Origin of the sequence: Ichthyenterobacterium magnum (assembly GCF_003610635.1) — a bacterium.
Lineage (GTDB): Bacteria > Bacteroidota > Bacteroidia > Flavobacteriales > Flavobacteriaceae > Ichthyenterobacterium > Ichthyenterobacterium magnum.
This window is the reverse complement of record NZ_RAQJ01000003.1, coordinates 1-57,671: the sequence shown is the minus strand read 5'-3', so window position 1 is coordinate 57,671 and position 57,671 is coordinate 1. Positions and strand designations below refer to the sequence as shown.

57 protein-coding genes and 1 other RNA gene (1 of these 58 running past the window's edge) are annotated in these 57,671 nt (G+C 31.1%); 18 read left to right on the top strand and 40 right to left on the bottom strand.

From position 1 onward, the window contains the following. Window positions 1–104, bottom strand: partial view of an SRPBCC family protein gene (locus tag BXY80_RS08480; RefSeq protein WP_120200968.1) — the start only. 340 nt of this gene lie to the left of the window's left edge; only the first 104 of its 444 coding nucleotides appear in the window; the start codon lies at window positions 102–104; its stop codon lies off the left edge, out of view. A gap of 72 nt (window positions 105–176) precedes the next feature. On the opposite strand from BXY80_RS08480, the gene pdxH reads away from it, so the two are divergent. From pdxH to BXY80_RS08465, 3 genes are all read left to right on the top strand, one after another. Continuing rightward, window positions 177–824 (top strand): pyridoxamine 5'-phosphate oxidase, encoded by a 648-nt coding sequence (gene pdxH / locus BXY80_RS08475; RefSeq protein ID WP_120200966.1) that lies wholly within the window; start codon window positions 177–179, stop codon window positions 822–824. A 200-nt stretch (window positions 825–1,024) separates the two neighbouring features. Continuing rightward, window positions 1,025–1,519: a CAP domain-containing protein gene (locus tag BXY80_RS08470; RefSeq protein WP_120200964.1), complete on the top strand. Its 495-nt coding sequence runs from the start codon at window positions 1,025–1,027 to the stop codon at window positions 1,517–1,519. A gap of 91 nt (window positions 1,520–1,610) precedes the next feature. After that, the gene (locus BXY80_RS08465; protein WP_120200962.1) at window positions 1,611–2,351 is read left to right on the top strand and encodes a hypothetical protein; all 741 of its coding nucleotides are present in this window, start codon (window positions 1,611–1,613) and stop codon (window positions 2,349–2,351) included. A 176-nt stretch (window positions 2,352–2,527) separates the two neighbouring features. Here the strand turns inward: BXY80_RS08465 and BXY80_RS08460 are convergent, their stop codons facing one another. Genes BXY80_RS08460 through BXY80_RS08445 form a run of 4 tightly spaced genes read right to left on the bottom strand, consistent with a single transcriptional unit; the run spans window position 2,528 to window position 11,650 of the window. Beyond that, entirely contained in the window at window positions 2,528–4,453 is a 1,926-nt protein-coding gene (locus BXY80_RS08460) for an OmpA family protein (RefSeq protein ID WP_120200960.1), read from the bottom strand. 12 nt (window positions 4,454–4,465) lie between these two features. Continuing rightward, on the bottom strand, window positions 4,466–5,383 hold the full coding sequence (locus BXY80_RS08455) for a PorP/SprF family type IX secretion system membrane protein (protein WP_120200958.1): 918 nt from the start codon (window positions 5,381–5,383) through the stop codon (window positions 4,466–4,468). Between the two features lie 19 nt (window positions 5,384–5,402). After that, window positions 5,403–11,108 (bottom strand): HYR-like domain-containing protein, encoded by a 5,706-nt coding sequence (locus tag BXY80_RS08450; RefSeq protein ID WP_120200956.1) that lies wholly within the window; start codon window positions 11,106–11,108, stop codon window positions 5,403–5,405. Between the two features lie 41 nt (window positions 11,109–11,149). Then, a complete protein-coding gene (locus BXY80_RS08445; RefSeq protein WP_120200954.1) occupies window positions 11,150–11,650 on the bottom strand; it encodes a hypothetical protein in 501 nt (166 codons plus the stop codon). Between the two features lie 384 nt (window positions 11,651–12,034). On the opposite strand from BXY80_RS08445, the gene BXY80_RS08440 reads away from it, so the two are divergent. The 4 genes from BXY80_RS08440 to BXY80_RS08425 all read left to right on the top strand — a co-directional run bounded on the left by BXY80_RS08440 (window position 12,035) and on the right by BXY80_RS08425 (window position 16,113). Further along, window positions 12,035–12,520 carry a SixA phosphatase family protein gene (locus BXY80_RS08440; RefSeq protein WP_120200952.1) on the top strand — a complete coding sequence of 162 codons (486 nt, stop codon included), beginning with the start codon at window positions 12,035–12,037 and terminating at the stop codon, window positions 12,518–12,520. Further along, window positions 12,520–14,574, top strand: a complete 2,055-nt coding sequence (ppk1, locus tag BXY80_RS08435; protein WP_120200950.1) for a polyphosphate kinase 1 — start codon at window positions 12,520–12,522, stop codon at window positions 14,572–14,574. Before BXY80_RS08440 ends, ppk1 begins: the two co-directional genes overlap by 1 nt. A gap of 1 nt (window position 14,575) precedes the next feature. Continuing rightward, window positions 14,576–15,484, top strand: a complete 909-nt coding sequence (locus BXY80_RS08430) for a Ppx/GppA phosphatase family protein (protein WP_120200948.1) — start codon at window positions 14,576–14,578, stop codon at window positions 15,482–15,484. 95 nt (window positions 15,485–15,579) lie between these two features. Beyond that, on the top strand, window positions 15,580–16,113 hold the full coding sequence (locus BXY80_RS08425; protein ID WP_120200946.1) for a porin family protein: 534 nt from the start codon (window positions 15,580–15,582) through the stop codon (window positions 16,111–16,113). Between the two features lie 56 nt (window positions 16,114–16,169). Here BXY80_RS08425 and miaE read toward each other — a convergent pair whose 3' ends face one another. The 3 genes from miaE to dnaX are packed head-to-tail and all read right to left on the bottom strand — an operon-like array spanning window position 16,170 to window position 19,061. Further along, the gene (gene miaE, locus BXY80_RS08420; RefSeq protein WP_120200944.1) at window positions 16,170–16,751 is read right to left on the bottom strand and encodes a tRNA-(ms[2]io[6]A)-hydroxylase; all 582 of its coding nucleotides are present in this window, start codon (window positions 16,749–16,751) and stop codon (window positions 16,170–16,172) included. Window position 16,752: 1 nt separating this feature from the next. Next, window positions 16,753–17,328, bottom strand: a complete 576-nt coding sequence (locus BXY80_RS08415) for a hypothetical protein (protein WP_120200941.1) — start codon at window positions 17,326–17,328, stop codon at window positions 16,753–16,755. 11 nt (window positions 17,329–17,339) lie between these two features. After that, on the bottom strand, window positions 17,340–19,061 hold the full coding sequence (dnaX, locus tag BXY80_RS08410) for a DNA polymerase III subunit gamma/tau (protein ID WP_120200939.1): 1,722 nt from the start codon (window positions 19,059–19,061) through the stop codon (window positions 17,340–17,342). A 102-nt stretch (window positions 19,062–19,163) separates the two neighbouring features. Here dnaX and rnpB point away from each other — a divergent pair. Then, window positions 19,164–19,481, top strand: an RNA gene (gene rnpB / locus BXY80_RS08405) — RNase P RNA component class A. Window positions 19,482–19,543: 62 nt separating this feature from the next. Here the strand turns inward: rnpB and BXY80_RS08400 are convergent. The 4 genes from BXY80_RS08400 to BXY80_RS08385 form a co-directional block, all read right to left on the bottom strand. Then, the gene (locus tag BXY80_RS08400; protein WP_120200938.1) at window positions 19,544–20,311 is read right to left on the bottom strand and encodes a hypothetical protein; all 768 of its coding nucleotides are present in this window, start codon (window positions 20,309–20,311) and stop codon (window positions 19,544–19,546) included. 180 nt (window positions 20,312–20,491) lie between these two features. Then, window positions 20,492–21,031, bottom strand: a complete 540-nt coding sequence (locus BXY80_RS08395) for an RsmD family RNA methyltransferase (protein ID WP_120200936.1) — start codon at window positions 21,029–21,031, stop codon at window positions 20,492–20,494. After that, the gene (locus tag BXY80_RS08390; RefSeq protein ID WP_245977221.1) at window positions 21,031–21,840 is read right to left on the bottom strand and encodes a DUF3822 family protein; all 810 of its coding nucleotides are present in this window, start codon (window positions 21,838–21,840) and stop codon (window positions 21,031–21,033) included. The genes BXY80_RS08395 and BXY80_RS08390 overlap by 1 nt, the downstream gene beginning before the upstream one ends. 1 nt (window position 21,841) lies before the next feature. Next, the gene (locus BXY80_RS08385) at window positions 21,842–22,567 is read right to left on the bottom strand and encodes a hypothetical protein (protein WP_120200932.1); all 726 of its coding nucleotides are present in this window, start codon (window positions 22,565–22,567) and stop codon (window positions 21,842–21,844) included. A 200-nt stretch (window positions 22,568–22,767) separates the two neighbouring features. Here BXY80_RS08385 and BXY80_RS08380 point away from each other — a divergent pair, with 200 nt between their 5' ends. Genes BXY80_RS08380 through BXY80_RS08350 form a run of 7 tightly spaced genes read left to right on the top strand, consistent with a single transcriptional unit; the run spans window position 22,768 to window position 28,536 of the window. Next, window positions 22,768–24,192 (top strand): ATP-dependent DNA helicase, encoded by a 1,425-nt coding sequence (locus tag BXY80_RS08380; RefSeq protein WP_120200930.1) that lies wholly within the window; start codon window positions 22,768–22,770, stop codon window positions 24,190–24,192. A 12-nt stretch (window positions 24,193–24,204) separates the two neighbouring features. Next, entirely contained in the window at window positions 24,205–24,771 is a 567-nt protein-coding gene (locus BXY80_RS08375) for a DUF4126 domain-containing protein (RefSeq protein ID WP_120200928.1), read from the top strand. Between the two features lie 45 nt (window positions 24,772–24,816). Continuing rightward, window positions 24,817–25,545 carry a 3-deoxy-manno-octulosonate cytidylyltransferase gene (kdsB, locus tag BXY80_RS08370; RefSeq protein ID WP_120200926.1) on the top strand — a complete coding sequence of 243 codons (729 nt, stop codon included), beginning with the start codon at window positions 24,817–24,819 and terminating at the stop codon, window positions 25,543–25,545. After that, window positions 25,536–26,237 carry an HAD family hydrolase gene (locus BXY80_RS08365; RefSeq protein WP_120200924.1) on the top strand — a complete coding sequence of 234 codons (702 nt, stop codon included), beginning with the start codon at window positions 25,536–25,538 and terminating at the stop codon, window positions 26,235–26,237. The genes kdsB and BXY80_RS08365 overlap by 10 nt, the downstream gene beginning before the upstream one ends. Further along, window positions 26,237–26,857, top strand: a complete 621-nt coding sequence (locus BXY80_RS08360) for a CatA-like O-acetyltransferase (protein ID WP_120200922.1) — start codon at window positions 26,237–26,239, stop codon at window positions 26,855–26,857. The genes BXY80_RS08365 and BXY80_RS08360 overlap by 1 nt, the downstream gene beginning before the upstream one ends. Window positions 26,858–26,903: 46 nt before the next feature. Continuing rightward, the gene (locus BXY80_RS08355; protein ID WP_245977219.1) at window positions 26,904–27,986 is read left to right on the top strand and encodes an iron-containing alcohol dehydrogenase family protein; all 1,083 of its coding nucleotides are present in this window, start codon (window positions 26,904–26,906) and stop codon (window positions 27,984–27,986) included. 1 nt (window position 27,987) lies between these two features. Continuing rightward, window positions 27,988–28,536: a 1-acyl-sn-glycerol-3-phosphate acyltransferase gene (locus BXY80_RS08350; protein ID WP_120200920.1), complete on the top strand. Its 549-nt coding sequence runs from the start codon at window positions 27,988–27,990 to the stop codon at window positions 28,534–28,536. Window positions 28,537–28,784: 248 nt separating this feature from the next. On the opposite strand, the gene BXY80_RS08345 is transcribed toward BXY80_RS08350, so the two are convergent. The 13 genes from BXY80_RS08345 to BXY80_RS08290 form a co-directional block, all read right to left on the bottom strand. After that, window positions 28,785–31,394, bottom strand: coding sequence for a zinc-dependent metalloprotease (locus BXY80_RS08345; RefSeq protein ID WP_120200918.1), 2,610 nt, complete (start codon window positions 31,392–31,394; stop codon window positions 28,785–28,787). Between the two features lie 344 nt (window positions 31,395–31,738). After that, window positions 31,739–31,867, bottom strand: coding sequence for a hypothetical protein (locus BXY80_RS14070; RefSeq protein WP_262603140.1), 129 nt, complete (start codon window positions 31,865–31,867; stop codon window positions 31,739–31,741). A 681-nt stretch (window positions 31,868–32,548) separates the two neighbouring features. Next, window positions 32,549–33,754, bottom strand: coding sequence for a dioxygenase family protein (locus BXY80_RS08340; RefSeq protein ID WP_120200916.1), 1,206 nt, complete (start codon window positions 33,752–33,754; stop codon window positions 32,549–32,551). A gap of 89 nt (window positions 33,755–33,843) precedes the next feature. After that, the gene (locus BXY80_RS08335) at window positions 33,844–34,650 is read right to left on the bottom strand and encodes a LytR/AlgR family response regulator transcription factor (RefSeq protein WP_120200914.1); all 807 of its coding nucleotides are present in this window, start codon (window positions 34,648–34,650) and stop codon (window positions 33,844–33,846) included. Between the two features lie 290 nt (window positions 34,651–34,940). Then, window positions 34,941–35,981, bottom strand: a complete 1,041-nt coding sequence (gene arsB, locus BXY80_RS08330) for an ACR3 family arsenite efflux transporter (RefSeq protein ID WP_120200912.1) — start codon at window positions 35,979–35,981, stop codon at window positions 34,941–34,943. Window positions 35,982–36,001: 20 nt separating this feature from the next. Beyond that, on the bottom strand, window positions 36,002–36,409 hold the full coding sequence (locus tag BXY80_RS08325) for an OsmC family protein (protein ID WP_120200909.1): 408 nt from the start codon (window positions 36,407–36,409) through the stop codon (window positions 36,002–36,004). Window positions 36,410–36,427: 18 nt separating this feature from the next. Further along, entirely contained in the window at window positions 36,428–37,063 is a 636-nt protein-coding gene (locus tag BXY80_RS08320) for an arsenate-mycothiol transferase ArsC (RefSeq protein ID WP_120200907.1), read from the bottom strand. A gap of 41 nt (window positions 37,064–37,104) precedes the next feature. Then, complete coding sequence (locus tag BXY80_RS08315) at window positions 37,105–37,437, bottom strand: ArsR/SmtB family transcription factor (RefSeq protein ID WP_120200904.1); 333 nt, start codon at window positions 37,435–37,437, stop codon at window positions 37,105–37,107. 223 nt (window positions 37,438–37,660) lie between these two features. Continuing rightward, window positions 37,661–38,854, bottom strand: coding sequence for an alpha/beta hydrolase-fold protein (locus BXY80_RS08310; RefSeq protein WP_120200902.1), 1,194 nt, complete (start codon window positions 38,852–38,854; stop codon window positions 37,661–37,663). A 260-nt stretch (window positions 38,855–39,114) separates the two neighbouring features. Beyond that, window positions 39,115–39,429: a type II toxin-antitoxin system RelE/ParE family toxin gene (locus BXY80_RS08305; protein ID WP_120200900.1), complete on the bottom strand. Its 315-nt coding sequence runs from the start codon at window positions 39,427–39,429 to the stop codon at window positions 39,115–39,117. Continuing rightward, the gene (locus BXY80_RS08300; protein ID WP_120200898.1) at window positions 39,411–39,653 is read right to left on the bottom strand and encodes a hypothetical protein; all 243 of its coding nucleotides are present in this window, start codon (window positions 39,651–39,653) and stop codon (window positions 39,411–39,413) included. The genes BXY80_RS08305 and BXY80_RS08300 overlap by 19 nt, the downstream gene beginning before the upstream one ends. Before the next feature lie 198 nt (window positions 39,654–39,851). Then, a complete protein-coding gene (locus BXY80_RS08295) occupies window positions 39,852–41,150 on the bottom strand; it encodes a Fic family protein (protein ID WP_120200896.1) in 1,299 nt (432 codons plus the stop codon). Between the two features lie 539 nt (window positions 41,151–41,689). After that, on the bottom strand, window positions 41,690–42,085 hold the full coding sequence (locus tag BXY80_RS08290; protein ID WP_120200894.1) for a winged helix-turn-helix transcriptional regulator: 396 nt from the start codon (window positions 42,083–42,085) through the stop codon (window positions 41,690–41,692). A gap of 105 nt (window positions 42,086–42,190) precedes the next feature. On the opposite strand from BXY80_RS08290, the gene BXY80_RS08285 reads away from it, so the two are divergent. From BXY80_RS08285 to BXY80_RS08275, 3 genes are read left to right on the top strand one after another with little or no spacing between them, the layout of a single operon-like run. Beyond that, complete coding sequence (locus tag BXY80_RS08285; protein ID WP_120200892.1) at window positions 42,191–42,772, top strand: NAD(P)H-dependent oxidoreductase; 582 nt, start codon at window positions 42,191–42,193, stop codon at window positions 42,770–42,772. A 10-nt stretch (window positions 42,773–42,782) separates the two neighbouring features. Continuing rightward, complete coding sequence (locus tag BXY80_RS08280) at window positions 42,783–43,301, top strand: redoxin domain-containing protein (RefSeq protein WP_120200890.1); 519 nt, start codon at window positions 42,783–42,785, stop codon at window positions 43,299–43,301. Between the two features lie 28 nt (window positions 43,302–43,329). After that, window positions 43,330–44,463: a low temperature requirement protein A gene (locus BXY80_RS08275; protein WP_162843291.1), complete on the top strand. Its 1,134-nt coding sequence runs from the start codon at window positions 43,330–43,332 to the stop codon at window positions 44,461–44,463. Window positions 44,464–44,977: 514 nt separating this feature from the next. Here the strand turns inward: BXY80_RS08275 and BXY80_RS08270 are convergent. The 15 genes from BXY80_RS08270 to BXY80_RS08190 all read right to left on the bottom strand — a co-directional run bounded on the left by BXY80_RS08270 (window position 44,978) and on the right by BXY80_RS08190 (window position 57,404). Continuing rightward, window positions 44,978–45,856 (bottom strand): alpha/beta hydrolase, encoded by an 879-nt coding sequence (locus BXY80_RS08270; RefSeq protein ID WP_120200887.1) that lies wholly within the window; start codon window positions 45,854–45,856, stop codon window positions 44,978–44,980. 590 nt (window positions 45,857–46,446) lie between these two features. Further along, window positions 46,447–47,043 carry a type II toxin-antitoxin system RelE/ParE family toxin gene (locus BXY80_RS14005; RefSeq protein WP_211328346.1) on the bottom strand — a complete coding sequence of 199 codons (597 nt, stop codon included), beginning with the start codon at window positions 47,041–47,043 and terminating at the stop codon, window positions 46,447–46,449. Further along, the gene (locus tag BXY80_RS08260) at window positions 47,034–47,276 is read right to left on the bottom strand and encodes a hypothetical protein (RefSeq protein ID WP_120200885.1); all 243 of its coding nucleotides are present in this window, start codon (window positions 47,274–47,276) and stop codon (window positions 47,034–47,036) included. Before BXY80_RS08260 ends, BXY80_RS14005 begins: the two co-directional genes overlap by 10 nt. A gap of 341 nt (window positions 47,277–47,617) precedes the next feature. After that, window positions 47,618–48,040, bottom strand: a complete 423-nt coding sequence (locus tag BXY80_RS08255; protein WP_120200883.1) for a type II toxin-antitoxin system VapC family toxin — start codon at window positions 48,038–48,040, stop codon at window positions 47,618–47,620. Next, the gene (locus BXY80_RS08250; protein WP_120200881.1) at window positions 48,037–48,285 is read right to left on the bottom strand and encodes a DUF6364 family protein; all 249 of its coding nucleotides are present in this window, start codon (window positions 48,283–48,285) and stop codon (window positions 48,037–48,039) included. Before BXY80_RS08250 ends, BXY80_RS08255 begins: the two co-directional genes overlap by 4 nt. 293 nt (window positions 48,286–48,578) lie before the next feature. Beyond that, window positions 48,579–49,319 carry a DUF6090 family protein gene (locus tag BXY80_RS08245; RefSeq protein WP_147376117.1) on the bottom strand — a complete coding sequence of 247 codons (741 nt, stop codon included), beginning with the start codon at window positions 49,317–49,319 and terminating at the stop codon, window positions 48,579–48,581. A gap of 288 nt (window positions 49,320–49,607) precedes the next feature. Further along, the gene (locus tag BXY80_RS13930) at window positions 49,608–49,769 is read right to left on the bottom strand and encodes a hypothetical protein (RefSeq protein WP_162843290.1); all 162 of its coding nucleotides are present in this window, start codon (window positions 49,767–49,769) and stop codon (window positions 49,608–49,610) included. A gap of 156 nt (window positions 49,770–49,925) precedes the next feature. After that, window positions 49,926–50,366, bottom strand: a complete 441-nt coding sequence (locus BXY80_RS08230) for a hypothetical protein (RefSeq protein WP_147376116.1) — start codon at window positions 50,364–50,366, stop codon at window positions 49,926–49,928. A gap of 668 nt (window positions 50,367–51,034) precedes the next feature. Next, window positions 51,035–51,925 (bottom strand): hypothetical protein, encoded by an 891-nt coding sequence (locus BXY80_RS08225; protein WP_120200871.1) that lies wholly within the window; start codon window positions 51,923–51,925, stop codon window positions 51,035–51,037. Between the two features lie 3 nt (window positions 51,926–51,928). Continuing rightward, entirely contained in the window at window positions 51,929–52,306 is a 378-nt protein-coding gene (locus tag BXY80_RS08220) for a hypothetical protein (RefSeq protein ID WP_120200869.1), read from the bottom strand. A 226-nt stretch (window positions 52,307–52,532) separates the two neighbouring features. Then, window positions 52,533–53,294: a hypothetical protein gene (locus BXY80_RS08215; RefSeq protein ID WP_120200867.1), complete on the bottom strand. Its 762-nt coding sequence runs from the start codon at window positions 53,292–53,294 to the stop codon at window positions 52,533–52,535. Continuing rightward, window positions 53,294–54,274: a DNA cytosine methyltransferase gene (locus tag BXY80_RS08210; protein ID WP_120200866.1), complete on the bottom strand. Its 981-nt coding sequence runs from the start codon at window positions 54,272–54,274 to the stop codon at window positions 53,294–53,296. Before BXY80_RS08210 ends, BXY80_RS08215 begins: the two co-directional genes overlap by 1 nt. 193 nt (window positions 54,275–54,467) lie before the next feature. Beyond that, entirely contained in the window at window positions 54,468–54,935 is a 468-nt protein-coding gene (locus BXY80_RS08205; protein WP_162843289.1) for a hypothetical protein, read from the bottom strand. A 604-nt stretch (window positions 54,936–55,539) separates the two neighbouring features. Next, window positions 55,540–56,106 carry a hypothetical protein gene (locus BXY80_RS08195; RefSeq protein WP_120200860.1) on the bottom strand — a complete coding sequence of 189 codons (567 nt, stop codon included), beginning with the start codon at window positions 56,104–56,106 and terminating at the stop codon, window positions 55,540–55,542. 650 nt (window positions 56,107–56,756) lie between these two features. Beyond that, a complete protein-coding gene (locus tag BXY80_RS08190) occupies window positions 56,757–57,404 on the bottom strand; it encodes a hypothetical protein (RefSeq protein ID WP_147376115.1) in 648 nt (215 codons plus the stop codon). Window positions 57,405–57,671 lie beyond the last annotated feature (267 nt).

Below are 57,671 nucleotides of genomic sequence, written 5' to 3'. Positions count from 1 at the left end.
GATATAAAACCATCCTGATGGTATTTTAAATACTCTGGATTTTTAAATAGTTCTGACACATAATTAATTGGAGCATTAATATCTATAGCACAGGTAAACTTCATGATATATGGTTTTGCTATAAAGTTACTGAAAATTCATAATCCGTATAATTTTAAAAACTTGTAAATTGCATTATGGAAAAAGATTTAAGCAATTATCGTAAGTCTTACGAAAAGCACGAACTATTATTAAAGGATGTTTCAGAAAATCCTTTAGAGTTATTTCAACAATGGTTTCATGAAGTAGACAAATTCTTTCCCGCAGATGAAACTAATGCAATGACCTTATCTACAATAGGGTTAGATGGTTTTCCAAAGAGTAGAGTAGTGCTACTAAAAAAATATACTTACGAGGGTTTTATTTTTTACACCAATTATAATAGCGAAAAAGGAAAAGCAATTTTAAACAATGCAAATGTGTGTTTGTCATTTTTTTGGCATGGAGCCGAACGACAAGTTATTATTAAAGGTAAAGCCGAAAAGATTGCTGAAAATTTAAGCGATGGTTATTTTGAATCTCGTCCAAGAGGAAGTCAGTTGGGTGCTATTGTATCCAATCAGAGTGAAGTTATTAAGAGCAGAGAAGATCTTGATAATAAGTTAAATGCGCTTATTGTTAAATATGAAGGAAAAGAAATTTCTAGACCTGACTTTTGGGGTGGTTTTATTGTCAAGCCTGTTGAGATTGAATTTTGGCAAGGACGACCAAATAGGCTTCATGACAGAATTCGATATCAATTACAAGAAGATTTTAACTGGAAGATTGAACGACTTTCACCTTAAAAAAATCATTTTTAAAAATATCGATTAAATACATTTTTAAACGATGTAGGACAGATTTTTGTTTAAAAATTATGCATTTCATCGATGATTTGCATATATTTTCGATGAAATGCATGCATTTTGTCGATTTTAACAATTTGTTAACAGCTTAAGACATATAAGGGTTCTATTTTGGAGTACCAAATCTAAATAACCCTCTTATGAAAACTATTAAATTGTTGCCAATCATGGTATTAATCGGAATGTTATCTTTTTCATGTTCAACAGAAGATTTTCCAGAAGATGAAGTTTCAAACATTTCATTACAAAACCCACCACCAGCAAAAAATATAGAAATTGAAATTTTAGAGCTTATTAATGCTCATAGAATTAGTTTAGGATTAAACGCCTTAAACAACCATAATACAATTAAAGCTGTAGCATATACGCATACAGATTATATGGTAGAAGTAGATAACGTATCACACGATAATTTTTTTCAACGTAAAAACAGTTTAATGCAAAACGCATCTGCTACTGCGGTATCAGAAAATGTAGCTTATGCTTTTAGTTCGGCACAATCTGTTGTTAACGCTTGGATAAATAGTGACGGACATAGAGCTAATATTGAAGGTGATTATACAGACTTTGATATTTCAGCAGAACAAAACGAAGAAGGAAGATGGTATTACACAAACATATTTATTAAACGTTAGTTATAGTTAGTCTTTTATAAGTTTTATTATTAGGAAAAGCCACAGGAGACTGTGGCTTTTTTTATTTCTTATATTTAGATAAATTTATTTAATGAAATATTTCTATTTTACTTTCTTATGTTTTTCTACACTATTTGTAGTTGGCCAATCAAATATTAAAAAGGATATAGACGATGTTTATCTAGATAAATTATACATTGAAAATGATAGTACATTAACTACAGAATTTCAGAGATACGCAATTAATCTGTTTAAAAATGGAGGAAAGCTAAGTGATTCAATATTTAAAGAAACAAAGTTTCATAGCGTGGGTGTTTGCTTAATACATAAGCGAAAAGAAGACGTAAGACAGGGCCTAGAATTAACGCTATATACCTTAAGTTATAAAGATTTAAGAATAAAAAATTATCATAAAAGGTTTTATTATGGAAAAGGAAGAGAAGGTCTTTCTAATTTTTTTGTCGGTCATGATACTACTGAGCAAAAAGCTATGATTGATGAAGCTGTTAATGCATACTTAAAAGGAGATTCAATACCAAGGCATAGTTATGCTTATCAATTTGCTAGAACACACCATAATGAAGCTGTTTATTATGAGAAGTATTTTGAAACCGATAAACTTTCTACTGTAGTTATTGGTGCTTCTTATGCTTATCTAAGACAAAATGGAAATTTTATTATTCAAATTGAAGGATTTCCAGATAAAGCTTTACATGACGATACAGAAGAATTGTATGTTACCGATTATTTTGTTGACGACTTGTATGCTATAAGCGTATTTATTATTGATGACTCAGACAATACAGCTTATAAAAAGATATTTAAGTACTAAATTTTGTATAAAGCAAAAAGAGACTGTCTAAAAAGTGTCATTCTGAATGAAAATGAAGAATCTCAAAAAAATCAAAAAAAATTAATTTATAGATAATTGAGATTTTTCGACTCCGCTCAAAATGACAACATAATTACTTTTTAGACAGTCTCTTTTTTATTTAAATTGAGGGTAATTTAATCTTTTAGTATATAGAAGTAAGAACGTCTATTTAATTGATGTTCTTCTTTACTACATTTAACGCCATTAGAGCATTTGTTTAGTAATTGAGATTCACCAAAGCCTAATGCACTTTCTATTCGTTCTGCAGCAATACCTCTAGAGATAATATAATCTCTTGTAGATTTTGCACGTCTGTCAGATAATTTCATGTTATAACGATCACTTCCTCTACTATCTGTATGAGATTCAATCTTTATAACCATTGTTGGATGTGTTCTCATTACATCTACAATATTTTCTAACTCATATTGTGCATCTGTTCTAATATTCCATTTATCGAAATCAAAGAATATTGGATTGATAACAATTTGATTGTCTTTTATTAATGGCTCAAGATATAAATCTGCATTGTTCACTTTTTCGTGCTCATTATCTGTAGTAATATCTTTTAAGTCGTCTTTGTAGTCTTCTTTAGTTCCTACTACAGTATACTTTTTATTACAGTCTGCTTCAAATTTATATTCTCCATCTTCTGTTGTAGTGACTTCAGAGATTACTTTACCAACTTCATTTATAAGTTTTATTGTAACTCCAGATAAGATTTCATTTGTATCTTTATCTCTAGCAATACCTTCTATTTGTTGTTTACAAATACTAGCATCAAAACCATAAATATCATCACTTCCTTGACCTCCAGGTCTGTTAGAAGAGAAGTACCCTGTTTTGTCTTCTTCAGTTTCTCCTTCATTAATAAAATATGCAAAATCATCAAAGCCACTATTATATGGAGCTCCCATGTTTTCTGCTTGCGCAGTATTATCTTTTAAGATATTAGATTTAAAAATATCTAATAATCCAAGATTTAAATGCCCATCTGAAGAAAAATAGAATGTACTGTCTTTGCTAATAAAAGGAAACATTTCTCGTCCTTGAGTATTTATTCTTTCTCCTAAATTTTCAGGTTCACTAAATTCATTATTACCTAAAATATCTACTTTATAGATATCTGTTTGACCTAAACCACCTTCTCTGTCTGAAACAAAATATAGTTTAGTCTCATCGGCACTTAGTGTTGGATGACCTGTTGAATAGATATCATCATTAAATGGAAGTTCAACAATGTTTTCCCAATTGTCGCCAACTAATGATGCACTGTAAATTTTTAAGTGTGACGTTCCTTTTTTATCGTAATCTAGTTTGTTTTTACGAGTAACATTATCTCTCGTAAAATACATGGTTTTACCATCTTTAGTAATAGCTACAGATGCCTCATGATAATCTGTATTTACATCTGTTGCTGTAATAAAATCAGCAGAACCATATTCAAATTTATTGTCATCATTTTTTTCTACCGATACTTGGTAGATATCTAAAAATGGCTCGTCATTCCAACTATACATTTTTTTCTCATCTGTATTTCTAGCAGAGGCAAAGTAAAGTTGATTGTCTTTAATAAAAGTTCCGAAATCTGAATACTTTGTATTAAAAGGCATATTTTTTAAGCGAACAACTAACTCTTCATTTGCTGAACTTAATTCATTGTATTTATCAATGTTTTCAGTATTGTAGCCTTTAATCCTTGTGTCTCCGTTTTGGATTTTCATAAACTTATCCATCCAAATATCAGCTTCAGTATAATTACCTAAACTTTTTAAAGATTGAATGTATTTGTATAAGTATTCAGGGTTAATATCATCATACTTGTTTACAGCTTTTCCGAACCAAAGTGCTGCTTTTTCAGAATTGGAGTTGTTGTAATAACAATCCCCCAAACGTGTTAACACATGTTCGCTACTATCACCTTTTTTTACGGCATCTTCGTAAAGCTCACTAGCTTTTACATAACCATAATTGCTAAAAAACTTATCTGCTAGCTTCTTTTGAGCTATCATGAAAGTACTACTTAAAGCAAATGTTATAATTAAAAATTTTGTTTTCATGCGATTTGGTTTTTAGAAATATCTAGGCGATTTAATACGTTTACTTTTAAAGACTTCAAACATTAATAAAACTTCATGTGTTCCACTAGTATATGGTCTTAAATCTGATAATGGATATTCATAAGCATAGCCTATACGTAGTTGTTTAGAAACTTGAAAATCTGCAATACCACCTAAAGCAGCTGCTCTTTCATTGATTCTATAAGAACCTCCAACCCAGAACTTTTCATGAAATAAGAAGTTAGCTGTAATATCAAAAGATAATGGCGCTCCATTAGTACCTTTTAAAAGTACAGCTGGTTTAAACTTAGTAGCTTCACTTAAATCAAATACATAACCACCAGTAAAATAGTAACTAATTCTTTCTAGAGCTTCAAATTCTTCTTCTCCATTATAATCTGTATTTAATATCCTTGGAGCAGAAAGGCCAACATACCATTTGTTACTATGCCAATAAATACCAGTACCTATATTTGGTTTCCATCTGTTTTCAAAACCAAATATCACAGGGTCATTTGCTTGTGAAGCTTGAAAATCTCCATCTAAACTAAAACTCGTAAATCCAGCTTTAAGACCAAACGCAAGTTTTGTGTTTTCACCTGTATTAATAGTGTATGAAAAATCTCCATATAAATATGAGAAGTTTTGGTAACCTAATTCGTCGTTTATAAAAGATACACCTAAACCAATCTTTTCATTCCTTAAAGGTGTATGAATAGATAGTGTTTGCGTTGTAGGACCTCCTTCAAGGCCTACCCATTGGCTTCTATGTAAGCCTACAACACTTAGTGTTTCTCTACTTCCTGCATATGCAGGATTAATTGAGATAGTATTGTACATATACTGTGTAAATTGAGGTAGCTGTTGTGCAACTCCTACCCAACAATTGAACAGTATAAATGCTATTATATTAAACTTTACTAATTTCATAATATTAGGTTAAGATTATTTATTTGGTTCCTACGTAGATTGGTCCTGTAAACGGTTTTAATTCAAGGCCACCACTACTATCTATTAACTTTATGATATAATAATATGTTCCGGTTGGTACAAACCCTGAGTTACCAACTGATGCATTAGATGCAGTTCCATTCCAATCATTTTGGTAATTAGGGTTGTCATATATTTTTGCTCCCCAACGGTTGAATATTTGTAGTTCAATTACATAACCACAATCTTCAACACCAGTAATTGTAAAGAAGTCATTTACACCATCTAAATTACTTGGTGTAACAGCTTTTGATATCACTACATCTTCCTGGCCACAAGGTAATACAACACACTCTTCATCTAAAGTAATTGTAACTTCAGCTTCACTAGGGCATTCTCCACCTACGGTGTATGTGAAAACATAATCTCCTAAATCACTTGGTAAATATTCACCATTAGTATCTAATAAAGATGATGGGTTAAATAAACTTCCGTTTAATGTTGCATCTCCCGATGTAACAGCCCATGTTCCATTAGTATCAAAACTTCCTGATAATAAATCAAATAAGTCTAAATCAAAGTCATCGATAATACATAGAACAGTATCTGAAGGAACAATTGTATTTTCAATACTTACATTAATTACTTGTGTATAAATAGCTTCATTAGCACATTCATCATTTACAGTCCAAGTTCTTATGATTTGATAATTTTCATCATCAATATCTATAATATCTTCTGTTGGCCCAACGACATCTATATTTTGAGAACATGCATCTTCAAAAACAAGAGTAGGAACTTCAGGTATATCTGTACATGTAACACTTATAGGTGAATCTAAAGTGCCAACTAAAGTAGGAGCCGTAGTATCTTGAACAGTAATTGTTTGTACAAGTGTAGTCGTATTACCACAATCGTCAGTTAAGGTCCAAGTTCTAGACACTTCAGAAATTACAGGACATGTACCAGCCACTTCGGTATCAGTAAAAGTAGCTTCTAAACCAGTAGAGCAGTTATCTGTTTCATCAGTAACATCACCAGTTAAGTTAAGGTCGTTGATGTTTTGATCACATTCTATAGTAATGTTAGCAGGAACTGTGAATGTAGGAGCCGTAGTATCTTGAACAGTAATTGTTTGTACAAGTGTAGTCGTATTACCACAATCGTCAGTTAAGGTCCAAGTTCTAGACACTTCAGAAATTACAGGACATGTACCAGCCACTTCGGTATCAGTAAAAGTAGCTTCTAAACCAGTAGAGCAGTTATCTGTTTCATCAGTAACATCACCAGTTAAGTTAAGGTCGTTGATGTTTTGATCACACTCTATAGTAATGTTAGCAGGAACTGTAAAAGTAGGAGCCGTAGTATCTTGAACAGTAATTGTAGCTGAAGTACTTGAAGCATTTCCACAGTCATCAGTAGCAGTAAAAATTACTGTAGCTGAACCAGTAGCACCACATTCATCACTTAGTGTAGTATAATTATTTGTCCAAGTAATACTTCCACAAACATCAGAAGATAAAGCACCACCATTAGAGTTCAACCAATCATTCAGGTCAGTTAAATTTCCATTTCCATCACATTCAACAATTTGATTTGAAGCTTCAGTATCTATTGTTGGAGGTAATAAATCTAAGATTGTAAACAAAGCTGTAGTGTTTACTGAGTTACCACAATCATCTGTAGCAGTGAAAGTAACTAAAGCAAGTCCAGTTTCTCCACAACCATTACTCAAACTTATAAAATTATTAGACCAAGTTACATTTCCACATGTGTCTGTTGCATTTGCTCCAGCATTAGTATCAAGCCATGCTTGTAATTCTGAAGTATTACCAAAGCCATCACATTGAACAGTTTGATCTGCAGCAACAGTACTTATAGTTGGAGGTGTTGTATCAACAACAGTTATTGTTTGAACTTCAGATATAGCATTTCCGCAATCGTCAGTCGCTGTCCAAGTTCTAGATATAGTTTCAGTGTTACCGCAAGTAGATACACTAGTATCTGTAAAAGTAATTACAACATTTCCACATGCATCAATTCCTGTTGCGGTTCCTGTAGCAGTTGGATTTGTACTTTCTGTACATTCAACTGTAACGTTAGTAGGAATTGTTATAGAAGGTAATGAAGTATCTTCTATTGTAAAAGTAGCTGAAGTACTTGTTGCATTACCACATCCATCTGTAGCTGTGAATATAACAGTAGCAGAACCAGTAGCACCACAATCATTAGATAATGATGTAAAGTCATTAGACCAAGTGATTGAAGAACAATCATCTGTAGCAGTAGCTCCGCCAAATGTATCTAACCAGTTTTGTAAATCTGTAGCATTACCGCTACCATCACATTCTACTGTTAAATTACCAGCTTCGTTAGTTATTGAAGGCGGAATAGTATCTTCAATTGCATAGGAAGCAGTTGTAGAAACAGTATTTCCACAAGCATCAGTAGCTGTAAATATCACATCTACTGGAGCAGAACAATCTGAAGATGCTCCATTATAGTTATTAGTCCAAGTTACAGCTCCACAGTTGTCTGATGCAGATGCTCCACCATTATTATCTAACCAGTCTTGGATTGCTGTATTGTTTCCTGAACCATCACACTGTACAACAATAGGAGTAGCAGGTGTTGTTATAACAGGGTCTATATTTTCATTAAGTGAATACGTATATACCCAATCATGCGTATTTCCTTCGCAATCTGTATAGGTCCACGTATAAGTTTTATCTCCTACACATACTGGGTCTGTACTTACCACTGGACCAACTGGTGAAATAGTATTACCACAACTATCATCAACTGATGGTGGTGTTGGTATAACTTGAGCATCATCAATGCATGTTATGTCAGATTCTCCATTAGCTGGTAATGTAAAGTCTTCTACTTCGATAGTAACAGTATGTACATAATCGTGCGTATTACCTTCACAATCGGTATAGGTCCACGTGTAAGTGATGTCTCCTTCACAAGCTGGAGTTGACGATTCAACTACCGCCGAAGGTGTTAAAGTATTACCACAGTTATCTACAACCGTAGGTAATGTAGGTAAAGTAATATTATCGTAACAATCAGCCGTTGCTGTAGTTGGAGCAGGTGCTGTAAAGTCTTCTACTTCGATAGTTACGGTATGTACATAATCGTGCGAGTTACCTTCACAATCGGTATAGGTCCATGTGTAAGTGATGTCACCTTCACAAGCTGGAGTTGACGATTCAACTACCGCCGAAGGTGTTAAAGTATTACCACAGTTATCTACAACCGTAGGTAATGTAGGTAAAGTAATATTATCGTAACAATCAGCCGTTGCTGTAGTTGGAGCAGGTGCTGTAAAGTCTTCTACTTCGATAGTTACGGTATGTACATAATCGTGCGAGTTACCTTCACAATCGGTATAGGTCCATGTGTAAGTGATGTCTTCACAAGCTGGAGTTGACGATTCAACTACCGCCGAAGGTGTTAAAGTATTACCACAGTTATCTACAACCGTAGGTAATGTAGGTAAAGTAATATTCGCATAACAATCAGTCGTTGCAGATGTTGGAGCAGGTGCTGTAAAGTCTTCTACTTCGATAGTTATTGTTTGGATATCAGAACTAGTTAATCCGCAATCATCTGTTACAGTAAATGTTCTAGTTACAATAACAGGGCATGTTCCTGAAGCAATATCTATATAAGCAATAGAATTAATACTAATATCATCTGTGGCATTTCCATTGCCACCAAGAGCAGATTGTAACTGTGCTAATGAGATTGTTGTACTTGTCTCATTATATGCTAAACTTGTAATAGCTGAAGTATCACAGCCTTGAAGCGCATAATTATCTGGAGCTTCAATTTGTGGAGTTTCAGAGTCAATAACTCCAACAATTAAATTGGTTATACCTATTGTGCAATTATTGTTGTCTAGGGTACTAACTGTATAATTTCCTTGGGTAAGGTTAGAAAAAGTACCAGTTGACTGATAATTATTTCCGCCATCAATGGAGTATGTATATGGAGGTTCACCACCAGAAGCTTCAACAATAATCTCTCCAATATTGCCTGATTGACAATCTGTATCGGTTTTTGAATTTAAATTAAGAACTAAAGGTGTTGGTTGGCTGACAACAGCATCGTTTATTATAAAATTACATCCTGAAGAATCCGTTACAGTTACTGAATAGTTTCCAGCTGGAATATCAAGTAAATCTTCAGTGTCATCTCCAGTATTCCAAGCATACGTATATGGTGGAACTCCTCCTGTAACGTTTAAATTAATTGAACCTGTAGAGTCTCCATTACAAAGTACATCAGTAATAGTACTAGTTGCCTCAAGTGTATTTGGAACAACTATTTGTACTTGTGATGCAACAATTGGCATAGTACATGAGGAACCATAAGTTCCTGTATATGTTAAATTTGCAGTAAAGCTTCCTTCAAAATCTTGTGGCCCAGTATAATCAAAAGTACCATTTTGCAATGATGATGTTCCTGCTGATATTCCATTTAAGAAAAACTCCCAAGAATAGGCATCATTTGAAGATGCACAAACACCTTGCGTAATTGTACTTGAATATGCTATAGAGTTAGTACAACCAACTCTTGAAATTAATGGTGTTACCTCTGGACATGGCACACAGATATCTGGATTATTAAACACTAGAGATGCTGTTTGACACATAGAGTTTTCATAATTGATAACAGTATTTCCTGGTTGTTGAGTACCACATACAGAAAGGCCATCAGCCGAAATGGTATAGTTAAGTGTTATTGTTTCATTAAATACATCGGGAACAAACCAAGATAATAACTCACCCGAAGGTTGTGCAGTTATGGTTGTATTCCCTTTGCTAGCTATAACAGATCCAGATAGAATAGAAAATCCATTAGTTATTAAATCTGAGACAAGTGCTTCTCCAGGTAGTTGGGTAGCGGCTGGTACTAATTGACCAAGTATTGAATCATAAATAGCTGTTAAGTCTGCATTGTTTTCTGTCCAGAAAGCACCTGAGTTTTGAATACCATTTAATGTATTTAGAGCAGATGTTTGTTCTGACCCACTAATAGCTCCAACTAATCCAATAGTAAAAACACTTTGATTAAATAACTCACCAGAGACTACATGAGTTTGGGCATTGATTCCGGCATTAATGGCGTTATTACTTCCAGTTGTACCACCTGTTGCTACACCATCAGATAATAATATAATACTCCTAGAAGTGGCACAGTCAAATGTACCATTATTTATTAGTTCATTATCTGCAGCTCTAATTGCGGCGGCAGTATTTGTTGTCCCTCCAGTTGTTATGCTATTAATTGTATTTATAATTGTTGTTTGTCCTGAGCTTCCGGTTAATCCAATATCTAATGTTGCAGAGCTACTAAAACTTACAATAGCAATTTTGTTGTCTCCTGTTGGGTTATTTGCTGGCAAAAAGAAATTGTTTACAAAAGCAATTGCAGCATCTTGAGCATAATCAATAGGCTCTGGAACAGGACCATCATCCATACTACCAGATCGATCAATTATTAATACTACTTCTTGTGGTCGGGCTGGTGGGTTTCCTATAACTTCTAAAGTAATGTCAAATTGCGTACAAACCGTTGGGTTAGCTACTGCATATTTGTTTACTATAACCTCTTGTCCTATTAGAGTGTTAATAGAAAACAGAAATGACAAAGCAAATACTAATTTAGTTAAGCTTATATTATTTCTTCTTCGAAATTGTAATTTATTGCTCATAGACTTTCTCTTTAAACCTATTCTTGTTTTTTATATAAATATTATCCTTCTGATGGGTCTGGTACAAAAACACTTAAAATTGTTTTTTCAGGTTTAGACTCACAATCTTTGGATTTAGCTTCTATTTCTATACAACTCCAAGTATTATAAGGTGTTCCTTTTGGTACACTTACATTTACTTTGAATTTGTATGTTTGACCACTTCTTAATGTTATTTTATTAATAGCAGACTTATTAACATTATCACTATTTAAAGAGACATTTAAATCTACATTAGTAGATGAACCTCTTTTATTATATTTAGCTTTATTATCACATGGTTCTGAAAGACTTTTGGCAGACAAATAAAATGTTTTAGAATCTAAAGACATATTTGTTAACACTAGACTAAATTGCGTACCATCTTCGTCAGCAGATTTAAAACTCCTGTTTTTTTCAACAGAAAGCTCTGCTTTACAATCTTTATAGCTTATTGCTTTGCTATCTGAAAAAGATATTATGGCAACAAAACTCATTGTAATTAAAATAGATATTACTTTCATAATCATTTCAACTTAAATTATTTACTAAATAGATTAACTATATTTTATTACTAAACTTTATGTAACTATAATATTATATATCACAAACAATTGATAGGTTTTTTCTAACAAAAATTATAGATAGTACTACATTTCAAACAGGTTTAAATGTTTGAACTTATAAAATATAAAATGTGAGGGAAGTGTATTGATTGATATCAATACTTGTAAAATGGATTTATTAATATATTTTTGATTTGGGGTCATTTACATTAATTTATTCTTAGACAAAAAAACTTATAAGCTAAACGACTCACAAATTTAAATGTTAAAGGGACGAAAATAATCGTTAAAACGGAATTATGCAACATTTTATCGATAAAATTTGCATTTAATCGATATGATATGAAAAAAATAACTTTGGTAAGACATGCAAAATCATCGTGGAAATATGATGTAAATGATATAGATAGGCCATTAAAAAAGCGCGGTATTGTAGATGCTAACTTGGTTTCTAACGCATTTTACGTAAGAGAATCTTTACCTAATATTGTGTTTTCGAGTCCAGCAAATAGAGCATTAACAACTTGTAAAATATTTATGAAAAACCTTAATATTGATTCTAAAATAGTTCATGTTAATGACAAATTATATGATTTTGGAGGTCAAAATGTTGTAGATTTTATCAAAAAATGTGATGACACATATAATCATATAATGATTTTTGGACATAATCATGCATTCACATCTATTTCTAATATATTTGGAGATATATTTATTGCAAATTTGCCAACAAGTGGTTTAGTAGAGATTATATTTGATGTAGATTCATGGACAAAAATATCAAATGGCAAAACATTAAAAACAATTTTCCCTAGAGATTTAAAATAATGACAAAACAAAAAAATAGTTATATAAATAGAGAATTAAGCTGGCTACAATTTAATGCAAGAGTCCTTCAAGAAGCTGAGGATGAGTCTGTGCCATTAATAGAGAGGCTTCGTTTTTTGGGTATATTCTCTAATAATTTGGACGAATTTTTTAAAGTAAGATATGCTACCGTTAAAAGAATTGATCATGCAGGTAAAGGAGGTAAAAGTGAACTAGGTGGTATAAAAGCAAGTGAGCTTTTAGAAGTTATTACACAAATAGTTATAAAACAACAGAGTGAAAGCTTAATTATTTTAAGCAATATTCAAGAAAAACTTAAAAAAGAGAAAATATTTATCATTAATGAATCTAATATTGATGCATCTCAACATTCATTTATTAAAAACTATTTTATTCAGCATGTTAGCCCAGCTTTAGTAAATATCATCCTCAATGACCTTGTTAAATTGCCAACCTTAAAAGATAGTGCTGCGTATTTAGCAGTAAAAATGATTTTAAATAATGGTGACAAGCAATTTGCTTTAATTGAAATTCCTAAATCTATAGATCGCTTTGTTGTATTGCCTCAAAAGGAAGATAAAAATTTTATAATACTTTTAGATGATTTGCTTAGATATTGTTTAGATGATATATTTAATATTTTTGATTACAAAGCAATCTCTGCACATATGATAAAAATCACTAGAGATGGTGAGTTAGATTTTGACAGTGATTTGAGTAAAAGCTTTATTGAAAAAATATCTGATAGTGTTAAAGGTCGACAGATGGGTGAGCCTGTAAGATTTGTTTATGATAAAACAATTGATGAGGAAACATTAGTATACCTAATGTCAAAAATGGGTATAGATTCTAAAGATAGTGTTATACCAGGAGGAAGATATCATAATAGACGTGATTACATGAAGTTTCCTAGTTTAGGAAGAGCAGACTTATTATACGATAAAATTAAACCTTTACCTGTAAAAGGTTTAAGTTTAGAAAATAGTATATTTAATACAATCTCTAAAAAAGATTATCTGCTTTACACACCTTATCAAACATTTTCTTATGTCGTGAAGTTTTTGAGAGAGGCAGCTTTAGATCCAAAAGTAAGAATCATAAAAATTACAATCTATAGGTTAGCTCAAATTTCTCACGTGGCTAGTTCATTAATAAATGCTGCAAAAAACGGAAAGAAAGTTACAGTGTCTATTGAGCTTCGAGCTAGATTTGACGAGCAAGCTAATATTGATTATGCAGAGCAAATGCAAAGTGAAGGTGTTAACCTGTTTTTTGGAGTTCCTGGATTAAAAGTGCACAGTAAAATGTGTGTTATAGAACGAGAAGAAGGTAGTAAGTTTAAACGCTATGGGTTTATTAGTACTGGTAATTTTAATGAATCTACCGCTAAAATCTATACAGATTTTACATTATTTACATCTAATCAAAAAATATTAAAAGACATTAACAAAGTGTTTAATTTTTTTGAAACCAATTATAGAATTTATAGGTACAAACATATAATAGCATCACCACATTATTCTAAATCAAAATTATTTGCGCTAATTGATAAAGAAATTGAAAATGTTAAACATGGTAGACCTGCTTATATAAAATTAAAGCTAAACAGCATTTCTAGCTATAAAATGATAGATAAATTATATGAAGCTAGTCGAGCAGGTGTAAAAATAAAAATGATAGTTAGAGGTATCTGTTGTCTTGTTCCAGGCGTTAAAGGTATGAGTGAAAATATAGAGATTATTAGTATTATAGATAAATTTTTAGAACATACAAGACTATATATTTTCTGTAATAATAATAATGAAAAAGTTTATATATCATCTGCAGATTGGATGACTAGAAATATAGAAAATAGAGTAGAGGTAAGTAGCCCTATTTATCAAGACGATATTAAACAAGAGCTATTAAGCATCTTTGATATATGTTGGAAAGACAATGTTAAAGCACGTATTTTAAACCAAACTCAAGATAATCAGTACAGAAAAAATGACTCGCCAAAGTTTAGAGCACAGTTTGAAACATATAATTATTACCTAAATCAACTTAATAATTAGTATGCTATCAATAAAAAAATATGCGGCTATTGATATTGGTTCAAATGCAGTGAGATTATTAATTTCAAATATTATAGAGCAAGAAGGTAAACCTGCACAATTTAAAAAGAGTTCTTTAGTACGTGTACCAATTCGTTTAGGAGCAGATGTATTTATAAAGAAAAAAATATCTAAAGCTAACGAAAAACGAATGATAGATACCATGACAGCCTTTAATTTACTTATGAAATCTCATAAAGTTGTTATGTATAAAGCGTGTGCAACTTCTGCAATGCGTGAAGCAGAAAACGGTAATAAAATTGCCAATCTAATAGCAGAAAAAGCAAAAATAGATATCGATATTATTGATGGCGAAGAAGAAGCAACTATAATAGCTGCAACAGATTTGCATGCTTTTATTGATGATAGTAAAACATATTTGTATGTAGATGTAGGTGGTGGTAGTACTGAGTTTTCTGTAATTCATTTAGGAAAAAAAATAGTATCAAAATCTTTTAAAATTGGTACAGTACGATTGTTAAATGATATTGTTACAAACGCAGTTTGGAGAGAATTAGAGTTATGGATTAAAACTCAAGTTAAACACTATGATAAGATTGACCTTATAGGTTCTGGAGGAAACATAAATAAAATATTTAAGATATCTGGAAAACAAATTGGAAAACCACTAACTTATTTTTACTTAACATCATATTATAATAAGCTTCAAAGTTATTCGTATGAAGAACGTATTACCGAATTAAACCTTAACCAAGATAGAGCAGATGTAATTATTCCTGCCACTAAAATCTATCTTTCTGCAATGAAATGGAGTGGTGCAAAAGATATTTATGTACCAAAAATTGGCCTCTCAGATGGCATAATTAAAAGCATGTATTATAAAACAGTTTCTAGTGTTATTGTAGACTAAATAAGTCGTTTATCTTAGTTTTATTGTTAGATGTCTAATAATTAGTGCCTTTTTATATTTTCATTTTATATTCGAATTCTCAAATCAATTTAATTATGAAGACAATAATAACTGCTTTAGTTTTAGTTTTATTCACGACCTTAAGCTTTTCTCAAGATGTAAAGTATGGTGTAAGAGGAGGTTTTAATATTTCAAATTTAGATTTCGACCCAGATGCAACTTTTGAAAACAAACACAGAAACAGTTTTGCATTTGGTGGTTTTGTAGATTTTGGTTTAGGTGAAAAATTTTCTATTCTAACAGAATTACAATATTCTGCTGAAGGTGGTGGAAAAGATGAGTCACTTCGTGCAAATTTTGTTCAAGTTCCTGTATTAGTTAGAGTTAAAATTGGCGATAGTTTTTTAATTGGAGCTGGTCCACAATTAAGTTTAAAATCATGGTTTCATGAAGACGGCATAAAGAACCTTACATTTTCTGTAGTTGGAGGTGTTGAATATATGCTTAATGACGAATTGTTTATCGATGCAAGATATACTTATGGACTGAGCAATATATTAGATGGTAATGCAGCCGGACTTGAAGCAAAAAACACTAACATTCAAATAGGTTTTGGTATTAAGATTTAATAAAAAAACTATTTAGATAAACAAAAAAGCTTCAGATTTCTCTGAAGCTTTTTTGTTTATCCGTGAATTGTTTCTTTTTTGCTTAAATTTTTCATGATTTCTGCCTCATAATCAAGTAGTTGTTGCCATTTCTTATCAACTTCTTTACGGTCGCCATATTGTCTTGCAAACCCTAAAAACATAGTATAATGATTGGCTTCACTTACCATAAGATTTCTATAAAACTCAGCAAGTTCTTTATCTTTTAATTCTTCAGATAGCAATCTAAAACGCTCGCAGCTTCTCGCTTCAATTAATGCAGCATACAATAAGCGATGTACTAATTGTGTGGTTCTACTTCCGCCTTTAGGAAAAAACTTTAGTAACTGTATAACATAATCATCTTTGCGATCGCGACCAAGAACCCAGCCATTGGCTATAATTCTGTCATGTACCAATTTAAAATGACTTATTTCTTCTTTTACCAAAGCAATCATTTCTTGCACTAAATCTGTATACTCAGGAAAACTAACAATTAAAGATATAGCTGTACTTGCAGCTTTTTGTTCGCAATAGGCGTGATCAGTAAGAATATCCTCTATATTCTTTTCAACAATATTTACCCAACGCGGGTCTGTAGGAAGTTTTAAACCTAACATATTAACTTTCTTTATAATAAACGTTGTCTGTTAATTTTACAGAATATTTACCAACATTATCAACATAGATTTCATAAAAAAGGCAATGGTCAGTTTCTGGTTTACAAAACAAAACATTAACTATAATATCATTTTGTATTGCTGGTTGATTATCATTTAACCAAACCTTTGTCATTATAGCGTCATTTAAAAAATCTGTGTTTTTACTATCATTCTTTATAAATAAGGCTTTATCAATTGTGGTATTTAATATCTGATTTACTTTATTGCTAATACTAAGTTCTGCTTTAAAATCCCTATAATAATGCTTATAATGAATAGTATCAACTTTAAAATCGTTTAAAATATTAGTCTCTAAGTCTGTAAAATGTTTAATCTTTATTTGATTACCATTACTTAAAATGGAATCTGTTACAATTTCTGAATAGGCTTCTGGGAAATAAGTTATTTGTTCTACAGTGTTGTTTTTTGTAAACATTTCAACAGATTCTTGCAATGACTCTTTTGCATTTTTTCTCCTATCGCAATTTACTAGAATAGTAATTAAAACCACAAATAAAATTAAGTATTGCTTCATAGTTTATAGAATTATATATCTAAACCAAATGTCTTTTTTAGAAGTTCTATGTTTGGGTTTTTCTCTTTTAATTTTTCATATTTGTCTTGAGCAGTAAATACATATTTTTTTGAGGCTTCTTCATTTACAATAATCTCAAGTTTTAAGTTATAATTGTTTAACCGTTTTCTTAAAAATTCCATTAAAGGGAATTGAGCACGTTCTAATTCAATTTTTATAGATTCATTAGGGAACTGAAGTTGTATTAAGGTATCTTTAAGTTTAGGAGTATCCATTTCTAAAATAGAAGACATAATCTTTTCACCTTTTTTATTTAAAGATTCTATATAGTCTTTCCAAGCCTTTTTAAATTGTTCAAAGGTAAATTCATCTTTTGGAAGATCTTGAGGGTCAATTACAACTTCCATTTGTTTTATAAGATGTTCCTTTTTTGCTTTTATGCTTTTAAGAGACAATCCAGATGTTTGTGTACTATCTTTTTTAAGTGAGATTTTTGGCTGTTTAACCTCAATGGCAACCTCTTCTTCTTGTGTATTATTATGCTCTTGTAAGGTTGAAGCTTCAGTTTTTATAGTTTCCTTTTGTTGTTGCGGAATTTTAACTGGAATAGGAGTGATGCCTTTAGCTTTAAAGTATGAAGGCGGAATTATGAAACGTTTGCTATTTTTTTTTTCTCCATCAAAAGTGATAGAGGCAAGTTGCATAATGCATAACTCAACTAATAAGCGTTGATTTTTACTAGTTTTATATTTGAGATCACAATCATTGGCTAACTGTATGCCTTTTAACAAGAACTCTTGAGAAGCCTTTTGAGATTGTTCAAGGTATTTTGCTTTGGTGTCTTCGCCTACTTCTAAAAGTTCAATTGTTTGTGGGCTTTTGCAAACTAGTAAATCTCTAAAGTGTGACGCTAAACCAGCAATATAATGATGACCATCAAAACCTTTTGCAAGAATGGTATTAAACTGAATAAGTAATTCAGGAATCTTGTTATCTAAAATAAGGTTAGTACTCGTAAAATAAGTTTCGTAATCAAGTACATTTAAATTTTCTGTAACAGCTTGTCGTGTAAGGTTTTTACCAGAAAAACTAACAACACGATCAAAAATTGATAGCGCATCACGCATTGCACCATCTGCTTTTTGAGCTATAATATGCAAAGCATCATCTTCTGCAACAATGTCTTGCTCTTGAGCAATATATTTAAGGTACTCTTTAGCATCTTTAACAGTGATACGTTTAAAATCAAAAATTTGACAACGTGATAAAATAGTTGGTATAATTTTATGTTTTTCAGTAGTTGCTAAAATAAAGATACAGTGCTTAGGTGGTTCTTCTAATGTTTTTAAAAAGGCATTAAAAGCTGATTGAGATAGCATATGCACCTCATCAATAATATAAACTTTGTATTTACCAACTTGAGGCGGAATACGTACTTGATCTGTTAAACTTCTTATATCATCAACAGAATTGTTTGAAGCAGCATCGAGTTCAAAAATATTAAAGGCAAAATCTTCATCTTCAGTTTCATTTCCATCACTGTTAATCATTTTTGCCAAAATACGAGCACAGGTTGTTTTACCAACACCTCTTGGACCAGTAAATAGTAAGGCTTGCGCTAAGTGATTGTTTTCAATGGCATTTAATAAAGTATTTGTAATAGCTTGCTGACCAACAACATCTTTAAATGTTTGTGGTCTATATTTACGAGCCGATACTACAAAATGTTCCATAAAAAAACTTAGAAGAACAAAGTTAAAAATTCAACTTAAAATTAAGAATTATGACTGTTTATTTTAAAACGAGTTATTAACAATTAATTGTATTTTTGCGTTCAAGTAAATCGCCTTATCGATTCTAAATGTATTTAGGGTAGGAAAGTCCGAACACCATAGTGCAAACATAGTGGCTAACAGCCATCAGCCGTAAGGCTAGGAAAAGTGCAACAGAAAGAATGTACAGGTCATGCTGTAGTGAAACCAGGTAAACTCTATGTGGTGCAATGTCATGTAAACTAACATTTGAGAGCTGCACGCTCGATGTTAGAGGGTAGACAGCTAAAGTTTGCTAGTAATAGTAAACGTAGATAAATGATAAGGGCTTTTATTGTTGAAATAAAAGTACAGAATTCGGCTTATAGATTTGCTTACTTATAAAGTATCCCTTCTTAAACTTAAGAAGGGATTTCTGTTTTATAAAAAAATGAAAACGTAGTTTATTCTTTTTTTGGATAATAACTAAGGTCTGGTCTTACTCTACCTTCTACCATATCATACTTTGTAGTTAATTTAATAACATTAAAGAAAGTAGGACCTTTAGCATCTCCAAGTAATTCATCATTGTCTTTTCCACCTTGAGCTATTGCTAAATCGTCTTTGCCCGAAATAGCTACCATATAATAACTCTCATCATCACCAAAACCACTGTGTATTACATCATAGCCATTTTTTACACCTTTTGCAGCAAACATGTCTTTTACAGCTTTCATAGCTTCATTCATAGCTTTAGCGTCTCTTGGCGCATAATATAAGAAATGGTATTCACGAAAGTTCTTGTCTTCAGTAGAATAGCCTTCTGGATGATAAGATAATTCAGGTACATAATGAGAAATAGTATTGCCATGTGAGTCATAGCATTCATCCATTTTGTCAAACAAAGCACCTGCTTCATCTTTACCCATTTTTTCAAATATTTGAGCAAATCCAGGATTGTCTAATTCTGCCATATTTTTTAGTGGTGATACATAAACATAGCGTCCGTCAGCCAGACTAATAGCTGTCCAGTTAACGTCTTGTATGTTATGCTTAACAAAGTTTTCTTTTAGTTCTTTTGCTGCAGCTTCATATTGCGGAACCATAGCAAACTTTACATTGTCTACATGTACGTTAAACATAGTCGTAGGGTTATCATCTTGGGCTTGGATTGAGTTAATAACAAAAAATGATAATACAAGTGTTAGTAACCCTTTCTTTAAAAATTTCATAATGGTTGGTTTTTGGTTAAAATATTAATTAATAGCTAAAATTTATAAATCAATTAACCATACCAAAAGCAGTAATAAATTATGAGGACACGATAACGTAAGTTGTAAGTAAAATGAGGAATTGCTTTTTTGTAAGCTATGCTAAAGTACTGAAAAAAAATGAGATAAGAAAGCGACTACTTATTGTAACTCAAAAAAACTAAACATATTACCGCCATAACTTTTTGAATTACTATAATTCTCTAGGTTAGATAAATCTGTATGTTTAGAATGCTCGATTATAAGTAAGCCGTTAGTTTCAAGTAAGCTATTAGTAAATACTAATTCTGGGATTTTAGAGAACGCTTCTATGTCGAAATTATATGGTGGATCTGCAAATATAATTGTATGTTGCTGTTTGGTGTTTTCTAAAAACTTGAAAACATCACTTTTTATAGTTTTAATTGGCATTTTAAAACTTTCAGCAGTTTCATTAATAAATTTTATGCAACCAAAGTTTGCATCTACGGCTAAAATATGTTGTGTACCTCTTGATGCAAATTCGTAACTTATGTTTCCTGTTCCTGAAAATAAATCTAGTACTGAAATTTCATCAAAATAGAATGAATTGTTTAAAATATTAAACAACGATTCTTTTGCCATATCTGTTGTTGGGCGCACAGGTAGTTTTTTTGGCGCGGTAATTCTACGACCTTTAAATTCTCCAGAAATTATTCTCATTAGTTAAAACTGTTTAATAAAATAAAGTAATTGTGAGTAAAATCTGGTTGCATAGATTCGTTATAATTGTATGTGTATTCAGGATTTACAAATGCTACATGCCTTATATATTTGTAGACTATATTGTAAAGCTCGTCATCTTTAGCTATTTGTCCAGATAATACAGCATTAATTTCTTCTGGGTTTAATTTTAATTGCTCTATAACAAACAAAATGTAATAGATAAAATCTTCTTTTGTGCCATATTCAAAAGTATTATATAGCTGAATTTTAGAATTTTTAAGAACGACAATTTCTATACTATACGCATCTGCATTAATATAAATGGCATCCTTTTTTAGGTAAGTTTTCTTTTGTAATAAAGTGTCTATAAACAAGGTTGATGCGTGTTTATAATCAAAAGCACCATAAGATTCGAAAATATAATTATTGATGTTTACCAAAGGCACATAAACGTTTACGCTTTTATTTATTGGTAGCTCGTCATAGGTTATATAATCTGTCTTTAAAATTTTGGTGTTAAACTTTAAATAATCTGCTAAATTATTTTCTGAGAATAGTGCCTTAGGAACTAAGCTAGATAGTTCATTTTTATAGATGATTAAAACAGTTTCAAAGGATTCAGAAAAAATTGAGTTAGTATCTAAAACAGTTTTTAATCGTTCAAGAATTTCAAAAGGCGTCAGTTTTTTATCAAAGTTCTCAGTTTTTAAATGCTCAATAGTATTTGTAGTTCTGTTTAGAACACAAAAAGAAAGTCCACTCAAATTAATTTGAATGGACAATGCTTTAATACTATTTGTATTCAAACTAATTTTCGTTTGAGTAATTTTTTGGCCAGTTACCATTTGTATTTACTTCTTCCATAGAGCCTACTTTTAAAGTAGGACCATTTACACCATCAACAGAAACAACTTCATTTTCTTTAGAAATCAAGTTTTTATCTTCACCATCTAAAATAATGGCTTTTTGCACTAAAGCTTCAAAAACAGGGATGTTTTCTAGCATTCCTGCTTTAAGTTCAAATTTAGCTCCAGGTTTTCCAACAGGAACATTCATCATTGTTTTGTATCTATCATCAGATTTAAAAAGCGAATCTTTTACAGAAACAAATCCAAGCGTGTCAATAACAACAATATCTTTAAACATGTCAACACCAATAGCTCTGGTTCTTTCAATATCTTTTACAGTAGAATCTCTACGTTGTGTAATTGTATACTGAGCTGTATCTATAAACTTAACTAAGTTATCAAAATTACCATTAAACTTACCTGTTACAGTTCTATGCGCTAATTGTGCATCTCTAATATCTTTTAAACTTTCAATTACAACTGCATAACGCTTGTTTTTTAGTTGATTAAACTTGATTTCACCATAAACAGACATAAATGTATTATAGGCCAAAAATGCAATGAGAGCCCAAAGTAAAATGTTTACTACAGGTTTCATTTTCTTTGGTATAAATTTATCAATCAACCAAACGAGGCCAATGGTAAGTAAAATTACAATTACAATGGCAATAATTATTGTTAACATAGTTAGTTATTTTTTTAGGTGTTACGCAAATCTACAATTTTTTTTTATTCACAAAAACCAATGCAAACAAAAAATCTATTAAAAAAGGAAAGATATAAAAATTGTTTCACATTGTTTACTATTATAAATTTAATATTATAATCGTTTTACGCAATACCTTTTTAACCTTATATTGCCATTAAAAGTTATTTTAACGTTACATGAATTCATCAGAATTTTATAAGTTATTAGTTCAAAAATTTCCATTTAAACCAACATCTAAGCAAACCATTGTTTTAGATCAGCTCTCAGAGTTTATTTTCGATTTAACACCAAACAGCTTGTATTTACTAAAAGGCTATGCAGGTACTGGTAAAACTAGTATTATTGGCACTTTAGTTTCTAATTTATGGGAAGTAAAAAAAAGTGCTGTATTAATGGCACCTACAGGTCGTGCTGCAAAAGTGATATCAAATTACTCTGGTAAAGAAGCGTATACAATTCATAAAAAAATATATTTCCCAAAAAAAGATAAAGGTGGTGGCGTTAAATTTATTTTACAGCCAAACAAACATCGGAACACAATATTTATTGTAGATGAAGCTTCAATGATACCTGACACTCCAGCAGATTCAAAATTATTTGAAAATGGTTCGCTTCTAGACGATTTAATGCAGTACGTGTACTCTGGTCATAAATGCAAATTACTTTTAATAGGAGATAAAGCGCAGTTACCTCCAGTAAAATCTGATTTAAGTCCAGCTTTAGATGCGCAGCGTTTAGATTTAAATTACAATAAAAAGGTAATCACTATGGAACTAGATGAAGTTGTAAGACAAGGTCAGGGCTCGGGAATTTTAGAAAATGCAACACAACTTAGAGAAGTGCTTGAAAATGAATTTTACAAGTCTTTTAAATTTAATTTAAACGAATTTAAAGATATTGTTAGGTTAATTGATGGTCATGAAATAATGGATGCCATTAATGATGCTTACTCAGAAAATGGTCATGAGGAAACTGCAATAATAGTTAGGAGTAATAAACGAGCAAACCAATATAATAAACAAATACGAAATCGAATACTATTTAATGAAAATGAGTTAACAGTTGGTGATTTTTTAATGGTAGTAAAAAATAATTACTTCTGGGTTAAGCCAACAACAGAAGCTGGTTTTATAGCAAATGGTGATATTATTCAAGTGCTAGAAATATTTAGCATTCAAGAGTTATATGGTTTTCGTTTTGCCGAAGTGAAAGTAAAAATGGTTGATTATCCAAAAATGAGACCTTTTGAAACCGTTTTACTTTTAGACACTATTGAAGCAGAATCACCATCATTAACTTACGAAGATTCCAATAGGTTATATCAAGAGGTTCAAAAGGATTATGAAAACGAAGCTTCTAATTATAGAAAATTTTTAAAGATTAAAGGCAATAAGCATTTTAATGCCTTACAAGTAAAATTCTCTTATGCAATTACCTGCCATAAATCGCAAGGAGGACAATGGAATACTATTTTTGTAGAACAACCATATTTGCCAAACGGAATAGATAAAGATTATTTGCGTTGGCTATATACTGCGGTTACCAGAGCTAAAGAAAAATTGTATCTTATTGGCTTTAAAGATGATTTTTTTGAAGATTAAATTTAAATAAAAATGACAGCAGAAACACTCATAAGTATTTTTTTAGGCATTGGTTTATCGGCATCTGTTGGCTTTAGAGTATTTGTGCCTTTATTCGCCTTAAGTTTAGCAGCTTATTTTAATGTATGGGAACTAAATGAGTCTTGGCAATGGGTTGGTAGTTTAACTGCGGTAGTTATTTTGGGAGTTGCTACCGTAATAGAGATTTTTGCTTATTTTATTCCTTATGTAGATAACTTGTTAGATTCAATCGCTATTCCTTTAGCAGCAATTGCAGGAACAGCAGTTATGGTTTCAACTGTTGCAGATTTAAGTCCAGCAATCACTTGGGCATTAGCAATAATAGCTGGAGGCGGAACAGCAGCAGCAGTTGCAGGAAGTTCTGGAGCTACACGTTTAGCTTCTACAACGACAACAGGTGGTGTTGCTAATCCAGTAGTTTCTACTGTAGAAACAGGAACCTCAATAGTCATGTCAATTATTTCTATTGTATTTCCTTTTATAGCAATTATATTGGTAGTAATAATTTTTTGGATTATTTTTCGTCTTTATAAAAAGTTTAAACCTAGTCAACCTTAAATCCCTTCAAAAGTTTTATTTTTGAATAGAAATTCTAATCGCTAAATGAAAATAATCTCAATGATTCCAGCACGTTATAGTGCATCTCGCTTTCCGGCGAAACTCATGCAAGATTTAGCAGGAAAAACAGTTATTTTAAGAACTTACGAAGCTACAGTTGCAACAAATTTATTTGATGATGTTTATGTGGTTACGGATAGTGACATTATTTTTAATGAAATTGTTTCTAATGGAGGCAAAGCCATTATGAGTAAAAAAGAACATGAATCTGGTAGTGACCGTATTGCAGAAGCCGTTGAAGGTTTAGATGTAGATATTGTAGTAAATGTACAAGGTGATGAGCCTTTTACTGAGCATGAAAGTTTAGCTAAAGTATTAGAAGTATTTAAAGATGACTCTAAAAAAGAAATAGATTTAGCGTCATTAATGGTTGAAATTCATGATTGGGATGAAATTAGTAATCCAAACACGGTAAAGGTAATTGTAGATCAAAATAATTTCGCTTTGTATTTTTCTAGAAGCCCAATTCCGTTCCCAAGAGATAAAGAAGCTGGTGCGCGTTATTTTAAGCATAAAGGAATTTATGCATTTAGAAAACAAGCGCTTATAGATTTTTATAAACTACCAATGCAATTTATTGAAGCTTCTGAAAAAATAGAGTGCATACGTTACCTAGAATATGGTAAGCGTATAAAAATGGTAGAAACAACAGTTGAAGGTGTTGAGATTGATACACCAGAAGATTTAGAACGCGCAAAACGTTTATGGAAATAGAGTATAGTAACATAAAGGTTATAGGCTTTGATGCAGATGATACACTTTGGGTAAACGAAACTTATTTTCGTGAAGCTGAGTTAGAGTTTGCAAAACTTTTATCTAAGTATGAAACCGTAAATAAAATTGATCAAGAGCTATTTAAAACAGAAATGAAAAACCTTCCGCTTTATGGTTATGGCGTTAAAGGTTTTGTGCTATCTATGGTAGAAATGGCTATTGAGTTGTCTAATAATACTATAGATAATTCATCAATAAATAGGATTCTAGATATAGGAAAAGACATGCTTAACAAACCTGTAGAATTATTAGCAGGAGTTGAAGACACCTTAAAAACGTTGTTTGGTGATTATCGTTTAATATTAGTTACTAAAGGCGATTTACTTGATCAAGAGCGAAAATTAGAAAAATCAGGATTGACTAATTATTTTCATCATATAGAAGTTTTAAGCGATAAGCAAGAGGCAAATTATTTAAAACTTTTAAAGCATTTAGATATCAATCCGTCAGAATTTCTAATGATTGGTAATTCTTTAAAATCTGATGTTTTACCATTGGTAAATATAGGTGCTAAAGCAATACATATTCCTTTTCATACTACTTGGGCTCATGAGCAAGTAAGTAAAGAAAAAGAGAATAACGCTTACAAAACAATTAATAGTTTGTTGGACTTAAAGGAGATTTTAAAATAATGGAAGTGATAAACATTGAAACATGGAATAGAAAAGAGCATTACGAACACTTTAGTTCGTTAGCCGATCCATATTTTGGTCTTACTATTCCTTTTGATGTAAGCAAAGCTTATCAGTTTGCAAAGACTAATAAGGTTAGTTTTTTTGCAAAATATTTGCATGATTGCATGAAGGCTATAAATGATGTAGATGAATTAAAATTAAGAATAGTAAATAGCCAAGTAGTTAAGTATGATGTTATTCATGCCTCACCAACAATAATGAGAGATAACCATACATTTGGTTTTTCTTTTGTAGAATTTGATTATAATTTAAATACGTTTATAAATAATTTTGAAGGAGAGAAACTAAGAATCAATACTTCAACTAATTTATATCCGCCAAACAACAGTTTAGATTGTATTCATTGCTCTGCAATGCCATGGTTGGAGTTTTCAGGGCATAAAGAACCAGTTTCTAGAATTTTAGATTCAGTGCCCAAACTTGCATTTAGTAAAGTGAAAAAAGAAACACATAATAAATTAAAAATGAATGTTGCAATTAATGTTAATCATGCACTAGTAGACGGTTATCATGTTAGCTTATTTGCAGAAAAATTTCAACAAAATTTAAATAAATAAAGATATAACCAACTATGTTTTTATTTTTGTTAAAGAATATAAATAAATGAAGTACAAAAATTATCCAATGGTGTCCAGAATTATTTTTGGACGAGGCAGTTTTAATCAGTTAGGAGATATATTATCTACAAAACGATTAAATGCTAAGGCACCATTTATTTTTTTGGTAGACGATGTGTTTAAAGGTAATTCTTGGATTAACTCTAGAATACCTATAGCATATGATGATCAATTAATTTATATATCTGCCAATGAAGAACCAAAAACTTCTCAAGTAGATGAGATAGTAGAACAGATAATTTTAACTCATAAAGAAAGACCTTCTGGTATTATTGGAATTGGCGGTGGCACCATTTTAGATTTAGCTAAAGCCGTTTCTATTATGATAACCAATAAAGGAGAAGCAAAAGATTACCAAGGTTGGGATTTGGTTAAAAATGAAGCCATCTATCATGTAGGTGTGCCAACAATTTCTGGTACTGGTGCAGAAGTGTCTAGAACTACTGTTTTAACGGGGCCAGAAAAAAAATTAGGTATTAATTCTGATTACACACCTTTTGATCAGGTGATATTAGATCCAGAGCTAACAAAAGATGTTCCTAAAGATCAATGGTTTTATACAGGAATGGATTGTTATATACATTGTATCGAATCTCTTAACGGTACATATTTAAATGCGTTTAGCCAATCGTATGGCGAAAAAGCTTTTGAACTTTGTAAAGAGATTTTTGTAGAAAACAACCTATCAGACGAAGAAGCACAAGACAAACTTATGATGGCATCTTGGCATGGCGGAATGAGTATTGCTTATTCTCAAGTTGGTGTTGCTCATGCAATGAGCTATGGACTTTCTTATTTATTAGGAACAAAACACGGAATTGGTAATTGTATCGTTTTTAATCATTTAGAAGAGTTTTATACTGAAGGCGTGAAGTTGTTTAAACAAATGAAGAAATACCATGGCATTACTTTACCTGAAGGCGTTTGTGCAGATTTAGACGATTATCAATTTGATATTATGATTGATGTTGCTTTAGGCCTAGAACCGCTATGGGAAAACGCAATAGGAAAAAACTGGAAGCAAGTTATAACTAGAGATAAGCTAAAAACACTTTACCAAAAAATGTAACATGCGTTGGTTAGCCAAATTTATTTACTTTAAACTATTAGGTTGGAAAGTTGTTGGCAATACCAATATGTCTAAAGACACTGTTAAAAAAGCTATTATTATAGCTGTTCCTCATACAAGTTGGCATGATTTCTATATTGGTGTATTACTCAGAAAAGTAATCGATATTAAAACAAATTTTATAGGTAAAAAAGAATTGTTTTTTGGACCATTTGGGTGGTATTTAAAAGCCATTGGTGGCGCCCCAATAAACAGACAAACTAAAGAGAATAAAGTAGAAGCTATAGCTAAACTATTTCATAACAGAGAAGAGTTTAGAATGACCTTAGCACCAGAAGGCACAAGAAAGAAAGTAGAGCAGTGGAGAAGCGGTTTTTACTATATAGCAAAAGAAGCTAATGTGCCTATAATTATGTTTACCTTAGACTTTGAAAATAAACAAAATAAAATTTCCGAACCTTTTTATCCTACAGGTAATATAGAGGAAGATTTTAAATTTATGAAAAGTTTTTATAAAGGCGTTAAAGGTAAAATTCCAGAATATTCATAATTGTTTATGCTTATAAGCACTTTTGTCATCTTTGTTATTTGGAGATAAACAAAACTTTTTTACCAGCATTAATTTTAGTGTTTATTTTAAATATGGCATAAAGTTTGAAATGTATAATATAAATGCAATAGTTGAAACATAAAGTAAACTTTATAGTCACTAAAAAGAAACAACTAGAGCTATTAATATAAAAGCTACTTCAATTAAAGTTGAAGTAGCTTTTTTGTATTTATAAATGAAACTAGCTATTACTTAACCTCTTTTAAAGCGTTATCAATAAGCGTTCTTAAATGTTGTTTATGAGCTCTAGAAGAAATATTTCCTAATGTAGGATTAGACATAGATCTAATGTTCTTTAAATTATATAATGCCATAGATTTTGCATTATTTGTAAACCTAGCATTTTGTTTCCCTGTTAGTATATCAATTAACATGGTTGTATATTCAATTTGCAGATTTTGGCGAAAAGAATTAATACTTCCATAAATATCAGCCTTAAAAATTGCATTATTTAAATCAGTCATAAAAGATGATAGTTTGTACTTATTGCCATATAATTCTGAGTCAGTAAGACGTTGTAGTGTATTTGGATGCAATAAATGCCTTAACGCACTTTTTTGAGAGCCTAGTACTAAACTATGTATTTTAGGGTCTTCAGGACGAGAACGAAAATTAGAACCTCTACGTTGTCTTGCTAAATAATTATATAAATCATTAGGTGTATTAAAAGCGTCAGCAGCAAATATATATTTGCTTAATCCATTCATGGCTCTTTTTTGATCCTCTATACTTACTGGAGTATAAGGTTGCTCAGCACCTTGTTGACCCACCATAGCTCTATTTACATAAACACCACCAATGTAGCGAGACATAATTATACCTGCTCTTCTGCGTTCGCCTTGTAAAATACTATAAGCTCTTGTTAACTCTTGGTATGATTCTCCATTGGTTACAAGTTTGCCTTTAATGTTTTTCATGGTAGATTCTACCAATTCCATGCGGTCAATTGCAAATCTAATTGGGTCATTAGACAAATCGTAAAGGTTTACTCGTGGATCTATACCTCTAGAAGAAACACGCATATCATCAGCATCATTACCAAATGCGAGTTCTGGTTGGGTAGATTTGTTTAATAAATCTTGACGTTCTTTTTCAGTTTTAAAAGGTTTGTAACCAAGTTGTATAGCCCATTCATCATAAGGTCCTACAGCATTGTCATAATAATGACCTTGTTTATTTCTATCTTTTGTAATATTTATTGCAGGATATTCCATTACTGAGGTAGACAAAGCTTTCCCTTTAATAAGTTCTGGGTTTGCTAATTCTTCTGGGGAAAATAGTTGACTCCCTTTCATGTTATGATATAAGCCTAATGTATGACCAACTTCATGCATGATAAGACGCATCATATTATCTTTAGTTATTTTTTCTAACTCTAGTTTTGAATCTTCAAATGCAGTAACTACTGCTTGACCAAACAGTGAGCTTTCTTGCATTAGGTGTCCTGCAGAACAGGTCATTTGATTGTGGTCAAAATCAGATTCTAACTCTAATTCTTCTTCTTCAAAGCTAGCCGACGAATCATAAACTTTTCCTGTCATTACTCTACCAGAAAAATGTATAAATTCCAGCATAATATCTGCGCCTAAAATCTCTCCAGTTCTTGGGTTTACAAAGCTTGGTCCATAACCACCAAAAGGCGGCCTGTTAGGAGAAGACGTCCATCTTAAAACATTGTAGTTTATATCACCTGCATCCCAAGTTGCATCATCAGGCTGCATTTTAACAACCATAGCATTTTTAAAGCCTGCTTTTTCAAAAGCAACATTCCAACGCAATAAAGCTTCTTTAATGGTGGCTCTCCATTCTACAGGAGTCGTATTTTCCATCCACCAAGTAATTGGCTCAACAGGTTCTGATAAAGCTGCATTTGGGTCTTTCTTTTTTAAATTCCAACGATGAATTAAATCTCTATATGGTGTAGAACTTGTTGAAGTTTGATCGTTAACCTTAGTTGTAAAAAAACCAACTCTAGGGTCATCAAATCTAATTTCATAATCATTTTCTGGCATAGCTATTAAACTATGAAACACTTTAATGCTAACATGACGCCCATCTGCAATAGCACTTGATCCTCCATTTAAGGTTGAAGACTTAGAATATACATATTCAACTTCTAGATTTGTGTTTTCAGAATAATTGCGAATATCAAGTATCTTAGTTTTTAGTTTATTTAGTGTTCCTAATGAAAAAGAATTTTTTGAAGCTCCAGGGAAACGAGGAGGTTTTATTTGCGAAAATGTTTCTTTTAAAAATAAACCATCGGCTTTAATTAAGTACAACCCTTTTTCTTTATCATGAGCTTCAATTTTTACACTAGCCATGATGCCTTCACTTAAATTTGCATCTTTAGATTTTGATAAAGCACTATTTGGATTAAAATAAAATGATGTGTTTTGAGTTACAAATTCAATTTTATTAAAGTATTTTTTAATTTTAAATACTTTTGATCCTCCATAAGCACCTCTAAATCGTCTTACATCTATAACACCATTTGATACTTGATTAAAGTGAATAAACTCTTTACCAATTTGGTCTTCACTTACTTGCATTTGCAAACTACCTGTGATGGTGTCTTGATAGATGGTAAATAAACCATCAATTTTTTTACTTTTCTTAACCAAACTGGCAATAGATTTCTCTTTTGGTTTTGCTGGAGGTTTTGGAGCAGCAGCTTCGGTTTTATTTTTTTTTCTCTTTCTCTTTTTTTGAGCTTGTGTGTTTTGAGGCGCTAAAAAGGCACATAAAACAAAAGCCAATGTTATTAATTTAATAACATTTAATTTTTTAATTTTCATATATTCAAATCTGGTTAATTAAAAATTATACTATACATAATAAAGTATTCTGATGCGTAAGATAAAAATTCTATAAACAAATTATTTATATGAAATGTTAAAACTAAATTGTGTTTATTAGAGCCAGCATTTTTAATTCAGAAGATATATTATAAAACTGTCATGAATTTCTTTTGTTGGTAAATCCCCCAATCTTTTATGTTTAACCTTCCATGATAAAAAGTGTCTCCCGTCAATAGAATTTTAGTTGATGTGCCATAAATAGCAATCTAAGAAGCTTGATGACCAGGAATTGGTATTATTTTTATTAAGCGATTGCCTAATTTAAAATCTAAAATTTCTTCTTACCAAATTGATACTTTATAAAAACTCTTTAAGCCTTCAACTTCTAGACCTACAACAGTTGTATTTGGTTTACCTTTAAATTGACTGTCTGCTGCAAAGTGGTCACCATGCTTATGAGTATGCGTCACAATTAATTCTACTTCTCCGTTTTTTTAGACCAATTGCTAGTTATTTGTTTTTACTGTTTTATAAAGAGGAAAAATCCTTAGGGTTTTTTGAGTAAGCTAGTAGTAGCAATGCGTTATACACGCTGTTGTACTTTCGTTATTTATCTATAGAATTTAACCACAACTGTTTCTTTTTTATGCTTGTAAGAGTGCATTCAATTCTTGATTTTAATTCTCTTAACCAGAGTTTCTCAACCATGAACTTTGTATAATGGTCATGAAGTAGTTTATAAGTATGAGGTTTTTATTGGTGTCTATTAGAAGATTAGTTCTTGCATTAAATTGGTCTAAATTTTTATTGAGCTCTTGTTCAAGATTGGTAATTAGTGTTAACCTTTCTTTCTCTTGTTAATGTCCTATTTTATATTATTAATCCAAAGCGCAATAAGAATTCCAAAAACTACAAGCACAATTTCTCCAAGAGCATATTTCAAATACTTTCAAGTTTTACCTTGTGAAAGCAAATCCTGTCTAATTTTCTAAAGAATTTTATCATTGGTTGGCGGTTTATGCAAACAATCTTGTATATAATACGTTGCGTAGTTTATCATGTAATTTAACAAATAAAAACCAGATAGAAAATCTGCGAGAATTTTGGTAAGTAGACTAGAACTAAATTATATGCGGTGTTGCAAGATGTCTTTATTCCTTTTTTGGTCTTGAAAGTTTAAAATATTCGTTCGCTGATTTGTCAAGTCGGTTTATAATCTTTTTGAAATTTTCTTGGTTTGGTTTTAGATCAACGAATTTGTCAATAACTTTACTTCGTTTATAAATCAGAAAAGTGTTTTCAGTATTTGGGTCAATTTTATTTAAATTTACTTCTGAAGATTTATCGTTAAAAGAAGGTACAAAGGTCAGGGCAACTTTTTTTAAACCGAGTTCGTTTCCAAGCTTTTCCAATTTTTGCATTCTGGTGTCTTTATCGTAGTTTAAATCGTTGCCATAGATAAAATAAACTTTCAAATACTCTTCTCTTTTTTGGTTTTCGCTGTCCAAAAAAGCGAGCCAATCTTTTATTTCATTCCAATTGGGTTTGCTACCTACAAAATATAGAATACCGTGATACCAACCATATTTACAAATTGGGCAGGTTATCGTGCCTTTGTCTGCTCCATAAGCGTGAAATGGTGTAAAGGAAATAATATCTTCGCCAATACTCTTGCCAGAACTCTTTTGGTAAATATTCTCTATAGGATAATCGGGAATATTCAAGCCTAAAATGATATTGCGCTCACCTATCCACATATTGTCTTTTTGTACAAAACGTATTACGCCACTTCCTCCACGATTTTCCATATTCTTTCTGCGTTTAGAGGTTAAAAGTGAATCATTGTCAAACACAAAATCATCAATGTAGTAAGGTTCTTCCATATTTTTTTCTTTAACAGTAATGTGTATGTGAGCAGGTTGGTCTCTACTTGGATATGCTTTAGGTTGTATTGTGTAGATTGAATAGTTGCCTAGTTCATTCGTTTTTAGCCAACCTCTGATGTAACCATGGGTTTGTCCTAGCTTATTTTTTGGCATATTTCTTTCTTCGCTTTGTTTTGTAGCGTAAATCCCTTCGGTGTTTGTTTGATAATAGTACAGAATTATATTTGAAGCTGGTGTTTTACCATCTATTTGATAAACTGTTCCTGTTAGTAAAATTTTCTGTCCTTTTTCTTTGAAAGCAGAACTCGTATCGGTTGCGGACAATTTTCTTGGCATCTTGTAAAAAAATGGCATTGATTTATCAAAATCATCACTTAAAGTTTCTGTCTCTTTTTTGATATTTTGACTATTACAGCTTGACAAGTTTAAACCAGCTAACAGCAAAACACCTATTTTAAAAATTTGTAGCATCTATAAAGTTTTTCAATAAAAGTATGCATTGATATGGTTGTTAGCATCATATTTTGCTACCAATTGTTTGTGTGGTGTGAATACATAGCTTACTGGATTAGCTGTTTCCAATTATTTCTAAAATGCCTGCTTAACCGAATAACTTTACCGCTTTGAAGTGTTGCGTCATAATCTCCATTATTTCTTGATTTTAGTTCTTTAACATAATTAGCGTTAATAATTGATGAGCGATGTACTCTTAAAAATACACTTGGGTCGAGATTAGTTTCAAATTCCTTTAGGCTTTTATTATCTAAAATCTTTTTGTCATTTGTGTGAATAATTGAATAAGGCTTATCAGTCGAAATAAACTGTATAGTTGAGGATGAGACATTTAGAATTTTCGAACCAATTTTTAGCTTAATTTTATCGGGATAATGTTTTTTTATATGGGTCGATTTATGTTTAGACATATAAATTGTAGGGAAAATGATATACCACAATAAAGCGATATGGAGTTGATTAGATAATGCACTATAGAAAATATTAGAAAACCGATGTGTAGGTGTGAAAATTAAACTACTTACCAACACATATAGAGAAGCAAATAATATTATATGCAGAAAGCTAAAAAATAATCCAACTCCAAAACTTAAAGGCAGTTTGGTAAATTTATTCTTAGGATTGACAATTTTTATCAGTCGGTTTGCATAAATGGTTAGAGGAATAAAAAAAATCCAAAACGTGTTGTAGAGAGATGATTCAGATAAGTAAAATCCTGTGTTCTGTATTCTGCTGTAAATATAGTCTTGTAATACTGCTAATAGAAATACAAAAACGACAATTATAAGATATAATGGCAATTTTCCAATTTTTGGAATTTTAAATTTTTCCTTTATGTTAATTAATTGATCCAATGTTTCTTTAACTTGCGGTTTTGTATATGAAAAGTAGCGGATTTAAGCACTAATTTTTCAGAAAGCAATATACTTAATTAAAGGTATAAGCGGTTCAGATTTCCACTTAAACCGCTATTTTTTATATAGATTGTTACCTGCTGGATTTTTTCATTCAGCTTGGTTGTCAGCGTTGGCAAAGACATAATCTTTTGCAATTTTTGGCGTAGCGTGGCTGGTGCGAAACGAAGTTCACGAACACCTAAAAATGAATTTTAAATAAACGTGAGTAATTGCAAATGTGTATGGCTTTAAGCGTTGGTTTTTCCGTAATATTTTTTTCGCAACCAAAAGGAAACTCTAACCAATAAAATCAATGCAGGAACTTCAACCAAGGGACCAATTACTCCTGCAAATGCTTGTCCCGAATTAAGTCCAAAAACTGCAATTGCAACAGCAATAGCCAATTCAAAATTATTTCCTGCTGCTGTAAAAGCTACCGAAGCGGTTTTGTCGTATTCTGCTCCCATGGCTTTAGTAAAGAAAAATCCAATGATAAACATTAGCGTAAAATAGATAAGCAAAGGAATTGCAATTATCACGACGTCCATTGGGATTTCTACAATCAATTCACCCTTTAGCGAGAACATAATTACAATTGTAAATAATAGCGCAATCAATGTCATTGGCGAAATTGTTGGAATGAATTTATTTGTGTACCATTCCTCGCCTTTTAATTTCACTAAAATGAGTCTGCTCAAAATCCCCATTACAAACGGAATGCCTAAATATATGGCAACACTTTCCGCAATAGTTCCAATTGAAATATCTACAATAGCTCCTTCAAACCCAAAATATGGTGGAAGAACGGTTATAAAAATCCACGCATAAAAACTGTATAAAAACACTTGAAAAATGCTATTTAATGCCACCAAACCTGCTCCGTATTCGCTACTTCCTTCTGCAAGGTCGTTCCAAACCAAGACCATTGCAATGCAACGCGCCAAACCAATTAAAATAAGTCCGACCATATATTCTGGGTAATCCCGTAAAAATGTAATTGCCAAAACAAACATTAAAACAGGGCCAATTATCCAATTTAGTATGAGCGAAATAGAAAGGATCTTTAGGTTTTTAAAAACCTTTGGTAGTAGCGAATAATTAACCTTTGCCAAAGGAGGATACATCATTAAAATCAAACCGATTGCAATCGGAATATTTGTTGTTCCGCTACTAAATGAGTTGATGATATTAGGGAATGTTGGAATAAAATATCCAAGACCAACACCAAAAGCCATTGCAACAAATATCCAAAGTGTTAGATTTCTGTCAAGAAAACTTAATTTTTTCATATGTAATTTATTTCTAAAATTTAAACTGTTTTATTCTGCACAATTACTCCATTTATATTACACGATAACTTTACAGTATTATAGATGGTGCCAAATTTTTCAATATTCTTTTTTAGCAATGGGATATTTAGATTGTCGTCAGAACTGTAAATAGTTAGTGTGTAATTTATATCATCCATTTTTAAAGGTTTTTCCACTCTTGTAGCAGAAACATTAACTTTGGCTTTTAAATAAGTAAACTTCAGTGTTGCAGCAAAACGCTCTACATTTTTAAGCATACACGAAGCAAAAGCACCTAAAAAAAGTTCAGCTGGATTAGGTAAAAGTTCAGCCGAATTTGAAGTCGTTCCGAAAGCGATATCACTTTGTTTTATGTGCAAAGTAGCGTCTTTATTTGAAACGGAAGTTGCCTTAATTTGATATTCCATAATTATTTTTTTAAAACATTAAGAAGATTTAATTTGAGAAAAAACGTAGAACATTTCGGTTGCAATTTGCAGACTTCTTTCCTTGTATTTTTCTGCTTGTTGTGGTGTATTATCAAATGCTTTTGGGTCTTCAAAAGTTATGGGGATGCGTTTTTCGGCACCAGGAACAAAAGGACACGCTTCATTTGCTGAATCGCAAGTCATAATTGCCGCAAATTGAGATTTTGGATTAAAATCGTCATCTAACTTTTTTGAAAACCCTATTATTGGATGCTCGTTGTTAGAATACTTAATGCTATAAACAGGATTCTCATTTTTAGAAATTGTGTTTATTTTAAAGCCTGAATTCTGTAAAGTTTCGGCAACCATTGGAAACAATGCGGTTGCCTCTGTTCCGCCCGAATAACAAAACACATTTTTAATATTGAAATAATTTGCCATGGTTTGTGCCCAAACTTGTGATAAATGACTTCTTCGTGAATTGTGAGTGCAGATAAAGTTGATGCGGATTTCTTGATTTTTTGAAACCTTTGACTGAATAAAATCAATTAGCGGTTGTAAAACTGCTTTGCGCTCATTTGAAATAGTTTTGGGGTTTAAATCTTTGATTATATTTTCTATTTCTTTAAATAGTTCTGCTTTAATTGTTATCATATTTGTTTATTGCGATTATACGATTAATAAGTCTAAATTTTTTAACAGCAGTCCTGCTTCGTAGTTAAATCTTGATTAAGAAATTCTGTCATAACAGTTTTCATTGCTGTCCAATTTTCTTTGTGAATACAGTAGCAAACACTCGTTCCTTCTACATTTCCCTTAATTAAGCCTAAATGTTTTAGTTCTTTTAAATGTTGAGAAATTGTTGGTTGCGCTAATCCAATTTCGTTTACCAAATCTCCGCAAACACAAGCGTTCATTTTAAATAAATGTTGTAAAATCGCTACTCTTGCAGGATGTCCGAAAACTTTCGCAAAAAGAGAAATTTCATTTTGTTGCTCGTTAAACATTTCGGTTTTCGCTAAGCCCATTGTTGTTCTTTATTTGTTAATTGCAATATTACGATTAATATTTTATTGCTCAAAGTTTTTCGAGTGTTTGTGTAGTAGGTTTCCGCGTGTCTGTAACGTGTTCGTGTTTGGTTTAGTTGCGTTGGTAAGAATTAAGTTAGTTAAATAGAACGAACCAGAGGAACATCTGCAGAATTTCAGTTAGTAAGCAAGAACCAGCCATTAATTATACACGTTGTTGTAACTAGTTGTTTTCTAACCTAATAATATGTTTTCGGATTTCTTTTTCTCTTGAAAGTTTATATTTTAAAGGTAAGTTAACTGCTTTTTTATACGTAGCGATTGCTTTTTTTATGTCATTATTTTTTTCATAAGTACTTGCTAAAATCATTCTTATATTTATATCAAAGTCATATGCTTCCACACTTCTTTTTAGAATAGTTATGGCATTAGAATATTTTTCTTTATTAATTAGATTGAATGCTAACCCTAAATATTCCTCGGCAGATTGTTTTGCCTCTTTACCATATTTTGTCATTATAAAATTTTCGTGTTTTAGGAATTTTTCATCAGTATAGTTATCATATATTTCGTCTGTAAATAACATATCAGAAAATGTATATTTTAAGCCATAGTACGTTGATAACAAAGGTGAAGACATATGACCTTCTTTTTCCATCTCTTTATGTTCAAATTGAAGCTTTTTAGGTTGATTTTCTTTTATGGCATCAATAAAATTAGTGAGTTCTTTTCGCATTCCCCATTTAGTACCTGATTCGTATGTTCCAATTCCAAAAAATAATTTCTTTTCTATATCTGGGTTTGCTTTAAAAAATAATTTTGCCTTTTCTGTAGCTTCTTCTTTATTCCACCAAAATGAAGGGCTCATCATAATATAAGCATCAAATAGATTAGGTTTCTCCATTAATACTGATGCTGTAAATAAACCTCCGAGTGAGTGACCTTCCAGTACTCTAAAAGAATTCACTCTATAATTAGTCTCGATATGTGGAATTAATTCACTTTCAATAAAGCTCAGAAACGTTAATCCACCACCACTTTCTGGATTGTTATCACTGTTTGTAAAGGTGAAATCTCTTTTCCTATTTGTGCTTTCAATTCCAACAACAATTAATGGTGGTATGTTTCCTGTTCGTGTCAATACTTCAATAGTACCTATTGTATGCCAGATATTTTGCATTCCATCTGTTAAATATAGTACAGGGTAATTAGCATTGCTAGTTGAATATTTTTTTGGTAAGGAGATTATTATAGGACGATTTTCATTTAATAGTTTAGATTTAAAAGTATATTTATAGCCAATTGTTAGAGAATCAATTGTTGTTTTTTTATTACTATTTGAAGTTTTGGTAGTTAAATTAGAATGGCAACTTACTATTGTTATAAGTAACAAAATAATATTGGATAGTTTTTTCATCTTTAATATTAGAGTTTTGAATTTTACTAAAGACGAACAATGAAGTTGATTGTTGCATCATATTTTATTTTAATTAGCTGTAACAACCTGTTTTTCGGCATCCTCGCCGTAGGGTAGACAACGCAGCCGAACGTATTCGTGTATGATTTGTACGGTTGAGAATCCGCAGGATTTTCAGCCGTTGCAAATCGGTTGTTTAAAGTTAGTAATTTTAATTGGAGTAGAGAAGTAGTATTAATTATATACGTTGTTGTGCAACGTTATTTTTTGTTTTTCAATATTTTTAGAAGTTTTTTAGGGTTTTGTCTATTGTCCCAAAAAGCTGAGATAATAATTTCAGAGTCGTTAAATTTATAGTAAATACTAAAATTACCCAACGAAGCAACTCTTGTATCTTGAAAATCTGTTGCTTTATAAATCAGTGGTTTTTCGGCTATCTGTTTCGTTCTTTCAGTAACCAATTTCAAAAGTTTTTTCGAATAGCTATTTGATTTGTTTCTTTTAACCCAATATTCTAAAATTCCTATGAACTGAATGTCTGCTGTTCGTGTCCAAATTATATTGAGTTTAGCCATTCCAAATTCCTTTTATTCATAGCTTCTTGAGAAATAAGTTTTCCATCTTTTATATCTTGTTCACTCATTTCCAGCATTATTTTCTGCTCGTTAGTCAATTCAACCGTTTCAGATTCCGATGAACTCGATGTAATTATTTTATCAAGAGCTACCAAAAAGTCTTTGTTTTTAATCGACAGAATCTTGTCAATCAATCCATTTCGTATATTATCTACTGTTGCCATTTCTCACTCAAATTTTTTTGTAAATATCCTAAAAATTGCTCGTTTTTCCTAATGTTGCACAACGGTTTTGGCTATGATTTCGTTGCGTGAAAATCCGCAGGATTCTTTCCGCCGTAGCCGAAAGATAGTAAAATTGCGACTGAAATTCCTAATCGGAATTTCAGTCGCAATTAATTATACACGGTGTTGAGTGTAGTTTTATATTTTATATTTTTTTACGATTTTATCAAATTTTTCAGATTTAATATAGTTTCTTTTTTTCTTATTTACTTGTATAACATCTATGAATCCTAATTCTACTAGAGACTTTAAATCTGCCCTTGCAGTAAAACTTGAAATATTAAATCTAGCTTCTACTTCTTTAGTATTCAGAACTCTATCACTGTCATCATTCAACAATTTTAGTAGCTGCGCAGTTCTTTCATTGATTTGAGGTATTTTCATAAATTTTGCCGCTTGAATTACCTCTTTTTGTTTTCTATTTATATATACTTTTAAAGCATCATAGGCTTTTATCATTGTTTTAATATGATAAGTGATAAAATAACTTAAATCATTACTATCTGATTCTGTATATAAATAAGCTTTTTCATATTGATTTTTTGTATCCTGAATTATTCTTGATATTGATAAATACTCTGTAAGCCAATAACCTTTTTTTAGCATATACCAATAAAACAACGCTCGTGCAGTTCTACCATTTCCATCAGTAAATGGATGTATCCAACCAATCATAAAATGTACTATACAACCTTTAATGATAGGGTGAATGAAATTTTCAGTGTCGCTGTTGAAAAAGACACACAATTCATCAATTAACTTTTCTAAATCTTCTTTTAATGGTGGTGTGTGAACTATTTCACCTTTTGTGTAATCAACAACGTGGACATCATCATTTTCTCTAAAGAAACCCTCTTCATTTAAAGAGCCTAAAGTTCCGTTTGTTATTAGTTTATGTATGTATAATATATTTTCTGTGGTTAATTCTCTTTCTTTGTTTTGAACTATATATTTCATTGTTATGAAATTGTTCATTATCATTAATTCTGACTTATTTTTCGGCTTTTTTTCAAGTTGAATCATTTCTTTAGCCTTTTTTCGTGTGGTATTTGCTCCTTCTATTTGACTACTTGAAATAGACTCTTCTATTAATGAACTTATAATATATTTTGTTTTATCAGTTTCGGCAATACCAATATTACTGCCCAAAGTGCCTCCAATGTGCATATCAAATAAATGTAAAGCTCTTTGCATAAAATCAGTAACAACAAATGAAAAAGAATAATTCCCAAAATCAACTCGGTTTGAATTTAATAATCTATGAAGTTTAATAGCATTCCATAATTCCTCTGATGAATGTTTTTTGGATTTATATTTTATTTTATCCCAATAGAGATATTCGTCTTGAATACTTTTTAACATTCCATTTGTTTGTAATTCAACCATTAATGGAATTGCATCTTTGTCTCTATTATATTTTGGTGCTTGTTCAATCATATAATACAAATATATAAAAATTGCGAGATTATCCGATAATCTCGCAATTTTTATGTTTTCGCAAATTACACACAACGTCCGCGCAGCCGAACTAAGGGGTTAAACGTAGTTCAGCTATGATAACGAAGATACAATAAAATGGATAACAATTCTATGATAAGCCTCTTCCTTATAAGATTATGGAATTGTTCATCAATTAGATGATGTTAATCATCGTTAATTGCCATTTTATTTTATTGGGAGTTAGAGAAGCTGTACCAAATTACTTTTAACCGACGATGTTACACGTTTTAGCTCGAAGCTTGCTAAAGGCGATATACTTATATTTAGTTCTAACTAGTAATTTGGTTTAATCCCTAAGATGGAACACATTTACTTTAAGGACGGGAGTGCGAAGCACGAAGTAATTAAAGTTCGCCTTTGGCGAATGTGTTCCATCGGTATTGTATATGAAAAGTAGCGGGTTTTACTAACGGACTTTTCGGTTTGGTACTACCCTTAAATTTATAAAATTCATTTTCGATTAAGCACTTAAACCGCTATTTTTTATATACATTGTTGTACGCTGGCTTTTTTATATTTTCTATTATTCTACATTGTTCAAATTCCATTTCGGGATAAGCATCATTTGCCCAATCACTTAGTTGTCTTAACACAGGCAAAAGTCCAATTGCTTTTTCAGTCAATGAATATTCAACTCTTGGTGGAATTTCAGCAAAAGACTGTCTTAAAAGTAATCCATCATTTTCCAATTCTTTCAATTGATTAGTCAGTACTTTTTTTGAGATTGTAGGTATAAGTGCATTTAACATTCCAAATCGCATAGAACCATTAGATAGTAAATATAAGATAATCGGTTTCCATTTGTTTCCAATTATGTTCATCGTATGCACAAGGGAACATGCATTTGGGTTGTCTATATATTTTCTTGCCATTAGTTACTTTTTGGTTACCACTATTTGTTCAAATTCAAACACTATAGTTTCTTTTATAAACTATTATTAGTTTCTTTGCGATACAAATGTAATTAAAAATTTAAAATGAAAAATATTTTTATAATAAATGGACATCAAAAGTATCCGTTTTCAGAAGGAAAATTAAACGCTAGTTTAACTAAAAAAGCAGAAACCTACTTTAAGAGCAACGGTTACAATATCAAGAAAACTACAATGGAAGACAATTATAATGTCAATGAAGAAATCGAAAAATTCAAATGGGCAGATGTGGTCTTTTTTCAAACACCATTGAACTGGATGGGTGTAAGTTGGTCGTTTAAAAAATACATTGATGAAGTATTTTCGATGGGTATGATGGGCGAAATGTCTGATGGTGATGGTAGAAGTAAGGAAGCTCCAAAGAAGAATTACGGATTAGGTGGAAAGCTAAAAGGAAAGTATATGATGTCAGTAACGGCTAATGCGCCAAAAGAAGCATTTAATAATCCAGAGGAAACTTTTTTTAATGGTATGAGTGAAGATGACTTACTAAAACCTATGCATCTTAATTTTAAATGGTTTGGCTTTGAACCTATGCCTACTTTCATGGCTTATGATGTAATGAAGAACCCTGAAATAGATAAGGATTTTGAGAGATTCGAAAAACATTTAGAAAATAACTTTTAAAACTTTGACTATGAACAGACCAACACCAAAACATACAGCACCAGATTTGCAATTTCCATTATTAGATGGGAAACAATGGAATTTAACAGACCAAAAACCAGACAACTTTACTTTAGTTGTTTTTTACCGTGGGCTACATTGTCCTATTTGTAAAAAGTATTTACAGCAGTTACAAGAATTGTTACCACAATTTGAGCAAAGAGGCGTTAATGTCGTAGCAGTAAGTATGGATACAGAAAAAAGAGCAAGACTATCAAGACAAAAATGGGAACTACCAAATATTAGTTTGGGATATGGGTTATCAGAATCCGCAGCAAGAGATTGGGCTTTGTATTTAAGTGCAGGTGTAAAAGATGGAGAGCCAAGTGAGTTTAGTGAACCAGGATTATTTTTAATTGACAATAGTAATCAAGTTTATTATTCCGCTATAAACAGTAATCCTTGGGGAAGGCCATATTTACCATCTTTTGTAAAAGCAGTAGATTACATTATTACAGCTCATTATCCAGCTCGCGGAGAAATGTTATAATTTTGTATATGTTAAAATATAGTTTCTGTTGAAGAAAACATTCAAATATTTAGTTCAAAATAGGCATGCCACATGGTTGGAGCTTTTTTTTGATTTGGTTTTTGTGTCCAGTATAGGTATTGTTACGCATCAACTTGCACATACGCATCATAATCATATAGACCCTAAACAAATTTGGATGTTTCCTCTTCAATTCCTATCTATTTGGTGGATTTGGACGCTACATACCTTATTTGCTAATCGTTTTGATACAGATAGTAGGTACCATAGAATTTCAAGTTTGGCTATCATGTTTTTAATGATAACAATGACTGCCTTTTTAGGTAGTGATTTATTTGAAAACTATAGGTTGTTTATTGGCTTTTATGCAGTTATTCAAATAATTATTGCGGGCTTGTATATTAATTCTACTAAAGCACTTAATGAGTCAAAAGAGTATGCTAATAAATGCGGTTTAATAATAATTATTGGAACAATTATTACTGGTATCTCATTTCTCTTTCCTGATCCTTACAGAGAAATTACTTTAGTTTTAGGAATCGTCTTTGAAATGATAGCTTTTATTCTTGTAAGCAAAAACAAGAATGTACCTCCAGTACATAAAGAGCATTTAGTTGAAAGAATTGGTCTTCTTTCCATTATACTTTTAGGTGAATCTATTATTAGTTTAACAACAGCCTTAAGAGATATTAATTGGGATGCATTGAGTGTCATTGCTGCCGTAACTGGATTTATAATGATAGGATTAATCTGGTGGATTTATTATGATAGCTTTCATGTAATGGAAAGATTAAAAGCAATGAAGAATGGTTTTACTCTTATTTATTCTCACTTCTTTCTTGCTATGGGATTTGTAATATTAGCTAATGTCATCAGACATGCTATTTTGAATGATTTAAACCAAAACGATTTCAGGGTATTGGCAATAGTGGGAATGTGTTTCTTTTATGTAGGAAAACAAACTGTATATTTTAAATTTTTGCCACCTTTTAGAAAACCAATAATTATCAATACACTTATTTGTGTTTTTATAACAGTGGGTTCAACATTTCTTCCAAAAATTGAATATGCACTTATAGGAGTAACAATTGGAATGTTATACTACACAATAGGGAATTTTAAGTTTACATTGACAAAGGACGTGTCAAGATTTTTGGATTAATAATGATTTGAAATAGTCTTTCAGCTTGCGTACAACTAAGGGGTTAAACGTAGTTCAGCTATGATAACGAAGATACAATAAAATGGATAACAATTCTATGATAAGCCTCTTCCATATAAAATCATGGAATTGTTCATCAATTAGATGATGTTAATCATCGTAAATTGCCATTTTATTTTATTGGGAGTTAGAGAAGCTGTACCAAATTACTTTTAACCGACGATGTTACACGTTTTAGCTCGAAGCTTGCTAAAGGCGATATACTTATATTTAGTTCAAACTAGTAATTTGGTTTAACCCCTAAGATGGAACACATTTACTTTAAGGATGGGAGTGCGAAGCACGAAGTAATTAAAGTTCGCCTTTGGCGAATGTGTTCCATCGTGTTCGTGTATGGTTTCGTTGCGTTTCCACTAAGTTAGCAAATAATCAGAAACCCATTGTTCAGAAGCGACAGAAATTCCGATAGTAATTTCCGAGCAATGAACTATACACGTTGTTGGCAAATCGTTTTTTATTCAGTTCCATATAAAAATTCTAAAGCCTTTGGAAATCTTTTGGAAAAGTATTCAAAATTATGCTCTCCACCTTTATCTAATAAGTAATCTAATTTCGTGTTACTTGAATTTTTCAGTATTATAGATTTTAAATTTTCTGCGTCTTTAACAGCCATTTTTTTAATTTCATCTGTTTCTCCTTCCTCGGTTCCTATTCCTATATATACCTTGTTTGGCCAAATCTTTTTTGAACTAGAATTCTCTAAAATTTTTTGATTCGAAACATATAAAGAAGGGCTTTCTAGGAGAAGTTTATTAAAGTGATTAGGTTTTTCTAAAACAGTATATAATGAAATAAGAGCGCCTCTTGAAGAGCCTCCTAAACCTGTATTTTTTGCACCTTTTTTAGTTCGAAACTTTGAATTTATTAAAGGCATAACTTCCTTTGTTATGAAATCTGGATATAATTTGCCCTTTGGGTTATCGATTTTAGCTTCGGGATTTGTCTCAAACTCATCTGCCCAAGGTAAATATTCCATTGCTCTATCTCTTAACGGATTTTTTGATTCAACTGTAGAAGCACCATTATCAATACCAACAACTATTATCGGTTCTATTGTTTTTGAATTTATCAAGTCATGAACAACTTTCTTTATCTCATACGCATGAAAAACTAAAACACCATCATTTAAGTATAAAACTGGATAATGAATACTTTTACTTTGATAATAATCTGGAGGAAGAAGAACCCTTACTTTTCTTGTGTTCTTAAAAATATTACTTTTTAAATCGAGTGTGTCTATGATGTACAAATTTTCATGTTCTTTACAATTAAGAAGTAATATCAGAATTAATAAAAGTAAAACAGAAATACGGTATTTTTTTATAGTGTGCATATCATTTATTTTTAGTTGTATTTCTATAAAGACGATTACTTATATTAAATGTTGCAATTTTAATGTTTTTTTAAATTCTGGAGATTTTTTCGAAATGTTTGCCAACTTAGGGGTTAAACGTAGTTCAGCTATGATAACGAAGATACAATAAAATGGATAACAATTCTATGATAAGCCTCTTCCTTATAAGATCATGGAATTGTTCATCAATTAGAAGAAGTTAATCATCGTTAATTGCATTTTATTTTATTGGGAGTTAGAGTAGCTGTACCAAATTACTTTTAACCGACGATGTTACACGTTTTAGCTCGAAGCTTGCTAAAGGCGATATACTTATATTTAGTTCTAACTAGTAATTTGGTTTAACCCCTTAGATGGAACACATTTACTTTAAGGATGGGAGTGCGAAGCACAAAGTAATTAAAGTTCGCCTTTGGCGAATGTGTTCCATCGTGTTTGTGTATGGTTAGTTGCGTGTGTAAGCAAATAAGTTAGCAAACAAAAACGAACCCGAGAAAATTCCGAAGGAATTTTCCAAATAAGCACTTGCCAAAGCAATTAATTATACACGGTGTTGGCAATAGTATTTTTTAATTGTAAAAGAACAATAATGTTCCGATTAAAGAAGATAAAAAACAAACAACGATTCCAATCAATCCAGTTCTAATTGATGTTTTCCAATTCTTTATCATAAAATAATTAATTAGAACTAATATCAGAATTGATACAACTCCAATGACCATTACCGAAATTGTTCTATTCAGTAAGTTTGATAATAAATCGGCTTTTAAAAATTCAAAATCTTCTTCTGAACCAAGAAAGAAAAATCTTGAAATCAAAAAAACCATAAGAGTAGTAATTCCAATCCAAATATAGTTCAGTATTTTTCTTATTGGGTTTTGTCGAGTATCAAAAACATCATTTATTTCAATTCTGTTTTCTTCATTGTTAATCCAACAAATGACTTTATAATTTTTATAAACTAAATATCTAAATTCTTGTTTTCTATTCTTAAGAAGTTCTTCAGGTTGTCCAATTTCTGGTTGACTTTTAAGTTTTAAAGCCTCATTATAAATTCCGTTAACGAGTTTTTTTGCAATTCGAGTTCCTGCCTTTTCTCGATAGTACTGATAAATTTTTTCTAGTTCTTTTTGAGAAAAATCAGTCCAAAACAATTTTAATTCCATTTATCAATCTTGGCTTTTAATTCGCTAGATTTAGTTAGACGACCATTTATTGAATCTTCCATAGATTTGTCAATTCGAGAATTAAATTCCTCAATTGACATTGGTTTAAAATCACCATTATCAGAATTTTTCTTTTCTTTTCTAAGGATTTTTTCAAGTCGCGAAATTACATCTTCACTTTGAATCTTTAAAAACTCTTGAATAAGTTCTAGTTTTCTTGTCTGTAAATCCATTTTATTAGCTTTTTTTCAAAGATACAAAAATATCAATTTAATACTTTATTTTATTGAATTGACGAATTTCACAGCTTGTTGCCAACTTAGGGGTTAAACGTAGTTCAAACTAGTAATTTGGTTTAACCCCTTAGATGGAACACATTTACTTTAAGGACGGGAGTGCGAAGCACGAAGTAATTAAAGTTCGCCTTTGGCGAATGTGTTCCATCGGTGTTGTGTATGGCTCGTTGCGGAAAAATCCGCAGGATTCTTTCCGCCATAACCCAAAGATAGCGAATAAGCGTTGAATTCCGATTAGGAATTCAACCGCAATGAGCTATACACGTTGTTGGGTGTAGTTATTTTTTATTCAAAGATTTTAAAAATTCGTCTGCGGTCATAACAGGTAATAGCGATTTTTTAAAGTCTTTTCCGTTTCTTGTTATAATAATATCACATTCAGATTCTGTCGCACTGAAATATTGTAATGCATCTTCAAAGTCCTTTATCGAAGAATTTAGTCCTTTTTCAATCGTTTGCTCATCGAGTGAGCATATTTCACAGATTATCTTAAATTTTCTTAGTTTTTCCCTAGCAATTTTTCCATTCTCAAATTTTGTGATAAAATAGTTTACCGTTGCAAATGAAATTGGCGAAACAACCATTGTTAGTTTTTCTTTTTCTGCTAAGGTTGCAATTTTCGCAATCGGTTCATAAAAAGGTTTTCGCTCTCCCAAAAGGTCCAGCATTACATTAGTATCTATAAAAATCCTTTTGCTCATTTATATTTCTCAATTAAATAATCAGAATATTCTTTTTTATAGTCCAAATCGGCAGGAATTTCGATTCCAGTTGCAATGCTTTTCACGAAAGGTGAAATCTCAAATTCAGAGGTATCGTTTTCTGAAGTCAGAGATTGTAAATAAGCCTCTACAATTCGAGATAAACTCATTTTTTTGTTAGAAGCATACTCCTTGGCTTTTTCAATAATCCTTTGATTAAGCTTTAAAGTCAATTTTGTATCCATAATTAATTTTTATACGTACAAATATATAAAAATAATCCGTATAATTCAATTTGACTATGATTTTTGTTGTGAGGTTTAACCCCTAAGATGGAACACATTTACTTTAAGGATGGGAGTGCGAAGCACGAAGTAACTAAAGTTCGCCTTTGGCGAATGTGTTCCATCGGTTTTGTGTATGGCTCGTTGCGGAAAATCATAGATGATTTTCCGCCATAACCGAAAGATAGTGAATTGCAATGAATTCCGATTAAGGAATTCAGCCGCAATGAGCTATACACGTTGTTGTGCTTTCGTTATTTCTCATAACTCTTAATCTCCTTTATAAGAACCTTTGTTTTTTCAACTAACTTTTCTCGAAGAATATTAGTCATATTATAATTCGTTATTTTCATTGTTAGAATTCCGTTCAAGCTAGATTTTAATTTATTTTCATTTACTTGTTCCCAAACTGAATTCATTTGTTTACCCTTAATTGCATTAAATTCAAAATTTATTGGGAATTGACTAGCGTATTTATAACCCAATTCAGCATATAATTTAAAATTCAATTCAACAGTCTTAAGAGTTTCAAGTTGTTCAGCATTATGTTTTTGAATTTTTCTCCTCAAAAGGGGTTGTATTAAGTCTAAATCTCCAGTAGAAATCAGCGCATTATATGTGTCAATATTCAAGTTATTAGAAGGGTTGAAAAACGGAAGAAATTCATATCGTGCAATATTTCTTATCGTGTCAAAAGTGGCATCAGATGATGATAATCGCTTAGATAAAGAAGTAAGTTTTTCTAATTCTGTATTGAATGTTAAAATTTGATTTTCAAGTAAAATAATATCTGATTCTAAATCACTTAATAGTGAATTTACATAGTTTACTCTTAATTGTTCTTTTTTACTTTGCTCGTTGAGATTATTAACTTGCAATGCAATCAAAATTCCAATAACGACAAGAACTATTTCTCCAATTGCGTAAAGTAAATATTTACTTAATTTATTTTCAGAGAGCATTTTTTGTCGAATTTTTCTAAAGAATTTTATCATTGGTTAACGGTTGGTTATAACGTGTTTGTGTATGGTTAGTTGCGTGGTTAAGCAACTAATTTAGCAAACAAAAACGAACGAGAGAAAATTCCGAAGGAATTTTCCAAATAAGCAACGACCAAAGCAATTAATTATACACGTTGTTACCCGACGTTTTTTATTTACTTAAAAATTTCTTTATCATCAGAAGCGTAACAAATCTTGTCTTTTCTCTTATTAAGTTTAACCTCAATTACGTCATCTTTCTTAATATCATTCAAAAGATTTTTTATGATTTTTGTTTCTTCTTTAGATTTTAAAGAGTTTTTTTCCGTAAACGCCTTGTTTTGGATAAATGTATCCAAAATAATAATTGTTTTTTGTAGCCACAGCAATCAGATAAACTCTAAAGGAAGAACTCTTACCTTGTTCATCACCTGCTCTTAATTTGGCTATAGGATTTTTTTGCATTTGGATTAAGTCGATATGCAACACATTGAGCTAATAAATCATCAGATTCTAATATAAAGATATCATTGATTATTGCCTTTTCGCAATCCTTGTATGAATTTTTTTTGAGAAGTTTTTTGACTTCAGATATAAAGCTTTTTTGGAAGAAAAATTTCATTAAAGCTCATCAACTAGAGAACTTAACTCTTTAAAGTCATTGTTCTTTCTTAAATCAAATATTATGTGCTCAACTTCATTAACAGCTTCAATGTGAAATTCAATTGCTTTTTTCATTTCTTTAAAGTCATCTTTAAAAAGTCCTTTTGGAACGTATATTCTTCTTTGTCCAGAGTAAAATTTTCTAAAGTGCTTATCAGAAGCTTTTCCCATTGCTATAATCCCTCTAATAATAACTTCATCTGATGTAGATAAGTTATCTAACCAAGTTATTTTTGTAAGTAATGAGCCTAATTTTTCTAGAGATTTAGTCAAAATAGAATATTCTTTCTTCTTATCATTAATGTGGTCAAGAATCTTATTTATTCTTTCTTCCTCGCTCAATGAATGAGAGTAAGATTTTATAATTTCTCTATTTATTTTCTCTAATGTAGTTGTCATAGTTTTATAAAAAAACATAAAATGTACTGTACAAATATACTTTTTTTACAAATTAAGTCAATTAATAATGTGTTAAATTCTCTTTTTGTTTTAAATTCAAGTGTTATTTACTAATCATATTAGACGTATATATAATTAAATCGTTACAAATATTATTCCATTTCTTGGTTATTCTGACAAATGTTGGGTAACTAAGGGGTTAAACGTAGTTCAGCTATGATAACGAAGATACAATAAAATGGATAACAATTCTATGATAAGCCTCTTCCTTATAAGATTATGGAATTGTTCATCAATTAGATGATGTTAATCATCGTAAATTGCCATTTTATTTTATTGGGAGTTAGAGAAGCTGTACCAAATTACTTTTAACCGACGATGTTACACGTTTTAGCTCGAAGCTTGCTAAAGGCGATATACTTATATTTAGTTCAAACTAGTAATTTGGTTTAACCCCTTAGATGGAACACATTTACTTTAAGGACGGGAGTGCGAAGCACGAAGTAATTAAAGTTCGCCTTTGGCGAATGTGTTCCATCGGTCTAGTGTATGATTTCGTTGCGTGTTTAAGCACTAAAGTTAGCAAATAAAAACCGAATAGAAAATCCGCGAGGATTTTCGTAAGTAGGCGATAACTAGCCATTAATTATACACGGTGTTGCCATTAGTTATTTTTTCAGTTTCATTACTTTTTCCAACAATGGTGCAAGTCCGTTTTCTCTTATTGTGTCGTTATTCCAAAAACTCAAAACACAACTAACATAATTACCTCTTACTTCAGTCGCAACATAGTAAATTGTTAATGTTTTTCCTCCAGACATACTTGCCAAAACAGAAGTCATTCCAGTAAAGTCATAAATCACTTTTTTGGCTTTAGTTTCTGTTCCTTCAAATTCTATATCAACCATTTCTTCCGAAATTACTTTTCCGTTTTTTCTTGATTTCGTTATGGCAAATTGTTGCTCAACTGTATTTTTTGCATCTTCTAAATCTTTATGAACTGACCAATTCATTTCTCCATAATATGGACATTGAACTGTATTTACGTTTGTCCAGTTACAACTCGTTCCCAATTTTATTTTTCTGCCAGCAAAATTGATACTGTCAATTGTCATTGAAGCATAATTTTCCTTTGGTATCGTATTTTCAATTATAGGTTTTACGATTGAATGTTCAAATTCTTTATCACTTTTATTAATAGAACTGAATTGAATTATTGTGATTCGTTTATCTTGGTTTTCTATGAAATAATAAGAGCTGTTTTGTACTAATTTCTCGGTAATTTCTTTGTCATTGGTGACATAATAATTATTAAAAGGTAATTGTTCGTCTTTCGTTTTCTTTTCGTCTTTTTTGATAGAATATTTACGATAAACTTTTTTCAAACCTTTTTCAGAAAAAGGATAGTTTAATGTTTCACTGGTTATTGTGTATCCATCAATATTGTAAAAGGTCAATCCATTATTGCTAATTGCTTGTAGTCTATTAAAAATACTGTCGTTTTGAGCAAATGATATTACAAAAACAAAAAATAATAAAGTCGAAAGTATGTTTTTCATAACTTATTCGGCAATTAAGAATGTATAGATTAATCTTCCTTTGCTATCAAGTCCTTTTTTCCAATTTTCAGCTTTATTTGGGTCAAATGTTTTAACGTTGTCATTTGGAAATATTTTAAATTCAAGAAACCATTTTTGTGGCTCTGCATCTTTTTTAAAATCCACTTGTCTTGCAAGAATACTATCTTTTGGCGGAACGGAAAAATTCCTTGTCAATGGACCTCTTGACATTGGGAAAACTACGACTGTTGAACTAAAGTTCATAGTTTCATTCGAGTTGTTTTTCACATAAAATGTTGTTGTTGAATAACTTCCAAATCCTAATGCTCCACAAGAGGTAATTAGAATACTTGATATTATAATTATTAATACTTTTTTCATTCAGCGTTTTGTTTTTCTAATTAATGGCAACGGTGTTGTGTATGGCTCGTTGCGTGTAAAAAGACGCTAATTTTTCGGATTAAACAAGAGGCGGATTTTTATATTTTCTTTTTATTTTAAATTACTCTAAAAGTTAAATATAAAAATTTGACGGTCTTTATAAATAAGCAAAACCTCTTGTAAAGCCTTTATTAGCTATGTTTTATACACGTTGTTATGCCCAGTTTTACTTGCGTTCAATTGTAACCCAAGATTTATCAAATCCGATAGCTTCAAGTATTTTAGCCTTATCAAGTTTTTCAGGTTGCTTTATTTTCAGTATCAGAGTTTTTTCAGGTACAATTTCAGTTATTGTGAATTGAGAGCCGTGAGGTTGCCAAGTGAAACGTTTATTTGCACTTTTGTGTTCAGCACCTTTGTCGTAACCTTCCAAATTCCCATTCTTGTTCCAAATAAAATCGTATAAATCAGAATCATACCTCACAGTATCAAATTCAAAAACGGCTACTTGCGATAAATCATTTGATTTGACAAGTACAACTGTTCGAAGATGTTTAAATTTTTCTCGAATTGCAGATACTCTTTCGTTCCAAATTTCTAAAACTTGCTCTCCGATAACATTTGGGTCAGCATTTGTATCTATTGTTCCGCCGTAAGAGTATACAGGTGAATTTCTACCTGAAATTAGCCGAATTTGTTTTAATTTTTTGAAATCTTTTATGTTAGACTTTACTGTTTTCGCTCCCCAAGCAGTATTACCCATAACAACGTCATCTAAACCAACATTAGAAGGTTTCCAATCTGCTCCGATACACTTGGCAAAGATTTGTTCCCATTCGTCGCCTTGTAAATCGGCTCTACCTTTACTTGCAAGTAAATAAACAATTTCTTGACCTAAAATATAAGGGAAATCACTATTGAATTTATTTAATGGATAAGCTGAAACAGACTTTGTTACTGTTCTTAATTTTGGTGATTTTTTCGCCATTAACTTGGATTGTATTGTAAATCATATTCTCTTAAAACTGATGCTTGGTCTAAACTTGTAGCAACGTAAGGAAGAAGTTTTTCAACTACCGCTTTAATCATATTTACAGGAACAGCATTTCCAGCTTGCTTCTTCGCTTGAGCATCACTTACTATAATTTTATACCAATCAGGAAAACCTTGTAGTCTGAACATTTCTCTGGGTGTTAGTCTTCTTTCTCCATTTACTAAAAGATAATTATGAGAAGCACCTGAACGAAGCGCACAAGAATAAGGATAAGAACAAACGTTTCCAGATTTATTTTCGTGCCAAATAGATGGATAATAAGAAGATTTATGTTTAACCTTTCTTTTTTCTCTTATATATTCTGATGCAAAATATTTTTCTTCGACCTTTTTTTCTAAAATTTCTTTTAGAGATTTATATGGTTTTTCTGGATTAGGAAAAGTAAACATAATTGGTTCACGATGACCAACTATCACAACTCTTTCACGTTTTTGAGGCAATCCATAATCTAAAGCGTTTAAAACACTGTATTGAACATGATATCCTATATCTTTTAATGCTTGTACAATTACTTTTAATGTTTTTCCACCATCGTGACCGACAAGTTGCTTTACATTTTCTAAAATAAATGCTTTTGGTTCTTTTTCTTTAATTATGCGAGCAATATCAAAAAACAGAGTTCCTCTCGTATCGTCCATTCCTTTCATTTGTCCAATTATGCTAAAAGGTTGACAAGGAAATCCAGCAAAAAGAATATCGTGGTCGGGAATTTCTTTTTCATCAATTTGAGTAATGTCTCCAGCTGGTCTTTCTCCAAAATTGGCTTCGTAACTATCCTGAGCGTATTTGTCTATATCGGAAGAAAACACACATTCAGATTGAACATTATTTTCCTCACAAGCCTCTTCAAAAGCTATTCTGAATCCTCCAATTCCGCAAAAGAGGTCTATGAATTTTAATTTTTCTTTGTACATCTTGTAAAGATAATTATCTATTTTAATGATTCAATTAATTCTGGAAATTTAATTAACAAACGAGTGTTAATCAAATTGGGCATAACGGTTTTGTGTATGGTTAGTTGCGTGGTTTAAGCACTAAAGTTAGCAAATAAAAACCGAATAGAAAATCCGCGAGGATTTTCGTAAGTAGGCTAGAACTAGCAATAAATTATATACGGTGTTGCCAGTAGTTTTTTCTTTCAGTTACTAATTCCGTTAATTTATCCAATTTTGTTTTGTCAATTTTTGTCCAATCAATTTCATTAAATTCTAATGTACTAAATTTTTTTAAACTCCGATACATCGGTAAAATCACAGACTCAAAATCTGCCGTCATTTCATAAATAACATTTCGGTTTTCTGTTATTCCACCACTTTTTGAAATAAAGAGAGTAATTTTATTTTCGCTTGGTTTAAGTTCAAAGAAATAACATTCAGGTTCCAAATTCCAGCATATTTCCGTGTTAATTCCATTTAGTGATAAAATCAGAGATTCGCAGAGTTTGTTAGTCGGGTTTACTGGAATATTAGATGCAATAAATTCTAATTTAAAATCCGTAGAACTAAATTCAATCGGAATCCAACCATTTTTTGGGTTTCCTATATTCAGCCGTGTTTTTCTGTTTTTGTTATTCACATTGTAATTATTTAGCTTTCTTAATAAAGCCAATTCTAATAAATTTCATTAAAGAAATATATTAAAAACAATGGAAACCAAATTGATATTAATAAATATATTCGGCTATACCATTTCATTTTTTTATCAATCGTTTTATTACGCTTTATGATTTTTTCAGTTCCGTTTTTTATTGTGTATCTATAAAAATTCATTCCAATAAATATTATATACAGACCAAAAATTGAATACGGAAGAAATTTTGTTCCGACAAGTGAATTCAAGTCAGTCATAAAATATATCACAATTAGCAAAATCAGAAAATTAGTTCCTTGGCAAAACGAAATCATAGAAATAGGAAAAACTTCTGGGTCAGAACCGAATTTTTTCTGCTTTTCATAATGATATTGGAATAGGTCATCATAAAATTCCGTAATGCGATTCCATATCATATTTTGTTCAGGTTTCGAGTGAGTTTAAATTACTGGCAACGTGTTGTGTATGGTTAGTTGCGTTGGCAGGAACTAAGTTAATAAAAGAAACCGAACCAATAGGAAAATCCGCAGGATTTTCCGAGTAAACACAACACCAGCAATTGATTATACACGTTGTTGTGCATAGTATATTAATTCTTAAGAATCTCATTTAAGATGAATAAATCCTCTTTCCTTAAAAACACGTGACACTTTGTAAAATGCTTTTTTAAAAATTTCAATGAAAAGTCTTTTAAATCCACAATTTGACCATTTTTTATATTCAATAAACTATAATTTTTAAATGAAACTCCAAATCCTGGTTCATAATCCATAGCTTCACCTTTAGGCAAGATTATTAAATCATCAATCCAATCCACTAAAAACTTATCACATTCAGGTGAAAATTCGTCAAATACACTTTTCCAAGTTGTTGAAAACAGCACATTTGGCTTTTCCTCTTTTACTCTAATTTCAAGATCTACTAAGAATATTTGTTTATCTAGTGCCACAAAAATTGCTCTATATCCTCTCCATAAATTCGATGAAATAATTCCTTCTTTAGGTTTTTTTTCAGGGAATAGTTCGAAGTATTCTTCTAAATAATAGTTTTTCAGTTCGCTAACTTCACCATTAAAAATTAAAATATCTTTCTCTTGAACCGTTGCAAAAGAGCTCAGAGAAATAAAAAATATTATTATGGAAAATAAGTTTCTCATATTATGCACAACTAAGGGGTTAAATGTAGTTCAGCTATGATAACGAAGATACAATAAAATGGATAACAATTCTATGATAAGCCTCTTCCTTATAAGATTATGGAATTGTTCATCAATTAGATGATGTTAATCATCGTAAATTGCCATTTTATTTTATTGGGAGTTAGAGAAGCTGTACCAAATTACTTTTAACCGACGATGTTACACGTTTTAGCTCGAAGCTTGCTAAAGGCGATATACTTATGTTTAGTTCTAACTAGTAATTTGGTTTAACCCCTAAGATGGAACACATTTACTTTAAGGACGGGAGTGCGAAGCACGAAGTAATTAAAGTTCGCCTTTGGCGAATGTGTTCCATCGGTTTGGTATAAGAATAGTTGCGGGTTTGCATACAACGGTTTTTCAAGGAAAATTAGGTTTAGCAAATCCGCAACTACCTTTATTATAGAACTAAACCGCAATTATTTTTATACGGTGTTGTGCCACGTTATTTTTTCTTTTCAAATACTTTTAAATAAATTCCGATTATTATTATCAAAATAACTAAAACTATTTTAATCCATAAATAATTCTCTTTGGAGTATATTTCTAAAATATCCATAAAGAAATATAATATTAACGGTATGAAAATTAGTTTTTTATTCATATCCTTATTGATTATCTCTACAGTCAGCAAGGTCAGCTTGAGCACTTTTGTTGCATTCTCCAAATCGAATTAAAGCAATCCCACCTCCAATTAAAGAACCAACCCCAAAAGATGTAAATAAACCAACTACACCTACTGTGGCAAGGGAAGCTCCAAAGCTTTTTAAACAGCTTTCATTAGCACTATTGAAAGTATCCAAACAAGAATCTGACTTTTTTGAAAATATTTGTTTATTTTGTAATTGACTATTTATTTCATTTGTAATCAGAGTTAGGAATTCTTCTTGATTCAGAGAGTTGTATTTAGGGTTGTTATAAAGAATTTTTGTATTTTCAATAATCTGCTGTTGTAGTTCAAATATTTCATCAGAAATCTCAATATTTTCATCTTTTATAGCAATTTTTAAATCTGATTTTTTAATTGCCTTGTTTTGCAATTTTTTTAATTTATCAATAATATTATAATCAACAGAGCTTTTTAACTCAATCATTTTTGATGTTAGTTCAAAATGCTTTATTAAATACTCATCTAATGTTTGTGTTTTAACTTCAGGGTTTTCTATCAAACTATCTTGATTACAAGATACAAAAAGCATTAAAGATGCAAGGAACATTGCAAAATATGGTCTTCTTAGATTTTTTAAAATATTCATAATATTGGGTTTTGGGGAAAATATTTTTGTTTTTTATTTTCCTAATTCATAATAATTCTACTCTTTCGATTTTCGCTACTCGGTTGTTTTTTTTATTTCGGTTTCAACTTTCACATTTTCCGATTTTGGATTGTCAGCCCGTTTTTGACCGTTATGTTGTTTTTAATGTGGCACAACTTAGGGGTTAAACGTAGTTCAGCTATGATAACGAAGATACAATAAAATGGATAACAATTCTATGATAAGCCTCTTCCTTATAAAATCATG

Coding starts and splice junctions, on each gene's coding strand:
- BXY80_RS08315 (WP_120200904.1), bottom strand. CDS start 37,437: ATGGGCTTAGCGAAAACCGAAATGTTTAACGAGCAACAAAATGAAATT.
- BXY80_RS08465 (WP_120200962.1), top strand. CDS start 1,611: ATGAAATATTTCTATTTTACTTTCTTATGTTTTTCTACACTATTTGTA.
- BXY80_RS08250 (WP_120200881.1), bottom strand. CDS start 48,285: ATGGATACAAAATTGACTTTAAAGCTTAATCAAAGGATTATTGAAAAA.
- BXY80_RS08295 (WP_120200896.1), bottom strand. CDS start 41,150: ATGATTGAACAAGCACCAAAATATAATAGAGACAAAGATGCAATTCCA.
- BXY80_RS08365 (WP_120200924.1), top strand. CDS start 25,536: ATGGAAATAGAGTATAGTAACATAAAGGTTATAGGCTTTGATGCAGAT.
- arsB (WP_120200912.1), bottom strand. CDS start 35,981: ATGAAAAAATTAAGTTTTCTTGACAGAAATCTAACACTTTGGATATTT.
- BXY80_RS08470 (WP_120200964.1), top strand. CDS start 1,025: ATGAAAACTATTAAATTGTTGCCAATCATGGTATTAATCGGAATGTTA.
- BXY80_RS08450 (WP_120200956.1), bottom strand. CDS start 11,108: ATGAGCAATAAATTACAATTTCGAAGAAGAAATAATATAAGCTTAACT.
- BXY80_RS08430 (WP_120200948.1), top strand. CDS start 14,576: ATGCTATCAATAAAAAAATATGCGGCTATTGATATTGGTTCAAATGCA.
- BXY80_RS08340 (WP_120200916.1), bottom strand. CDS start 33,754: ATGCTACAAATTTTTAAAATAGGTGTTTTGCTGTTAGCTGGTTTAAAC.
- BXY80_RS08300 (WP_120200898.1), bottom strand. CDS start 39,653: ATGGCAACAGTAGATAATATACGAAATGGATTGATTGACAAGATTCTG.
- BXY80_RS08440 (WP_120200952.1), top strand. CDS start 12,035: ATGAAAAAAATAACTTTGGTAAGACATGCAAAATCATCGTGGAAATAT.
- BXY80_RS08290 (WP_120200894.1), bottom strand. CDS start 42,085: ATGGCAAGAAAATATATAGACAACCCAAATGCATGTTCCCTTGTGCAT.
- BXY80_RS08225 (WP_120200871.1), bottom strand. CDS start 51,925: ATGAAAAACATACTTTCGACTTTATTATTTTTTGTTTTTGTAATATCA.
- BXY80_RS08325 (WP_120200909.1), bottom strand. CDS start 36,409: ATGGAATATCAAATTAAGGCAACTTCCGTTTCAAATAAAGACGCTACT.
- BXY80_RS08285 (WP_120200892.1), top strand. CDS start 42,191: ATGAAAAATATTTTTATAATAAATGGACATCAAAAGTATCCGTTTTCA.
- BXY80_RS08355 (WP_245977219.1), top strand. CDS start 26,904: ATGAAGTACAAAAATTATCCAATGGTGTCCAGAATTATTTTTGGACGA.
- BXY80_RS08195 (WP_120200860.1), bottom strand. CDS start 56,106: ATGAGAAACTTATTTTCCATAATAATATTTTTTATTTCTCTGAGCTCT.
- BXY80_RS08190 (WP_147376115.1), bottom strand. CDS start 57,404: ATGAATATTTTAAAAAATCTAAGAAGACCATATTTTGCAATGTTCCTT.
- BXY80_RS08400 (WP_120200938.1), bottom strand. CDS start 20,311: ATGAAATTTTTAAAGAAAGGGTTACTAACACTTGTATTATCATTTTTT.
- BXY80_RS08270 (WP_120200887.1), bottom strand. CDS start 45,856: ATGCACACTATAAAAAAATACCGTATTTCTGTTTTACTTTTATTAATT.
- BXY80_RS08230 (WP_147376116.1), bottom strand. CDS start 50,366: ATGACAACTACATTAGAGAAAATAAATAGAGAAATTATAAAATCTTAC.
- BXY80_RS08210 (WP_120200866.1), bottom strand. CDS start 54,274: ATGTACAAAGAAAAATTAAAATTCATAGACCTCTTTTGCGGAATTGGA.
- ppk1 (WP_120200950.1), top strand. CDS start 12,520: ATGACAAAACAAAAAAATAGTTATATAAATAGAGAATTAAGCTGGCTA.
- dnaX (WP_120200939.1), bottom strand. CDS start 19,061: ATGGAACATTTTGTAGTATCGGCTCGTAAATATAGACCACAAACATTT.
- BXY80_RS08455 (WP_120200958.1), bottom strand. CDS start 5,383: ATGAAATTAGTAAAGTTTAATATAATAGCATTTATACTGTTCAATTGT.
- BXY80_RS08415 (WP_120200941.1), bottom strand. CDS start 17,328: ATGAAGCAATACTTAATTTTATTTGTGGTTTTAATTACTATTCTAGTA.
- BXY80_RS08215 (WP_120200867.1), bottom strand. CDS start 53,294: ATGGCGAAAAAATCACCAAAATTAAGAACAGTAACAAAGTCTGTTTCA.
- BXY80_RS08345 (WP_120200918.1), bottom strand. CDS start 31,394: ATGAAAATTAAAAAATTAAATGTTATTAAATTAATAACATTGGCTTTT.
- BXY80_RS08260 (WP_120200885.1), bottom strand. CDS start 47,276: ATGGATTTACAGACAAGAAAACTAGAACTTATTCAAGAGTTTTTAAAG.
- BXY80_RS08350 (WP_120200920.1), top strand. CDS start 27,988: ATGCGTTGGTTAGCCAAATTTATTTACTTTAAACTATTAGGTTGGAAA.
- BXY80_RS08385 (WP_120200932.1), bottom strand. CDS start 22,567: ATGTTAACAATAATTATTGCCATTGTAATTGTAATTTTACTTACCATT.
- miaE (WP_120200944.1), bottom strand. CDS start 16,751: ATGTTAGGTTTAAAACTTCCTACAGACCCGCGTTGGGTAAATATTGTT.
- BXY80_RS08245 (WP_147376117.1), bottom strand. CDS start 49,319: ATGATAAAATTCTTTAGAAAAATTCGACAAAAAATGCTCTCTGAAAAT.
- BXY80_RS08320 (WP_120200907.1), bottom strand. CDS start 37,063: ATGATAACAATTAAAGCAGAACTATTTAAAGAAATAGAAAATATAATC.
- BXY80_RS08425 (WP_120200946.1), top strand. CDS start 15,580: ATGAAGACAATAATAACTGCTTTAGTTTTAGTTTTATTCACGACCTTA.
- pdxH (WP_120200966.1), top strand. CDS start 177: ATGGAAAAAGATTTAAGCAATTATCGTAAGTCTTACGAAAAGCACGAA.
- BXY80_RS08280 (WP_120200890.1), top strand. CDS start 42,783: ATGAACAGACCAACACCAAAACATACAGCACCAGATTTGCAATTTCCA.
- kdsB (WP_120200926.1), top strand. CDS start 24,817: ATGAAAATAATCTCAATGATTCCAGCACGTTATAGTGCATCTCGCTTT.
- BXY80_RS08395 (WP_120200936.1), bottom strand. CDS start 21,031: ATGAGAATAATTTCTGGAGAATTTAAAGGTCGTAGAATTACCGCGCCA.
- BXY80_RS08460 (WP_120200960.1), bottom strand. CDS start 4,453: ATGAAAACAAAATTTTTAATTATAACATTTGCTTTAAGTAGTACTTTC.
- BXY80_RS08445 (WP_120200954.1), bottom strand. CDS start 11,650: ATGAAAGTAATATCTATTTTAATTACAATGAGTTTTGTTGCCATAATA.
- BXY80_RS08380 (WP_120200930.1), top strand. CDS start 22,768: ATGAATTCATCAGAATTTTATAAGTTATTAGTTCAAAAATTTCCATTT.
- BXY80_RS08310 (WP_120200902.1), bottom strand. CDS start 38,854: ATGAAAAAACTATCCAATATTATTTTGTTACTTATAACAATAGTAAGT.
- BXY80_RS08305 (WP_120200900.1), bottom strand. CDS start 39,429: ATGGCTAAACTCAATATAATTTGGACACGAACAGCAGACATTCAGTTC.
- BXY80_RS14005 (WP_211328346.1), bottom strand. CDS start 47,043: ATGGAATTAAAATTGTTTTGGACTGATTTTTCTCAAAAAGAACTAGAA.
- BXY80_RS08220 (WP_120200869.1), bottom strand. CDS start 52,306: ATGAAAAAAGTATTAATAATTATAATATCAAGTATTCTAATTACCTCT.
- BXY80_RS08375 (WP_120200928.1), top strand. CDS start 24,205: ATGACAGCAGAAACACTCATAAGTATTTTTTTAGGCATTGGTTTATCG.
- BXY80_RS13930 (WP_162843290.1), bottom strand. CDS start 49,769: ATGCAAAAAAATCCTATAGCCAAATTAAGAGCAGGTGATGAACAAGGT.
- BXY80_RS08360 (WP_120200922.1), top strand. CDS start 26,237: ATGGAAGTGATAAACATTGAAACATGGAATAGAAAAGAGCATTACGAA.
- BXY80_RS08255 (WP_120200883.1), bottom strand. CDS start 48,040: ATGAGCAAAAGGATTTTTATAGATACTAATGTAATGCTGGACCTTTTG.